The following is a 57,343-nucleotide window of genomic DNA, read 5'->3' on the forward strand; positions in this document are numbered from 1 at the left end:
ACGCTGCACCGACTCAGTCAGTGGGGGTCTACACAGGCCCACCCAACCCCAGCCCCGCGCGGGTTTCCCGCACTCGACCACCAACCTCGGCCCGCGCGGGGTTGCTCCAGATATCCAGCGACCCCAGCCCGTGCGGGTTTCCCGCACCCGACCACCCACCTCAACCCCGCGCCCCGCACCCAACCACCAACCCCTGCCCCGCGCGGGGTTGCTCCAGGCGCCCAGCAACCCCAGCCCATGCGGGTTTCCCGCACCCGACCACCCACCTCAACCCCGCGCCCCGCACCCAACCAACAACCCCTACCCCGCGCGGGGCTGCTCCAGGTGTCCAGCAACCCCAGCTCGTGCAGGTTTCCCGTACCCGAGCACCTACCTCAACCCCGCGCCCGCCATCCGACCACCAACCCCAGCCCGCGCGGGTTTGCTACAGATGCCCACCGGCCCTAGCACGTGCGGTTTTTCCGCACCCAACCCCGCGCCCCGCACTCCACACCCAACCACCAACCCCACCCCCGCACCGGACCCGCCTACCCCCTAAACCCACCCAAAACCGGCCACCAAGCGCCTCAACGCGCTGCTCACCCCGTAGTTCATGGCGGCCCGCACTCCACCAAAAGCAGGTGATGCGGGCCCGCCCTCATGAGGCCACGTGCAGGCCGGGCGCGGCTTCCCCGGGAGCCAGCCAGATCCATCCCCGTGTCCTGGTCTCCTTGCAGGCGACGTCCACCGCGCGGTAGCGCCCGGTGTCGGTCAGGCCGCTGTAGTCGGTCACGTCCCCGAACAGCTCGTCGGACGCGATCATGCCGAGGTCGCCGCCGGTGGCGTCCAGCATGGCGCGCAGCGCCGCCGAGTCCAGCAGCCGGAACAGGTGGTTCACCGACCGGCCCAGCACGCCGTAGGCGTCGCGGTGCACGTATCCGGTGTGCACCGCGACGCGCAGCCGCATCCGCAGCGGGTCGACGTACCACAGGTTGTCGCGCCGCAGCAGCGCGTGCAGGTGGTGCGCCAGCGGGTCCAGCAGCAGGTACGTCGGCACCTGCCGCGGCAGGATGATCAGGGCGCCGTCGCCCCGGTCCTCGCGGTGGGCGGCGTCCCAGGGCAGGCACGTCATCGCGAACGTGCTCTCCAGCAGCCGGTACAGCCGGTGCCGGAGCTCGCGCTGGACGCGCTCGTCCCGCTGCCGGGAGCCGAACGAGACGATGTCCACCGCCATCATCGAGGTGTGGGTCCGGACGGCCTCCCGCGCCGGTGCGGGGACGGCGGGGGAGGGCGGGACCGGCCACGCCGCCGGCGGGGGGTGGTCGGCGGGTTGCATTGTCATGGCACTTGAGGGCCTTCCTCTTCGGAACTGTGGGCATTGGCGCCCGCTGTTCCGATTATCCGATGGATTTCCCGGGCCCTCTGTTTTCGGCCATTGGGCGCGAAGCCATTTGCCGAGCGCAGTTCTGCCGTCCGGCAACCTGACAGGGTTCCGTTCATCCTGGAACAACGAGGTAACTGGCATTCGGGCAGTGGACGTGCTGCCTTCTGGCCACCGGGCACCTGGCCGAGTGCGAGCGGACGCCGTACGGAGTGGCCGATGGTGCCACCGGTGCCTCGCTGGGCGCATGTGCCGTCCACCGGACCGGTGGCCAGGTTCCGGAAAGGCGTCTGCGGGTTGCCTCCTGGCACTCTGCCAAGTCGCTGGGTCCGCCTCTGGCAATGTGCCACCTCGCTGATTTACCCTGTGCGCATGAAGGGCGGCCAACAGCGGAGTTGCGCCCCGCGGCGAGAGTCAGAAGTGATCTTTGCTCGTCGAGTAAAGGGGACGGCATGGTGGGGCCTTCCGAGTACGGTCCGGTGGTCCAGCGCGCGATCCTGACCAGCGAACTGCAACGGCTGCGCACCGAGAAGGGCCTGACGCAGGAACAGGTCGCCGCCGCCCTCGACTGGTCCACCTCCAAGCTGATCCGCATCGAGGGCGGCACCGTCGGCGTCTCCACCACCGACCTGCACGCGCTGCTGCGGCAGTACGGGATCCAGGACGGCGACCCGCGGATCGCCACGCTCACCCAGGTGGCCCGCGACGCGCGCCGGCGCGGCTGGTGGTCGTTGTACCGGCGGGAGACCAAGCCGGGCTACTTCCAGTACATCGGCTACGAGTCCGGGGCCTCGGTGATCCGCGTCTTCCAGGCGCTGCTGGTGCCCGGCCTGCTCCAGACCGAGGAGTACGCGAACGCCGTCACCGTCGAGGTCGTGCCCTTCCCGGCCGACCGCGAGGTGGTGGTGGAGATCCGGATGCGCCGCCAGGAGGAGCTGTTCACCCGGTCCGACCCGCCCCGGCTGATGGTGCTGCTCGACGAGGCCGTGCTGCGCCGCCAGGTCGGCGGCCAGACCGACCGCGGCGTCATGCCCCGGCAGTTGCGGCACCTGATCGAGATGGCCGACCGGCCCGAGGTGACGATCGAGGTCATCCCCTTCACCCAGGGCGCGCACTTCGGGCTGATGGGCGAGTTCATCCTGCTGGAGTTCGCCGATCCGCGGCTCTACGACGTGCTGCACCGGGAGCAGATCGGCTCGACCGACCTGACGGTGGCCGAGCGCGACACCCAGGTCACCGATTACCGGGCGGCCTTCGAGAACCTGCGCCAGCTCGCCCTGCCCGCCGACGAGTCGATCTCCTTTATCGAACAGGTCATCGACACGATGGACTGAGATTTTTCGACCTCTCGTCCTTTGTGCGAGGAAAAGATACCGGAGGGCGGATCGGCGAAGTCAAGACGGGCTCCGCATCCGGCTTGTAGTCTGTAATTTCCACTGAGCTTTTCGGAGTGCCTCCTGCGGCTGCTGTGACCGGTGTTATACGGTTCCGGAGTTGAAAAGTGCGCGTCGCGGAGGCCGGCTCGGTCACTCCGCACGCCGACTGTGGAGGTTCGATGGGCACGATCCGCGGCATTCGCTGGCGCAAGTCGTCATTCAGTGGTGACGGCGATTGTGTCGAGGTCGCGGCCACCACCTCCGCCGCTTTTCTCGTCCGCGACTCCAAGCTCGGCGACGCCGGAGAAGTCCTCAGCCTCTCCGGTCCCGAATGGGACGCCCTCCTGGGCGCGGTCCGCGCGGGGCTCGGCTTCCCCGGTCGCTGAATCAGGTCGGCCCGCGCCGCCCTCTGCTCGAAAGCGCCGTCCCCGGCGTGGGCGGCGCTAGTGCGGCGCGGCTGAGGCGCGGGCGGTGAGCAGGCCGGTCACCAGCGCCAGCGGCGGCCAGTCGAGGTGCCCCGGCCGGGCGACGGCGTACGACCGCAGCTCGACCGGCGGCGACTCCAGCGGCAGCAGGACGACCCCCGGCCGGACCGGCTGGCCGGCCGGCAGCAGGCCCACGCCCAGCCCCGCCACGATCATGTCCTGCACCAGGTCGAGGCTGTCGGCCTGGTGGGACAGCCGGGGCGTGAACCCGGCCAGCGAGGCGACGGTGCGGATGACCGTCTCGTCGGCGGTGTTGCGCGAGTTGACGATCCAGTCGCGGTCGGCGAAGCGTCCGAAGATCTCCGGGGTGCTCCCCTCGGCGGAAGCGGAGTCCGCGGGAACGCCGAGGCCCCAGCGCGTCGTCCACATCGGCACGACCTCCAGGGCCGGGTCGAAGGCGACCGGGGCCAGGGTGAAGTCGTAGACCAGCGCCAGGTCCACCTGGTCCTCGGCCAGCAGCGCCAGGGCCTCGTCGGGCTCGTGCTCGCGGATCAGGACCCGCACCCGCGCCCGCTCGGCCGCCAGCTCGGTGACGACCGGCAGCAGGTGGCCCCGGACGGCGGTGGCGAAGCCCGCGACCCGGACCGTGCCGTTGGGCTCGGCCTGCGGGCTCAGGTCCAGGCGCGCCGCCCGGACGGCGGCGAGGATCGTCACCGCGTGCTCGGCCAGCCGCCGCCCGGCCGGGGTGAGCCGCACGTTCCGGCCGACGGGCTCCACGAGCGCGACGCCCATCTCCCGGGACAGCGCGGCGATCTGCTGCGACACCGTCGAGGTCGTCGTGCCCGTGACGTCGGCCACAGCGCGCATCGACCCCAGCCGGGCCAGCTCGGCCAGCAACTCCAGCCTCCTGGTCTCCATGGCCCCATTGTTCATGATTCCTGAACGGATCATCAATGATCGGCACGTGGACAGCAACGATCGGCGAACCCTTTACTACGACGGTGAACTTCTCGAACCTCCCGGTCCCCGCCCGGTTCCGCGACGGAGCCGGCGGCGGGGCGACGATGGCCGTCGCGTCCATGTGGTGCGTCCAGCTCGGCCTGGGCCTGTCGGTGCACCTGCTCGACCGGCTCGGCCCGCTGGGCACCACCTGGCTGCGCCTGGTCTGGGCCGGGCTGCTGCTGTTGGTGCTGGTCAGGCCCCGGCTGTCGCGGTTCCGCCCGGCGGACCTGGCGATGTGCGCGCTGCTGGGCACGGCCACCGCCGGGATGATGGTGCTGTTCATGGCGGCGGCGGCCCGCATCCCGCTCGGCACCGCCAGCGCGCTGGAGTTCATGGGCCCGCTGGCCCTGTCGATGTTCGGGGCCAGGGGCGGACGCAGGATCTGGGCGGTCCTGGCGGCGGTGGGCGTCCTGCTGCTCACCGAGCCCTGGCACGCCGCCAACGACCCGCTGGGCATCGCGTTCGCCCTGGTGGCGGCGGTCTGCTGGGCCGCCTACATCCTGCTGACCCAGCGGGTCGGCGACCGCGTCACCGGCCTGCAGGGGCTGGCGGTGTCGATGGCGGTGGCGGCCCTGGTCACCACGCTGTTCGCCGCGCCCTCGTCGCTGGGCGGGGTGACCTGGCCGCTGCTGCTGGCCGGTCTGGGCCTGGCCTTCCTGCACCCGATCGTGCCGTTCAGCCTGGAGTTCCTGGCCCTGCGCCGCCTGACGGCCACGGCCTTCGGCACCCTGATGAGCCTGGAACCGGCCATCGCCCTGCTGGTGGGCATCGCCGTGCTGGGGCAGACGCCGGGCCTGGCGGCCACGGCGGGCGTCGCGTGCGTGGTGGCGGCCGGGGTCGGGGCCGTCCGCTCGGGAGCCCGGCCCGTCCCGCCCAGCGATCCCGCCGCAGCGCGGGACGGGGGTCTCGCCGTACGATCCGAAGAGATCGGGACGGTCCGCCCCGGCGCCCACATCGCCGCGGTCCCCGCGGACCCGGACCGGCCCGATCCGGCAGGGGCCCCGGCCCGTGCCCTCGGTGATCCCGAAACGACCGGCCCGACCAGGAAGGCAGACGACGATGGCGTACTACCAGCGCGTCGGTGACGTCCCGCCCAAGCGCCACACCCAGCACCGCACCCCCGACGGCGGCCTCTACTACGAGGAGCTGATGGGGGAGGAGGGCTTCTTCAGCGACTCCTCCCTGCTCTACCACCGCCACATCCCCTCGGCGATCGTGGACGCCACCGCCTGGGAGCTGCCCGACCAGGCCACCACGCCCAACCACCCGCTCAAGCCCCGCCACCTGAAGCTGCACGACCTGTTCGCCGAGCAGGACTGGAAGGGCCTGGACGCCGTCACCGGCCGCCGCCTGGTCCTCGGCAACGGCGACGTGCGCATCTCCTACGTCGCCGCCGGGGAGACCTCGCCGCTGTACCGCAACGGCATCGGCGACGAGTGCGTCTACATCGAGTCCGGCGAGGGCACCGTCGAGACCGTCTTCGGGACGCTGCCGGTCCGCCAGGGCGACTACGTCATCCTGCCGCGCGCCACCACCCACCGCTGGGTGCCGCAGGGCGACCAGCCGCTGCGCGCCTACTTCATCGAGGCCGAGTCGCACATCACGCCCGCCAAGCGGTACCTGTCGAAGTACGGCCAGCTCCTGGAGCACGCCCCCTACTGCGAGCGCGACCTGCACAGCCCGGCCGAGCCGTTCCTCGCCGAGGGCACCGACGTGGAGGTGCTGGTCAAGCACCGCGACCGCACCGGCGTCGTCGGCACCCGGTACGTGTACCCGCACCACCCGTTCGACGTGGTCGGCTGGGACGGCTGCCTGTACCCCTACACCTTCAACATCTCCGACTACGAGCCCATCACCGGCCGCGTGCACCAGCCGCCGCCCGCGCACCAGGTGTTCGAGGGCCGCAACTTCGTCGTCTGCAACTTCGTGCCGCGCAAGGTGGACTACCACCCGCTGTCGATCCCGGTGCCCTACTACCACTCCAACGTGGACTCCGACGAGGTCATGTTCTACTGCGGCGGCGACTACGAGGCCCGCAAGGGCTCGGGCATCGGCCAAGGCTCGATCTCGCTGCACCCCGGCGGCCACGCCCACGGCCCGCAGCCCGGCGCGTACGAGCGCAGCATCGGCGCCGAGTTCTTCGACGAGCTGGCCGTCATGGTCGACACCTTCCGCCCCCTGGAGATCGGCGAGGGCGGCCACGCCTCCGAGGACTCCGGCTACGCGTGGACCTGGGCGGGACGGGGCCCGGCGTGAGCGCCGCCCTGACGCCGGAGGACTTCCGGGGCTTCCTGCACGACGCCGCCATGTTCCCGCCCGGCGACCTGCCGCTGGAGAAGGCCGTCCCCGCCCACCTGGAGCACCAGCGCGCCTGGTACCGGAAGATGGTCTCGTTCCTGGTGGTCCCGGCCGCGCGCCTGGACGACCTGCCCGAGCTGCCCGACGGCGGGAGCGTCACCCTGTCGGTGACCTTCCCGCAGGGGCCGGACATGCTGGAGCAGGTGGTGACCCGCGTCGTGCCCGCGCCGGGCTACGACATCGAGGCGACGGAGATCGCCGTCCCCGAGGGCGTCACCCCCGAGGACCTGCTGTCGGTCGTGGACGAGGCCCTGCACCCCGGCGAGGTGACCGGCTACGTGGAGGTGCCGCGCGACGACCGCCGCGACGCCGTCCTTGACGTCCTGGCGGGCACCCGCTACGGCGCGAAGTTCCGCACCGGCGGCCTCACCCCCGAGGCGCACCCCTCCGAAGCGGAACTGGCCCACCTCATCCACGGGGCCGTCACGCGCGGCCTGTACTTCAAGTGCACCGCCGGGCTGCACCACGCCGTCCGCCACACCGACGGCGACCTGGAGCAGCACGGCTTCCTCAACGTGCTGCTGGCCACCGACGCCGCGCTCGACGGAGCGGGCCCCGCCGACCTCGCCGCGCTGCTGGCCGACCGCTCCCCGGCCTTCACCCTGGACGCCGCCCGGCTCACCGCCGTGCGCCGCGTCTTCCAGGGGATCGGCACGTGCAGCATCGCCGACCCGGTCAACGACCTGCTGGCCCTCGGCCTGATCGAAGGAAACCGAATCCCATGACCTGGCTCGACCTCCCCGCCGACACCCTGTTCGGCGTCGCGAACCTGCCCTACGGGGTGTACGCGCGCGGCGACGACGCCCCCCGCTGCGGCGTCCGCGTCGGCGACCACGTGCTGGACCTGGCCGCCGCGCTGGACGACGAGGTGTTCGCCGCGCCCACCCTCAACGGCTTCATGGCGCAGGGCCGCGCCCGCTGGAGCGCCGTGCGCGCCCGGCTCACCGACCTGCTGACCGACCCGGCCCACCGCGCCGCCGTCGAACCGCACCTGGTGCCGCTCGCCGACGTGGCGACCCGCCTGCCGTTCGAGGTCGGCGACTACGTCGACTTCTACGCCAGCGAGCACCACGCGGCCAACATCGGCCGCATGTTCCGGCCCGGCTCCGACCCGCTCACCCCCAACTGGAAGCACCTGCCGATCGGCTACCACGGCCGCTCGGGCACCGTCGTGCCGTCCGGCACCCCGATCGTGCGGCCGCAGGGCCAGCGCAAGGCCCCCGACCAGCCGTCGCCGACGTTCGGGCCGTCGCGCCGCCTGGACATCGAGGCCGAGGTCGGGTTCGTCGTCGGCACCGGCTCCCGCCTCGGCGACCCCGTCTCCCTGGACGACTTCGCCGACCACGTCTTCGGCGTCTGCCTGGTCAACGACTGGTCCTCGCGCGACCTCCAGGCGTGGGAGTACGTGCCGCTCGGCCCGTTCCTCGGCAAGTCCTTCGCCACCTCGGTCTCCCCGTGGATCGTGCCGCTGGAGGCGCTGGAGACCGCCCGCGTCGCCCCGCCGCCGCGCGACCACACCCTGCTGCCCTACCTGGCCGACACCGACAAGTGGGGCCTGGACCTGGCGCTGGAGGTGCGGCTGAACGGCCACGTCGTCGCGCGCCCGCCGTTCTCGGCCATGTACTGGACCCCGGCGCAGATGCTGGCGCACATGACCGTCAACGGCGCGTCGCTGCGCACCGGCGACCTGTACGCGTCCGGCACCGTCAGCGGCCCCGAGCCCGAGCAGCGCGGCTCGCTGATGGAGCTGGGCTGGGGCGGCAAGGAGCCGTTCACGCTGCCCGACGGCTCTTCCCGCAGCTTCCTTGAGGACGGCGACGAGGTGACGATCACCGCCACCGCGCCGGGCGCGGGCGGTTCCCGCATCGGCTTCGGCGAGGTCACCGGCCGGATCCTGCCCGCGCGCTGACCCGGCGAGGGCCCCGGGGCGGCGCACCCCGGGGCCCTTCTGTCGGTGGCCTTTGCCAGGATGACCCCATGGCCCCCTCCCGCCCCGTCGCCGACTGGCTCACCGACCACGAGACCACCTGCCGCCGGCAGGCCCAGCGCTGGATGCACGACCGCTGGCCCGTGCCGGTGTCGCTGCTGCACGTGTTGTGGCCCGACCCGGCGTGGCAGGCGGTGCTGCGCGGCACGATCGTCACCGCGCCGGGCCTGCCGGGCGCGCCGCTGAAGGAGATCGTCGCCGACGGCGCGCACGTGCACACCCCCGACGGCGTCGCGCACGTCGCGACCGCCCACCTGGTGTGGCCGCGCGCCCGGGACCTCCCCGAGGAGATCCAGAAGTTCGCCGCCGAGCTGGGCTACCAGGACTCCCTCGCCCAGTTCGCCAGCACCTATCCCGCCCGGACCAACCACCAGTACAAGCGGCGGTCGGAGTTCGACTGGGAGCGGTACCGGCGGCTCGACGTGGGCCTGGCCTCCGTCGGCCCCGAGACCGCCGACCGGATCGACGCCCCCGGCCACCCGGCCGAGCAGGCGGTGCGCGTCCGCGTCTACCGGCACCCGGAGCTGGGGGAGCGGCAGGTCATCGCGCTGCTGGCCGACACCGACGCGGCGGGCATGGACCTGGACGCCGCCGACGTCGGCTGCGCCCCGCCCGAGACAGGCCCTCCTGTCGCCGCCGCCACGCGTTACGCGCTGCTCGGCTACCCCGCCTGGGCGCTGGTGCACGACCCCGCCTCCAAGGTGGCGCTCGACGGCCACCGGGCGCTGAACGAGGCGCGCCGCACCGCCCTCACCGACCCCAAGGGCGCGCTGCGGCGGCTCCAGCGCTACGCCGAGACGAGCCTGCCCGCCGGGCACGCCCCCGCGTTCTGGTGGGAGGCGTCCAAGCGCGTCTTCTTCCCCACCCACTACTACTGGGACGACCACTGCGAGGGCGCCAAGCAGAGCCGCATCGCGTCGCGGGAAGCCTGCCGTCCCACCGGGCTGCTCGCCGACCTCGACCTCTGGTACGCGCTGGCCCGCGACGAGCACGCCGACCTCGTCGAGTGCTGCACGGCGCTGGCCCGGCGCGACGGCCCCGAGGCGGCGCACGACGCGTTCCGGGAGGTGGCGCTGCGCCGGATGTGGGGCGCGGTGCCGTTCAAGGAGCTGCGCGCGTTCGCCGAGGCGGCGGGCCGGGCCGGCGTCGGGCAGGACGCGCTGGACCTGGGCTTCCACGCCCGGCACCACGGCGAGGTGTTCCTGATCGCCGACGCCACGCTCAAGGCGCGGCGCAAGGCGTTCGTGCGGCTGGCGCAGACCGACGACGTGAGCCTGCGCATCCTGTTCGGCGACCCGTACCAGCTCATGGTGCTGGCCCGCACGGGCGTGCTCGCCTCGCTGCTGAAGGACGCGCAGGTCGTCGCGCGGCTGCGGGACGGGGTGTTGTGGCCCGGCTCCACACCCTCCGAATGGCTGGACCGCCATTACAGCGAGAACCTGCGGTCGGTCGAGGTGCACGCGGCCTGCCTCGACCTGCTGGCCTTCCTCGCGCCCACCCTCGTCGAGGACGGGCGCGGCATCGACCTGCGCGGCCCCAGCGCGCTGAACGCGCTGGACGTCGCCTGCGAACACGGCATCCCGCTGTCGCATCCGGTGCGGGAAGTGAACCTCGCGACCTGGCTCCGGAGCAAGCCCGACGTGCGCCGCCCCCTGACGCACGTGGCGTCCGACCCGCGCTGCCGCGAAGCGCTCCTGCACTCCATCAAGAACTTCGAGGACGCACACCGCCTCCTGGATTTCCCGGCCCTCGCCCCCTTGGTCGCCGAAGCACACCCAGAATTGGCCGACAGCGTGGGCAGCCCCTCCGACGCGGCACTACGCCAAGCACTGGAATGCTTCGGCGTCGTATCAAGGACCCTTCCCGACGACCGGATCTCCACCCTGCGATCCATGCGAGCGGCGGCGGCCCGGCTCCGCAACGAGGACGCCGAGCCCTCCGCCACCCCCGCCGTGCACTGGGCACTACTGGCCGACAACCTGGGCGCGCTGGCCGTCCGCGCCGCGTCCCCCGCCACCCCCGACGCCGAGCGGGCAACCCTGACGGAATTCCTGGAGCAGTGGGCGGAGATCCCGCTGCTCACCGACGGCTGGCGCTGCGGAACCGAGCCCGGCGACGATGCCGTCCCGCTCTACGAATGGGAGGGCGAGACCTGGTACGCGCACCGCACTGACACCGACCCGGGCTGGGGCACCCCCGAACGCCTCACGGCCTTCACCCGCGCCCTCGCCGCAAACGGCCCGCTGCGCTGGAACAAGAACGCCCAGGAGGAGGCCGCCCGCCTCGACCTGGGCGACGCGCCCGAACCCACCGCCACGCTGCTGCTCGGCGGCCTGCCGAGCCTCACCGCAGACGGCGGCCTGCCCGCCGACCAGCGCAAAGCCCTGAAACTCAAGACCGACGGCGTCAACACCGCGCGCCGCCGCCTGGCCGCACTCGACGCCCCGACCCGCCTGCGGCTGTGCGCGGCCGTCCCGCCGCCCGACCCGGCCTCCTGGTGGGGCCGCGACGGCTGGACGGGCGCGGCCGACCGCGTCGCCGCCCGGCTGGTCAGCTGAGCGCCGAGTCCACGACCCGCCCGGCGGCGACGCGCAGCCGCCGGGTGGTGTGGACCGCCTCCAGCATGCGCCGGTCGTGGGTGACCAGGAGCAGCGTGCCGGTGTAGGAGTCGAGCGCCGACTCCAGCTGCTCGATGGCGGGCAGGTCCAGATGGTTGGTGGGCTCGTCGAGCACCAGCAGGTTGACGCCCCGGGCCTGCAACAACGCCAGCGCGGCCCGCGTGCGCTCACCGGGCGACAACGTCGCGGCGGGCCGCAGCACGTGATCGGCGCGCAGCCCGAACTTGGCCAGCAGGGTCCGGGCATCCGCCGGAAGCAGGTCGGCCGCCGCACTGAAAGCGTCCAGCAGCGGCTCATCCCCGAGAAAGAGCCCCCGAGCCTGATCGACCTCACCCACGACCACACCAGCCCCAAGCGCCCCGTCCCCTCCGTCCAAGGGAACCCGCCCCAGCAACGCCCCCAACAGCGTGGTCTTACCAGCCCCGTTAGCGCCGGTGATGGCGACCCGCTCGGCCCACCCGATCTCCAGGTCCACCGGCCCCAGCGTGAACGACCCGCGCCGCACCACCGCGTCCCGCAGCGTCGCCACCACCGCGCCCGAGCGGGGCGCGGCGGCGATCTCCATCCGCAACTCCCACTCCTTGCGCGGCTCGGCCACCACCTCCAGCCGCTCGATGGCCTTCTCGGTCTGCCGCGCCTTGGCGGCCTGCTTCTCGCTGGCCTCCGACCGGAACTTGCGGCCGATCTTGTCGTTGTCCCCGGCCTTCCGGCGGGCGTTCTTGACGCCCTTGTCCATCCACGACCGCTGCATCCGGCCCCGGTCCTGCAAGGTGGACAGCTTGTCGGCGTACTCCTCGTAGTCGGCGCGCGCGTGCCGCCGGGCGACCTCGCGCTCAGCCAGATAAGCCGCGTAGCCGCCGCCGTAATGATTGATCTGCCCCTGAGCGAGATCAAGCTCCAGCACTCGCGTCACGGTCCGTGTCAGGAACTCCCGGTCGTGGCTGACCACAACAACCCCGGCCCGCAACCCGGCGACGAACCGCTCCAGCCGCTCCAGCCCGTCGAGGTCCAGGTCGTTGGTGGGCTCGTCCAGCAGGAAGACGTCGTACCGGCTCAGCAGCAGCGACGCGAGCCCGGCCCGCGCGGCCTGCCCGCCCGACAACGACGTCATGGGCTGCTGGAGATCGACCGCGAGCCCCAGTTCGTCGGCGACCTCCCCGGCCCGCTCCTCAAGATCGGCCCCACCCAGCGCGAGCCACCGCTCCAGAGCCTCGGCATAGGCGTCATCAGCACCCTCAACACCGTCCACAAGCCCCTGAGTAGCGGCGTCCAATCGCTCCTGCGCGAGCGCAACCCCAGTACGCCGCCCGAGAAAACCGGCGACGGTCTCCCCAGAACGCCGCTCAGGCTCCTGCGGCAGATACCCGACGACAGCAGAAGGCGGACTGAGCCGGACACTCCCGGCCTCAGTCGTCCCGACCCCGGCCAGAAGCTTCAACAACGTGGACTTCCCAGCCCCATTGGGCCCGACCAGTCCGACAACGTCCTCAGGCGCGACAACAAGATCGAGCCCGGAGAACAGGGCACGGTCCCCATGCCCGGCGGCGAGGTCCTTGACGACGAGAGTGGCGCTCATAGGGCCACAACGCTACCGCCCACCTGCGGATAGCCTGAGCGGACCATGGACGATCTGGTGACGCCGCAGGGCACCTTCCGCCTGACCCGCTACCCCCAGGACCCGCGCGACCGCCTCCGCGCCTGGGACGCCGCCGACGAGTACGCCCTACGGCACCTGGCCGAAACCGACATCTCCGGCACCACGGTGATCGTCGGCGACCGCTGGGGAGCCCTGACGACGGCCCTGGCGGCCCACACCCCCACTCAGATCACCGACTCCTACCTGGCCCAACAGGCAACAACCCGCAACCTGAAAACCGCAGGCACAACCGCAACCACCCTCCTGACCACCCAAGACGAGCCCCCCACCCGCATAGACACCCTCCTGGTCCGCGTCCCCAAAAGCCTGGCCCTCCTGGAAGACCAACTCCGCCGCCTGGCCCCGTCCCTCCACGAGAACAGCACAGTGCTGGGCACCGGCATGGCCAAGGAGATCCACACCTCCACCCTGCGCCTGTTCGAGGAGATCATCGGCCCGACCCGGACCTCCCTGGCGGCGAAGAAGGCCCGCCTGATCTTCAGCACCCCGGACCCGGCCCTCCCTCACCCCCCAAGCCCATGGCCGCTGACCTACACGCTGCCCCCCGACGCGGGCCCCATGGCAGCCCGCCCCGTGACCAACCACGCAGGCGTCTTCTCCGCCGACCACCTGGACATCGGCACCCGCTTCTTCCTGGAAAACCTGCCGACCGGCGACTACGGCCACATCATCGACCTGGGCTGCGGCAACGGCGTTGTGGGCACCGCAGCAGCCCTACTGCACCCCAACGCCGACATCCTCTTCACCGACGAGTCGTTCCAGGCGATCGCCTCGGCCAAAGCGACCTTCGCCGCGAACGCACCCAACAAGGCGACCTTCCAAGCAGGCGACGCCCTGACGGACGTCCCGCCCCGCTCGGTGGACCTGATCCTGAACAACCCGCCCTTCCACACCCATCAGGCGATGGGCGACGCGACGGCCTGGCGCATGTTCACCGGAGCCCGCGACGCCCTGACCAAGGGCGGCGAACTGTGGGTGGTGGGCAACCGCCACCTGGGCTACCACGTGAAACTGCGCCGCATCTTCGGCAACTGCCGCACCATGGCCTCCAACCCGAAATTCGTCATCCTCCGCGCCATCCGCCGCTGACCTCAAAACCCCAGGTCTGTGGAAGGGAACTCCAACTTGCGAGAGAACGCAGCCGACGCGATCCCCTATCTTGGCGTGCTGCTTGAGAAACCGGTCAAAGGGCGTCAGAAACGACGAAACCCCCAGGTCGATGACCTGGGGGTTTCCTATGATGGTGGGCGATACTGGGATTGAACCAGTGACCTCTACCGTGTCAAGGTAGCGCTCTCCCACTGAGCTAATCGCCCGTGACGTCGCCCCGTCAGGGGGTTCGCACGTTGAGGTGGAGACGGGATTTGAACCCGTGTACACGGCTTTGCAGGCCGTTGCCTCGCCTCTCGGCCACTCCACCGAGCGAGACCTTTGCTGCAAAGCCTGAAGGCCCCTCAGAGCGGAAGACGGGATTTGAACCCGCGACCCTCACCTTGGCAAGGTGATGCTCTACCACTGAGCCACTTCCGCGTGCCCTCCGCGCTGTCCCGGCCCTTCCGGGCGGTCCCTCGCGGCGACAGGGAAAACACTAGCGCGAGAACGCCGGGTGGCCAAACCGGGTTTCGGCGCGTGGGGCGAGTCGGCGTGTTTGCGCTGGTCTGCCGGGCGGAGGCTTCGACGGCGGTCGAAACGTCGGCCGTCTAGGGTCGGGGCATGTCCGACACCTACCGGGCGGATTTCGCGCCGGTCGCCGCGCTGCTGGCCGACCGGGCGCGCGCCGCGATGCTCACCGCGCTGATGGACGGCCGCCCGCTGGCCGCCGGGGAACTGGCCCGGGTCGCCGGGATCAGCGCGCAGACCGCCAGCTCCCACCTGGGCAAGCTCCTGGACGGCGGCCTGCTCGCCGTCGTCCGGCAGGGGCGGCACCGCTACTACCGGCTGGCCGGGCCCGAGATCGCCGAGGTCGTCGAGGCGCTGATGCGCGTCAGCCCGCCCGTCCCGGTGCGCAGCCTGCGCCAGTCGGGCGAGGCCCGGCGGCTGCGCGCCGCGCGCACCTGCTACGACCACCTCGCGGGCGCGGTCGGGGTCGCGCTGTGCGCGGCCCTGCTGGACCAGGGGCTGATCGAGGAGGACGGCGACCGGTACGCCGTGACCAGCAAGGGGGAAGAGGTCCTGGGTGAGCTGGGTGTTCCGATCGCTGACCTGCGCAAAGGGCGGCGCAAGTTCGCCGGGCCCTGCCTGGACTGGACCGAGCGCGCCCCTCACCTCAGCGGCGCGCTGGGCGCGGCGCTGACCGGCCGGATGATCGAGCTGGGCTGGTTCGAGCGCGGCGGCGGCAGGCGCGGCCTGGTCCTCACCGACGCGGGGCTGCGCGGCCTCGCCGACGCGTTCGGCTGTATCCCCGCCCCGGCCGCCTGACCGGCCCCGGGCAGGCGGCACACTGGACGGCATGAACGAGCCGTTCGCGCACGTCGGCGGGATGCTGGCCACCGGCCTCGCCGACGTCACCAGCGACCCCGCGGCGCTGGACTCGCGCGGCTGGTGGGCCGTCCTGGTCACCTACGAGGGCAAGGTGACCTGCGCGCGGTTCGAGCACGTGCGGCCCGCCCCGCACCCCGACGGCCCCTGGAGCGCCCCGGGGGAGTGGGACACCTCCCTGGACGAGGCCGCCTACGTGCGCGGCGTCGAGCGCATCCGCGCCGCCATCGCCGACGGCGTCGTCTACCAGGCCAACCTGTGCCGCATCCTGTCCGCCCCGCTCGGGCGGCACGCCGACATCGCGGGCCTGGGCGCCCGCCTCGCCCGAGGCAACCCCGCGCCCTACGCGATGACGCTGCGGCTGCCCGGCGTCGAGATCGCCTCGGCGTCCCCGGAGCTGTACCTGTCGCGCGACGGCGACGTGGTGGAGTCGCGCCCCATCAAGGGCACCGGCCGCACCGCCGCCGACCTGCTGCCCAAGGACCACGCCGAGAACGTCATGATCGTGGATCTGGTCCGCAACGACCTGGGGCGCGTCGCGGCCACCGGCTCGGTCGTCGTGCCGGACCTGTGCGCGGTCGAACCCCACCCCGGCCTGGTGCACCTCGTCTCGACGGTCCGCGCCCGGCTCGCGCCCGCGCAGGGCTGGCCGGAGCTGCTGGCGGCGACGTTTCCTCCCGGTTCGGTGACCGGTGCGCCCAAGTCCAGCGCCCTGACCTTGCTCGATGAACTCGAACCGGTCCCGCGCGGCCCGTACTGTGGGGCCATCGGCTGGGTGGACGCGGACTCCCGGCGCGGCGCCCTGGCGGTCGGCATCCGGACCTTCTGGGCCGAGCACCGCCGACTGCTGTTCGGCGCGGGCGCCGGCATCACCTGGGGGTCCGATCCGCTCCGCGAATGGCACGAGACCGGGCTGAAGGCGGCCCGGCTTTTGGAGGTGGCTTCCGGTGGCGGCGGCGCAGGACAAGGCGCAGGGCAAGGTGTGGGTCAACGGCGAACTGCTCGACCCTGAGCACGCGACGGTGTCGGTGTTCGACCACGGCGTGATCGTGGGCGACGGCGTCTTCGAGACGGTGAAGGCGACCGGCGGCGAACCGTTCGCGCTCACCCGGCACCTGCGGCGGCTCGCCCGCTCGGCGGCCGGGCTCGGGATCGCCGCCCCCGACGAGGACGCGATCGCGCACGGCGTGCTGGAGGTGCTGGCCGCCGCGCCCAGGTGGCCGCTGGCCCGCGTCCGCATCACCTACACCAGCGGCGTCGGCCCGCTCGGCTCCGACCGGGGCCGCCAGGGCGGCACCGCCGTGGTCGCCGTCGCCGAGCAGACCCCGTTCCCGCCCACCGGCGACGTCACCGTCGTGCCGTGGCCGCGCAACGAGCGCGGCGCGCTCAGCGGCCTGAAGACCACCTCCTACGCCGACAACGCGCTCGCGCTGGCCTACGCCAAGGAGCGCGGCGGCGGCGAGGCCATCTTCGGCAACCTCGCCGGGAACCTGTGCGAGGGCACCGGCAGCAACGTGTTCCTGGTGCTCGACGGCCGCCTGGTCACGCCCACGCTGGCGTCGGGCTGCCTGGCAGGCGTCACCCGCGCGCTGGTGCTGGAGTGGTTCGGCGCCGAGGAGCGCGACGTGCCGCTCGGCGAGCTGTACCGGGCCGAGGAGGCGTTCCTGACCTCCACCACCCGCGACGTGCAGCCCATCGCGACCGTCGACCAGACCGTGCTGCCGGCCGCGCCCGGCCCGGTCACCGCCAAGGCCATGGAGGTCTTCGCGGCCCGCTCGGCCGAGCTGATGGACCCCTGATCGCAGGCCCGCACCCCGGAAGGTCTTTACGGGCCCCGTCTCGTGGGTCACGTTAGCGGTGATGCTCCTAGGAGGTCACCGTGGACCACTCCCGACTGCGGACCCTCACCGGGCCCCGCGCCGTCTGGCCGGCCGCGCTCGCCCTCGCGGGCGCGGCCCTCGCCGGATGCGGCGGCGGCCCCTCCACCGACACCGGCCGGGGCGCGAACGCCAAGAACGTCTCCCTGGTCGTCACCCGCAACGCCATCGAGGGCGGCAAGAACTCCGCCGAGGCCGAATGGATCACCAGGACGGTGATCCCGAGGTTCGTCGCCGCGCAGAAGGCCAAGGGCGTCACCGCCAAGGTGACCTTCCGCGGCTCCGGCGTGGACGACGAGCCGTACAAGACCCGCCTCGCGCTCGACCTGAAGTCGCGGTCCGGCGCCGACATCATCGACATCGACGGCATCTGGGTCGGCGAGTTCGCCCAGGCCGGGTACATCCGGCCGCTGGGCGAGGTCGTCGGCGGCAAGGCCGACACCTGGGACGGGTGGGCGCAGATCCCCAAGGCCGTCCAGGGGCTCGGCTCGTTCGACGGCAAGCGCTACGGTATCCCGTCCGGGACCGACGGCCGCGTGTTGTTCTTCAACAAGAAGCTGTTCGCGCGGGCCGGGCTTCCGGCGGACTGGCAGCCCAAGAGCTGGGCCGACCTGCTGACGGCCGGGCGCGCGCTGAAGAAGGTCCCCGGCGTCACCCCGATCCAGCTCAACGCGGGCACCCCCAGCGGCGAGGCCACCACCATGCAGGGCGTGCTGCCGCTGCTGGCCGGGGCGGGCGCGGAGATCTACTCCGGCGGCAAGTGGACCGGCGGCGGGACGGCGCTCAAGCAGGTCCTCGGCCTGTACTCGACCGTCTACCGGGAGGGGCTGGGCGACCCCAGGCTCCAGCAGGAGGCCAAGGGGCGCGACAAGTCGTTCGCCGAGTTCGCCAAGGGCCGCATCGGCGTCCTGGCCGAGAGCGACTACTTCTGGCGCGACGTGGTCAACCCCAAGACCGGCGTCGCCAAGATGCCGACGCGCGACCAGGACGTCGGGTACGCGCTGATCCCGGCCGTCGAGCCGGGCAAGGGCGTGCGCGGGCAGTCGTTCGTCAGCATGTCCGGCGGCCCGACGACCGTGCTGAACCCCAGCACCAAGTACCCGCAGCAGGCGTTCGAGCTGCTGACGTTCATGAACTCGCCGGAGATGCACCGGGCCCGCACCGCCGGAACCCCCGAGATCACCTCCCGGACCGACGTCAACAAACAAATCCTGTCGGGTGACCCGCTGCTGGGCTTCATCGCCGACAAGGTGCTGCCGATCACCTCCTACCGGCCGGGCCTCGCCGCCTACCCGCAGGTCTCCACCGCGTTGCAGGAGGCGACGGCGGGCGTGGTGTCGGGCCGCACGCCCGACGAGGCCGCCGCGCAGTACACGAAGAAGCTGGAAGGGATCGTCGGTGGCGCCGGCAACGTCACCACGCAGTAGCAGCTACGCCGACGACGCCGCCGGGCTCGGCAGGGGCCGCGCGGCGGCGTTCGTCGCGCCCGCGCTGGTGCTGGTCGCGGTGTTCCTGGTGTTCCCGGCGTTGTGGACGCTGTACCTCGGCACCACCGACTACCGGCTGACGGGCGTGGCCGCGAGCAGGCCCCAGTTCGTCGGGACCGACAACTACACCACCGTGCTCGGCGACGGGGAGTTCCACCGCTCGTTGTGGCTGACCGCGCAGTTCGTGCTCGGGTCGGCGATCGTCGGGCAGACGGTGCTGGGGTTCGCGCTGGCGTGGACGCTGCGCGACCGCACCGGCCCGTTGCGGCGGCTGGTGGAGGGGCTGGTGCTGCTGGCGTGGATCCTGCCCGGCTCGGTGATCGCGTTCCTGTGGATCGCGCTGCTGGACCGCGACGCCGGGACGCTGAACGCGCTGCTCGGCACGCCCGGTACCGCGTGGTTGCTGGACCATCCGATGGCGTGCGTCGTGGTGTTCAACGTCTGGCGCGGCACCGCGTTCTCGATGATGCTCTACGGCGCGGCGCTCGGGAACGTTCCGCCGTCGCACCTGGAGACCGCGCGGCTGGCGGGCGCGTCCACCTGGCAGACGTTGCGCGACGCGGTGCTGCCGCGCATCCGGGGGCACGTGCTGACGAGCCTGCTGCTGGTCAGCCTGTGGACCTTCAACGACTTCACGCCGTTCCTCATCACCGCCGGAGGCCCCGACCACCGCTCGGAGATCCTGTCGGTCTACGTCTACCGCACCGCGCTCGGCGACGGGCGGCTCGGCTTCGGCGCGGCCGTCTCGCTCATCATGATCCTCGTCAACCTGGTGATCGCGCTGCTGTACCTGCGCGCGCTGCGCGGGCGGTCCGCGTGACGGCCCGCACGCTGCTGCGCCGCATCGGCCTCGCGACGTTCCTGTCAGCGGTGCTGGGCTTCTTCGCGCTGCCGCTGCTGTGGCTGGCGTCGGCCCCCTTCGACGCCAGCCCCGAGATCACCGCGTCGGTGCCGGAGTTCACCCTGCGCAACTTCCGCGTGCTGCTGGACAACCCCTACGCGCTCGCCTCGCTGCGCAACTCGGCGCTGCTGGCGGCCGGGACCGCCGCACTGGTGGTGACGAGCGCGGCGCTGGCGGCGTACGCGCTCAGCCGGGTGCGGGTGCCCGGCCGCGACGCGCTGCTGTACCTGCTGCTCCTGCTGTCGTCGATCATCACCGGGACGGCGGCGATGGTGCCGGTGTTCCTGCTGGCCTTCAACCTGCACCTGATCGACTCCCGGCTCGGCGTCGTCCTGGTGCTGACCGGCGGCCTGCTGCCCACCGCGATCTTCATCCTCAAGGACTTCACCGACGCGACCCCGCCCTCCTACGAGGAGGCCGCCCGGGTGTTCGGCGCGACCCCGCTCCAGGTGTTGCGGCACGTGGTCGCGCCGGTGATCCGGCCGGGCCTCGCGACGGTCGCGGTGTGGACGGTCGCGCAGGTGTGGGGCGACTTCCTGATGCCGTTCCTGCTGCTGCGCGACCCGGACAAGGCCCCGGCCGCGGTGGTCATGTACACCTTCTACACCGAGGGCGGCCAGCCGGACCTGCCGCTGATCTCGACGTTCTCGCTGCTGTACGCCCTGCCGGTGGTGGCGATGTACCTGCTGGTCAGCCGCCGCTACGGGATGCGCTTCCACGGAGGGATCAAACGCTGATGGCGGGCATAGCGCTGCGCGGGCTGACCAAGGACTACCCGGGCGGGGTGCGGGCGGTGGACGGCCTGGACCTCGACATCGCCGACGGGGCGTTCTTCGCGCTGCTGGGGCCGTCGGGCTGCGGCAAGACCACGCTGCTGCGCACCGTCGCGGGGCTGGAGACCGCGAGCGCCGGGACGGTGCGGATCGGCGACGCCGACGTGACGCGCGTCCCGCCGGGCCGTCGCGACGTGGGGATGGTGTTCCAGGACTACGCGCTGTTCCCGCACATGACGGTGGCCGACAACATCGCCTACCCGCTGCGGATCAAGAAGGTGGGCCGCGACGAGCGCCACGCGGCCGCCGGGGAGGTGGCGGCCGAACTGGGCCTGGGCACGCTGCTGGCGCGCCGTCCGGGGGAGTTGTCGGGCGGTCAGCAGCAGCGGGTGGCGCTGGCGCGGGCGATGGCGGCGCGACCGAAGGTGTTCCTGCTGGACGAGCCGCTGTCCAACCTGGACGCCCGGCTGCGGCTGGAGGCGCGTACGTTCCTGAAGCGCCTGCAACGCGAGCTGGGCGTGACGACCGTCTTCGTGACGCACGACCAGGCGGAGGCGCTGGCGATGGCCGACCGGATGGCGGTGATGCGCGACGGCCGGGTGGAACAGGTGGGAACACCCGCGGAGGTGTTCCGGCGCCCGGCGAACCTGTTCGTGGCGTCGTTCATCGGATCGACGCCGATGAACCTGCTGCCCGCGCGCGCCACGGCGGAAGGGATCGAGGCCGGGGGAGCGGTGCTGCCTCATCCCGCGCCGGGCGTGACGGACGGGGAGCTGGTGTACGGGGTGCGCCCGGAGTACCTGGACGGCTCGACGGAACCGGTGGAGGGCGCGTTCGAGGGCCGTGTCGCCGTGGTCGAGAACCTGGGTAGTACGTCACTGGTGACCATCGACACGGGGCGGTCCGACCGGGCGGGAGAGCTGGTGCACGTGGTGGTCGGCGAAGGCGAGGAACCCGAACCGGGGACAAGCCTGTGGGCCCGCCCTCGTCCGGGCCGCGCGCTGCTGTTCCGGGACGGGGAACTGGTGGGCGGACGGCTGGAAAAGACGTGACGGCGAGCGCAGCGGCAAAGGGGACGTCGAGCGCAGCGACAGGCAGGACGGCAAGCGGCCTGCTGTGCGGGATGTCGAGCAGACCGGCGTGCGGAGCGACATCCCCCAGGGAGGCTGCGTGATGGCCGAAGAGACCGTCCTCCGGGGCCGCTGGACGCTGGAGGACCGCGTGGCCGCGCCGCTGCGCGAGCTGCCGTTCGAAGTGCGGCCCGGCACCGCCGCGATCACCGTGCGACTCATCCACCAGGACGGCGTCATCGACCTGGGCTGCGCGGGACCGGACGGGTTCCGCGGCTGGTCAGGAGGCGCCCGCGACGAGTACACGATCACCACGGCATGGGCGACGCCCGGCTACCTGCCCGGCGAACCCGAACCCGGCGTCTGGCACGTCTGGCTCGGACTGCACCGCGTCCCGCCCGAAGGCGCGCCGTACGAGGTCACGATCACCACCTCCGACACCCCGCCGCCGACCCCGGCCGTCAAGCACCCGCCCGCCTCGTCCCGCCCGGCACGCCGCGACCTGCCCGCGCCCGCCGGAACGCGCTGGCTGGCCGGTGACCTGCACGCCCACACCGTGCACAGCGACGGGACGCTGACCGTGCCCGAGCTGGCCGCGCTCGCCGTCGCGCAGGGGCTGGACTTCCTGGCCGTCACCGACCACAACACCGTCAGCCACCACGCCGAGCTGCCCGCCGCGTCCCGCCGTCTGGGCGTGGCGCTGCTGCCGGGCCAGGAGGTCACCACCGACCTCGGGCACGCCAACGTGTTCGGCGACGTGGGCTGGGTGGACTTCCGCCGCCCGTCCGCCGACTGGGCCGCGCACGGCGGCCTGATGTCGATCAACCACCCGCTCGGCGGCGACTGCGCCTGGCGGCGGCCGATGCCGCCCGAGGCGCGCCCCCGGTTCGTCGAGGTGTGGCATTCCTCGTGGTGGGACCGCACGTGGGGCGCGCCGCTGTCGTGGGCGGAGTTGTGGCGTCCGGACGTCGTCCCGCTCGGCGGCAGCGACTTCCACGACCCCGCCCAGCACAAGACGCTGGGCGAACCCACCACCTGGGTGCTCGCCGAGGACGACTCACCCGACGCCGTGCTGGCCGCGATGGCGACGGGCCGGGTCGCGGTCTCGGCGGGCCGGAACGCGCCGGTGCTGCTGCGCGTGGACGACGAACTGCTCGCCCTGGACGCCGACGGCACGGTCCTGGTCCGCCCCGACGGCCGCCGCCACGCGATGCGCGGCGACCACGTCCGCCTGCCCGCCGCCCCGGGAGCCCACCACCTGGAGAGCGCCCGCAACGAGGTGATCGCCCTATGCGGCTGACCCACGCCATCCCCTGTCCGGAGAGCGCCCCCAGCGACGCGGAGGTGATCGCGCTATGCGGCTGACCCCTGACCCCAACGGCACCGCTCCCATCGTGGTCGTCCCGCACACCCACTGGGACCGCGAGTGGTACCTCCCCTTCCAGCGGTTCCGGCTGCGCCTGGTCGCGCTGCTGGACGGTGTCCTCGACCGCATGGAGGCCGACCCGCGCTGGCACTTCACCCTGGACGGCCAGATGGCCGCCGTGGACGACTACCTGGAGATCCGCCCCGAGCGCCGCGACCGGCTGGCCGCCCTCGTGCGGTCGGGGCGGCTGGCGGTCGGGCCGTGGCAGATCCTGCACGACGAGTTCCTGTGCTCGGGCGAGACCATGGTCCGCAACCTGGAACTGGGCCTGCGCCGCGCCGCCGAGCTGGGCGCGGCGATGCCCGTCGGCTACCTGCCCGACCAGTTCGGGCACTGCGCGCAGACCCCGCAGATCCTGCGGCAGGCCGGGATCGTGCACGCGTGCGTCTGGCGGGGCGTCCCGGTGGCCGTGACCGGCACGGTGTTCGCGTGGGAGTCGCCGGACGGCAGCGCCGTCCGCACCCGCTACCTGCCCGAAGGCGGCTACGGCAACGCGGCCGCGCTGTTCGAGGACCCGGCGCTGCTGCCACGCCGCGCCGCCGACCTCGCCGAGCGGATGCGGGCCTGGCAGCCGGGCGGCGGCCCCGTCCTGGCGATGTACGGCTCCGACCACGCCGCGCCCGCCCCGGACCTCGCCGACCGCCTCGACGCGTCCGGCCTGCCCATGCGGCTGGACACCCTGGCGGGCTTCTTCGCGACCGAAAGCACCGACGTCACGGGCCTTCCGCGCATAAGGGGCGAACTGCGCTCACACGCCCGCGCCAACATCCTGCCGGGCGTGCTGTCGGCGCGAATGCCGCTGAAACAGGCCATGGGCCGCGCCGAACGTCTCGTCGAACGCTACGCCGAGCCCCTGGACGCGCTGTGGTGGTCGGGCTCGGCGCGGCGCTTCCTGGACATGGCCTGGCGACGCCTGGTCGAGGTGAGCTGCCACGACTCGGTGACCGGCTGCGGCAGCGACGAGACCGCCGAGCAGGTGGCCGCGCGGATGGCCGAGGCCGGGCAGCTCGGCCGGGCGGTGTGCGACCTGGTGACGTCGGGCCTGGCGGCGGCGGTCCCGGTGGACGGGCACCTGGTGTTCAATCCGAGCCCGGCGCGGCGCGCGGGCCTGGTCGTGCTGGACGTGCCGGGCGGCACCGCGCCGGTGGCGCTGCGGGACGCCTCGGGCGCGGTCCTGGCGGCGCAGACGCTGGAGTCGGCCCCGACCGTGCTGGACGACGCGGTGCACCCGGCCGCCGACCTGCCGCTGGTCCTGAGCCGGGTGTACGGGCGGGTGCTGTTCGGCCAGGAAGTACGCGCCTGGTCCGTAACCGACCAAACACTCACCTTCTACGTGACGAGTCGAGCCGAAGGCCCGTTCGACATCGCCGACGTGACAACAGCACTGCGCGACGCCCAAGGCGACTGGCGGGTGCGCATCCTGGCCGACCCCCGGCACACCGTGGCCGCGCTGGTAGCGGCCCCACCTCTGGGGATCACCTCCGTCCACCCCGACCCGACGGCCCTCGCACCCGAGATCACCGCTCCCGTCCGCGTCGAGGAAGGCGCGCTGGACAACGGCCTGCTGCGCGTGGAAGCACGCGGGGACGGCACGCTCGCCCTGCACACCCCCGACGGCCAGGTGATCGAGGGCCTGGCCCGCCTGGTGGACGGCGGCGACCTGGGCGACTCCTACAACTACGCCCCGCCCGCCCAAGACCGACTGATCGAAGCCCCCTTGACCGCCCGGCTGGAACCGGTCTGGAACGGCCCGCTGGTAGCGGCGTTCGACCTGGTGCGCACCTACCGCTGGCCCGCCGCCGGAGACCCGTTCGCCGACGCCCGCACGGCGGCTGAGGAAGAGATCGCGGTCACGACGCGCGTGGAGTTGCGAGCAGGCGAGCCGTTCCTCCGCCTGGGGCTCGCGTTCGACAACCGTTGCGCCGACCACCGGGTGCGGCTGCACCTGCCGCTGCCGCGCGAGGCGCACTCGTCGTTCGCCGAGGGCCAGTTCGCGGTGGTGGAGCGGGGCCTGAGCGCCGAGGGTGGCTTCGGGGAACGCCCACTACCGACCTTCCCGGCGTCGGGCTTCGCGGCGGCGGGCGGCCTGGCGGTGCTCCTGGAGCATTCGACGGAGTACGAGGTCGCGGACAACGAACTGGCGGTGACGCTCCTGCGCTCGATCGGCTACCTGTCCCGCGACCGCAACGCCTACCGCGACCAGCCCGCCGGACCGCAACTCCCCACCCCGACCGCGCAGTGCCGGGGCGAGTACACCATGGGCCTGGCCGTCATGCCGTACCCGGGCGCCCGGCCGGGCGACGAGGTACTGGCCGCCGCCGAGACGTACCAGCACGACCTGCTCACCTCGCCCGGCTACGGCCCGCGCGACGCCGCACTACCGCCCGCCCACGCGGGCCTGGAGCTGTCAGGACCGGGCGTGGTGCTGACGAGCCTGCGCGAACAAGACGGCTGGATCGAAGTACGCCTCGTAGCCGAACGGCCCGAACCGACAACGGCGGTGCTGCACGGCACGTTCAGCGAAGCGACCCGCGCCGACATACTGAGCCGCCCGACCGCGCCCCTGCCCGTCACGCAAGGCAAAACGACGGTGCCCCTACGCCCCTGGGAAATAGCGACCATCCGCCTACGCCTGACAACAACCCCAAACTGACCAGACGCCCAACCACGTCAGAGCGTCACGGTGGCCCGCCGCCCCGCCTCGTCGGCCGCCATCGCCGCGCCCACGATCCCCGCGTGGTTCACCAGCGCCGCCGGGACGATGGACGCCCGCACGCCCTCGATCAGCGGCAGGAACTTGTCGGCCTTCTTGCTCACCCCGCCGCCCACGATGAACAGCGACGGGGAGATCAGCGCCTCCAGCCGCACCAGGTACTCGCTCAGCCGCTCGGCCCACTTCTCCCAGCTCAGGTCATGGTCCTCGCGGGCCTTGGCCGACGCGCGGTGCTCGGCGTCCTTGCCCCGGATCTCCAGGTGCCCGAACTCGGTGTTGGGCAGCAGCACCCCGTCGGTGAACAGCGCGCTGCCGATCCCGGTGCCCAGCGTCAGCACCGCCACCGTGCCCCTCTGGCCGCGTCCCGCGCCCAGCCGCATCTCCGCGATCCCGGCGGCGTCGGCGTCGTTCAGCACGGTCACCGTCCGGCCGGTGGCCTCGGCGAACAGCGTGGCGGCGTCGGTGCCGATCCACGCCTTGTCCACGTTGGCCGCCGACAACGTCACCCCGTCGATCACCACACCGGGGTAGGTGACCCCCACCGGGCCGTCCCCGCCGAAGTGCGAGGTGATCTCCGCCAGCACCGCCGCCACGGCCGCGGGCGTGGCGGGTTGCGGGGTCTCGACGCGCAACCGGTCCGCGGTGAACTCCCCGGACGCCAGATCCACCGGCGCGCCCTTGATCCCCGACCCGCCGATATCGATACCGAGCATGTTCATGGCCTACCCTTGCCCGATCTCCGCGCGTCTAAAGGAACGGGCAAGTTCCGCCACCGGCACCGCACGGGCGAAACAACCGCGTACCGGGGCAAAGGCGCCCTCGATGCGCCACCGTCGGGAATCCGTCCCCGCCAGGCCCTTATGTGATCGCGCTCACGCCGCCAGACTGGAGGTCGTGAACGACTTCGACGTACTGGTGCTCGGGTCCGGGCCCGGCGGGCAGCGCGCGGCCATCGCCGCCGCCAAGCTCGGCCGCCGGGCCGCCGTCGTGGACCGCCGCAGCATGATCGGCGGGGTGTGCATCAACACCGGCACGATCCCGTCCAAGACGCTGCGCGAGGCGGTGCTCTACCTCACCGGCCTCAGCCAGCGGGAGTTGTACGGCCAGAGCTACCGGGTCAAGGAGGACATCACGGTCGCCGACCTGGGCCTGCGCACCCAGCACGTCATCGGCCGCGAGGTCGACGTGATCCGCAGCCAGCTCGCCCGCAACCGGGTGACCATGCTGCCCGGCCACGGCCGCTTCCTGGAACCGCACGTCGTGGGGGTCTCCGACGGCGGGGAACGCGAGCTGAAGGTCACCGCCGACAAGATCGTCATCGCCACCGGCACCCGGCCCGCCCGGCCCGACACCGTGGAGTTCGACGACCAGACCGTGATCGACTCCGACGGCATCATCCACCTGGAGCGCATCCCCGAGACCATGGTGGTGGTCGGCGCCGGGGTGATCGGCATCGAGTACGCCTCGATGTTCGCCGCCCTCGGCACCAAGGTCACCGTGGTGGAGCGGCGCGACCGCATGCTGGAGTTCGCCGACCTGGAGATCGTCGAGGCGCTCAAGTACCACCTGCGCGACCTCGCGGTGACCTTCCGGTTCCGCGAGACCGTCGCGTCGGTGGAACGCTACGCGCGCGGCGCGATGACGGTCCTGCAGAGCGGCAAGCGCATCCCCGCCGACACCGTCATGTACTCGGCCGGCCGCCAGGGCATGACCGACGACCTCGGCCTGGAGGCCGCCGGCCTGGCCGCCGACCACCGGGGCCGGATCAAGGTCGACGCCGACTACCGGACCGAGGTGCCGCACATCTACGCCGTCGGCGACGTGATCGGCTTCCCGTCGCTGGCGGCGACCTCCATGGAGCAGGGCCGGCTCGCGGCCCACCACGCCTGTGGTGAGCCGGTCGCCGAGATCCACGAACTCCAGCCGATCGGGATCTACACCATCCCCGAGATCAGCTTCGTCGGCCGGACCGAGGACGAGCTGACCGAGGCCAAGGTGCCCTTCGAGGTGGGGGTGTCGCGCTACCGCGAGCTGGCGCGCGGCCAGATCATCGGTGACTCCTACGGGATGTTGAAGCTCCTGGTGTCCCCCGAGGACCGCCGCCTGCTCGGCGTGCACGTCTTCGGGACCGGCGCCACCGAGCTGGTGCACATCGGGCAGACCGTGATGGGCTGCGGCGGCACCGTGGACTACCTGGTCAACGCCGTGTTCAACTACCCGACGCTCGCCGAGTCCTACAAGGTGGCGGCGCTGGACGCGATGAACAAGATGCGCCACCTGGCGCGGCTGAGCGAGTGAGCCGTCACGACTGCCAGAGCAGGTTCTCCAGCTCGGCGTCGATGTCGATGCACTCGCCCTCCTGCCCGGCCGGCACCGCCTGGTAGGTGCGGTGCAGGAAGTCGGCCAGGGGGGAGAGCGGCACCTCGAACAGCGCGTCGCCGAACGGCGAGGACAGCGCGATGTTGAGCGAGTCGTCGTCCTCGCCCTCGGCGGGCCAGACCTCCACGTCCCCGTCCCCGACCCGGCGCACGATCCCGACGGTGAGCAGCTCCCTGGCGAAGATCCACTCGACCGGTTCGTCGTCGCCCACGTAGAAGGCCATGCGGATGGCGTACGGGTCGTCGGCCGCGTACTCCAGACCGGCGAGCAGGGGGACGGTCGTGCGGTCGGGGACGACGAGACGGAGGCCCAGCTCGGCGGACACGGTGGTACTGCTGTTCATGGCCATTCCTTCAGACGTCGGTCCCGCTGGCGCGCGGGCGCTCCGGTAGGTGCTTCACTCCCTCTCACGGATGTCCCCGCGATCTATGACGCGTAACGGAGGGAAGTTGTGGGAACATTCCGCCGTCGGGCCAGTGTGTGATCTATCTCACAGAACGAAAAGTGCCCCCTGACCTGGGCAGAAGCGGACAATTGCCCTCCGCCGCCGGGGCTGGAAACCGCGTTCGCCGCGTGCCGCGCCCCGGGCTGTGCAAGGATCGCGGTGCCCCTATTGCCTGCCGAACCAGGCAATCTCGCCCCTTCCCTGGCATAGGGTAATTCCGTGGCGATAAACCATGAAGAGGAAATCCCCCCGGCCGAGGACCCCGGCCCGCTGAACCGGTTCCGCGAGCGCGTGCGGCGCAACCCCATGCTCAACACCGCCTGGCGGCTGGGCGTCTTCACCGTCGGCGCGACCGTCCTGGCCGGCGGGCTGGTGATGATGGTGGCCCCAGGCCCCGGCATCCTGGGCATCATCGTGGGCCTGGCGATCCTGGCGACCGAGTTCGCCTGGGCCCAGCGCGCGCTGCACCACGCCCGTCAGGCGGCCGAGCGCGCCAAGGAGAAGGCCCTCGACCCGCGCAAGAAGCGCCGCAACACGATCCTGGCCGTCCTCGGCGGGCTGCTGGCCGGGGCCGCGATGATCGCCTACCTGGCCGTCTACGACTTCCACCTGCCCTGGAACATCCAGGACTGGACCCCCTGGGCCTGACCACAACTGGCGACAGGCCATCACCTAACGTAGTGATATGCCTGTCGACCTGCGGAAACCGGCGCACGCCCGCCGCCGCACCGGCCGGGAACACTGGTCAGCGTTCCGCCGGTCACCGTTCGTCCCGGCGGTCGTGCTGCTGTTCATCCTGGCGGCGGCCGCCGGCCTGTTCGCGGGCTCCTACACGTACGCGCTGGCGAACCCAACCCCACGCCACATCTCGATAGCGGTGACCGGTGACCCACCCCACAACCTCTACCAAGCAATAGACCGCGAACTGAACGCCACCCTGGTCGTAAAGACCTACCCGACCTACCTACAAGCTCGCCAAGCAGTAGAAGAACAACGCGAGTTCGGAATCCTGACGAGCAACACCCTGGACGTGGCAGGCGCAGCCGGATCCTCCGTCGCCCGCCTCCTGACCCAAGCAGCCCACCAGGCGAACCCGACCCTGCGGATCCGCGACATCAAACCCCTCCAGCAGACCGACCCCCAGGGCCTGGCGATCTTCTACATCTCCCTGGCCGCCGTGATCATCGGCTTCGTGGGCGCGATCCAGCTGAGCGTGCACGCCAAGGAACTGAACGCCGGCGAACGAATAGCGTTCACCGCCGCCTACGCGGCCCTGGGCGCCCTGGCGATCGTCGCGGTCGTCGACTGGCTGCTGGGCGTCCTGAACCTGCCCCTCCCCGAATCATGGTTCATCCTGGCCCTGACGATGTTCACAAGCGGCATGGTCTTCACAATGTTCAACACCCTGGTGGGCCGCTGGGCCATGATCCCGACCTGGGGCCTGATGGTCCTACTGGGCAACCCGTCCTCAGGCGGCGCGGTCTCCTGGCCCCTACTGCCCTCGGCCCTGGGCTACCTGGGCCGCTGGCTGCCCCCGGGAGCATCGGTGAACGCCCAACACACCGCGATCTACTTCGGAGGCCACCAACACGCCCTCCCCTTCATAACCCTCTTCGCATGGGCCCTGCTCTCAACAGCTGTCTTCCTGATCTGGCGCCACCGCCACCCAGGCGGCCGAGACACGACCCCAGCCCACGCGGCGGCGGCCTGAACGCACGATGCACGAACACCGCCGAACATGCGCTAGAGTTCTCGATGTCGGGAACGCCGCAGGGCAGGACCGACAGACCACCGGGGCGATTAGCTCAGTGGGAGAGCGCTTCGTTCACACCGAAGAGGTCACTGGTTCGAACCCAGTATCGCCCACCCTGGTCAAACAGGCCGGATCCACAAGGATCCGGCCTTTTGCGTTCCCCGAGCGGCTGACCACTGCCCAAGCGCTGTGATCGACCTCGAAGAAGCTGCCGTCCACGACGGTGGCGGCTCTCTCCACCACCGGCCGAATCTGCTGCCGGTAGACTTTCTCGGTGGCGCCGGTCCCGTCGCGGCCTACCAGCCGGGAAATCTGCTCTAGCGTCACCCCGTTGTCGGACAAGACCGACACGAAGCTGTGCCGCATCTCCTGCGGCGTCCACCCCCGCTCACCAACCCACCCGGCCAATCACGCGCCGAGCCCCCGGCGCACGTCTCCGACCGTGGCCCGCCGCGCAGCCCCACCTGGCCATCTCCACGGCCTTCAGTACCGCCACCGCCTGGGCGAAGGGGGGCACCTGTTCGGCTTTGAGCGCCAGCCAGCGGTCCATTTCCGTTGACCGACCCTGAATCAATGCAACTCCGCCCACACCACTTTGCCGCCGCCTTGTGACGGGTGCCAGCCCCATTTTTCGCAGAAGGCACTCACCACAAACAGGCCCCGTCCTCTTTCTGAAACGAAGTCGGGCAACTGCGCAGCGGGTGGCGTATCACTCTTGTCCCACACTTCAATCAGCAACCGGCCTTCCTCGTAGGAAAGACTCAGTCGGATGATTGCCCCTTCGCCTTTCTTGGGCAGCACTGATTTGGTAGGCATTGCGCGCCCGCCGGTGATGGCGACCTCGGGAAGTTCCATTGAGCCGCCAGAATGCCTTACGCCGTTCGTCACTAGCTCAGTGGCCACTAGTTGTGCATTCATGACGAGTGAAGCAGCGCCCCACTTTGGAAAAATATCCTCGATGTGCCGCCTTGCCCAATAGGGAGCATCGGCGATTGCCGCCAAGGGAAGATTGCTGTGATACGTCCAGTCGCTCATCAGGAACCTACTAATTTCGCGGGGTGGAAGCAGGACCAACGCTGGAGCAGTGCTCGTTTGCACCAACAACGGGGATCGCTGGCGATGAACAGCGTTGGCCCTGCGGTATTACATGGCTGACGAGTCCCCTCCTGTGATTCAGTTCGTCAGCCATGCGTCTCATACGTTCAAGCTTCGGCTCAGGGGTGGCGACTTTTGATGCACGTCATGCGTAGCGCGCATGAGTTGGATGCATAGGTTTGTGTTATCTGACCTAGTAGCGTCGGTAGACTGGCTGTAGGCGAACCGCTGACAGCGAGACGAGGTCAGATCATGGAGTCGCTTCACCCTGGGCGTCACTGTCCCCAGTGCGGTTCCAAGCTGGCGCGCGATAATAATGCGCCGCTTTGCGCCACTTGCCAGCAAAGAAGCCGGGATGTCTTGTTCGGCGCGCCCGAAATGCCTGAGTGGTTTTGGGGAACCGCTGAAATGCGAGCCGCCCTGGTGACTCGCCACATGGGCAAAGTAGTGCGTGCTTTCCGCACCCATCCCTACCACGGTCGGCCGATCTCTCAAGCGGTAGCTGCCGGCTGGCTGTTCCTCACTCAGTCGCAGCTCAGCCGGATCGAAGGTAGTCCCACTGTCCAAAATATGGACAGACTTATTCAGATCGCGCATATCCTGCGGATTCCACCTGAACTACTCTGGTTCTCCCTGCCTGAAGAGGAAGCGCCAGAAGGTGACTCGGATATTTTCGCCGCCCCTGTGCCTCATGAAGACGATGAGTGGGAACGCATGAGTGAAATCCTGCGTCGTACTTTTTTGAAGCGTGGACTTGCGGCGGTGACATTGCCCGCTATCGGACTCGATGAACTCCGGCATGTAGCGGCAGCACTCACAGATGCGAGGCGTTACGCCGATGAGGAACTAGTAAGACACTTCGAGAGCCAGCTTGCCGACTGTGCAGCTAATGACCGAACGCGCGGCCCAAGGCAAAGCATCCCGATAGCCCTTGGCCTAGTGGCTGCTATCGAGGAGATTGCCAAGGAAGCCAAGCCGGAGATTCGCCGCGCCCTGCTTCGCGTCGGCGCGAAGGTGGCAGAATTTATCGGCTGGCTGCACCGCGATATTGCGATGCCTGAGCTGGCTGGCTACTGGCGTGATCGGGCAGTCGAATGGGCGCAAGCGTCGGGCGATCTTCCAATGCAAGGCTATGTGCTGCTGAAAAAGAGCCAAGCGGCTTGGGACGAACGTGATGCTCTGCGAATGCTCATCCTTGCCGAAGCGACTCAAGAAGGCCCCTGGCAGTTGCCGCTTCGTGTGCGAGCCGAAGCAGCTCAGCAAGAAGCACGCGGTCACGCGATGCTGAGCAAAGATATTTCGCTCGTTGAGCCGAAGATTGATCGCGCTCGGGAGCTGCTGGCCGAAGACGCAGAAAATTTCGACCTTGCCACGCACTATGATGCCGCCCTATTCGGCTTGCAGGTGGCTATCTGTTACACCGAAGTCGGACAGCCGACACGCGCCCTTGATATATATGAACGCTGGCTATCACCACAAGCCTTTTCACGGCGAGACTATGGCTACTTCCTGTCGCTCAAGAGTGGTACATTTCTTGCCGACCACTCACCGAACGATGCCGCTACTACTGGCCTCCAAGCGTTGACTCTGGCACGCGAAACAAATTCTGCTCGCACGCATCAGGAAGTCTTGCGGCTTGTTGGACAGTTGCAGCCATGGAGCAAGTTGGAAAGTGTGCGAGAGCTACGCCATGCCATGTTGGCGTAGCCAGTCGGCAATAGTGTGGATGGCTTCAGCTTGCCAGGCTTGGGTTTGAGGGTCGGCATACTGCGGGTCGTCATGTACTGCAATCCCATGTTGGGCACCGTCAATTTCGACCAGTCGAGCCTCACCGCCGAAGAGAGTGACCGCATCCCGTGAGGACTGCACCGGAATAAACGTGTCGCCAGTGCCATGCAGCAACAGGGTTGGTGCAGTGATATTGCCAAGTTCTTCGTGCGGCTTGATGTAGAATACTTCGTTGAGGAGTGCCCGCCCCAGTTTGAAGCTTGGCGAGTGAGTCACGAATCCTTGCGCCAGAAGTTCCCGTCCGGCTTCCTCGTTGATGTGCTCAGCATCCCAATACGGCTTGTCCAGAACGAACCGCTTTTTATAGTTGAGTAGCGGATTGATGAGCACCAGCCGACGAAGCATTGCGGGATGACGGGCCGCGAAGAAGGCGGCAATGCCACCACCGAAGCTTGCCCCAAGCACGTTGGCCTGCTCACTACTTGTTTCAGTGCAGACAAATTCCACCGCTGCCCGGACGTCGTTGGCAACACCTGCAATGGTCAGGTCTTCTTGCCGTCCCTCACTCTCACCGTGCCCCCTGAAGTCGAAGCGCAGTGAGGGCAAGCCAACCTCGGCCAGGCCCAGCGCCAGGCGGCCAAAGAAGCTGCCTTCTTCCCTGGTGACGCCACCGCCATGCACGAAGACAGTTGGCGCTCCCAGGGGTGTCTCAGGAGTGACGAGCGTTCCCCGGAGCTGGAGGCCGTCAGGAGAGCGGAAGGAGAGGGGGCGCTGTGAAGAGGTCACGGACGACAGCATACGCGTCGCGAGCATGACGCTCTATAATCATCTTGGGAGAGGCGACATGACAAAGAACATGCAAAACAAGGGGCGCAAGGCTTGGCTCATCACCTGGGAGTGGGTTGGTGACCACGCCAAGGTTCCTTCGAATGAAATTATCGCAGCTATTCTGAAGCCCCAGACTGGTGCAGATGCAGTGCGGCGTTTTGTTGAAGTCCTCTATGCCGCTCGGGAGTATGACCCTATAGACATGCTTCAATCACTTACCCACAACCCATATCCGGCAAGCTTCATGAAGATTGGCGTTGAAGTAGAAGGTGTGGGGGTGCGATATCCGAACTATGAGGGTGAGATTCAGTGTGGGCACAATCCGTACTTGCGTGCGCGCCTGGTGAATAATCTAAAACTGCGTGATGAGGACAATCCACAAGCGGGATTGATCTGGGGCGAGCGGCCCTTGCCCAAGATTTCTTAGCTGCTAGCGTTCACGTTTCATCGCGCCACGATCGCGAAGGATCTTCTTCACGCTGGTAGTGCCGATGCGATAGTGCCCAGCTAGGGTCTTTGATTGTTCCGCCGTTCAAGAATTCCTGGGCGAGCTTCATCATCTGGGAGTCTGTGAGGCGGTTGCCGAGCAACCGCGCACGAGGGTTACGTCCCTTGGCGTCCATCTCGGGATCATCGCCAGCGGTAGCAACTCGTCCGGTCTTGCCTGCTTGAGCAGCCACGCGATTCAGCTCATCCCTGACCACGCTTTTTGAGTAGCGCGTCAGCACCTCCACCCTGGTCAAACAGGGCGGATGCGCGAGGATCTGGCCTTTGGTGTTCTATGGGCCCTCCTCCTTGCCGGGAGTGGGGGCGGGGCTGTACAGCGGACGATCTTGAGGGTTACGCTGCCACCTGCGGTCGGCGGGTCGTGTCGGCCGCGGGTTACTGGGTTCGGTGAGCGGATGCGCGGCGCATGAGCGGGGACGGCCGCTCGGTCGTGGGGCAGGTCGTCTCGCCCCTGCTGGTGGGGCGGAGTGCCGAGCTTGCGCGGCTGGTGGGCGCGGTCCGGCGGCCCCCGGCGGTCGCGGTGGTCTCCGGTGAGGCCGGGATCGGCAAATCTCGGCTCGTGGCGGAGATGGCTGCGGGGCTGGAGCCCGAGGGTGTTCGGGTGCTCGTGGGAACGTGCCAGCGCATTCGGGAGCCGTTTCCGCTTGGGCCTGTTGTCGAGGCGTTGCGTCAGTCTGGTGCCGCGTTGGCGGGGACCGAGCTGTCGCGTGTCGCCGGGGCGCTTCGGCCGTTGCTGCCCGAGCTGGAGGATTTGCTGCCGCCCCAGCCGCAGCCGCTAGAGGATCGGGCTGCTGAGCGGCATCGTATTTTTCGCGGGCTTGTTGAGGTGCTGGCTGCGCTTGGGGCCACGGTTCTGGTGGTCGAGGACGCTCATTGGGCTGATGAGCAGACCCTTGAGTTTCTCGGGTATCTGTTGGCTGTTCCGCCGGCTGGGCTGTCGTTGGTGGTCACCTATCGGGGTGAGGATGCTGGGCCCGGGTTGCGGCAGATGACTGCGCGGCCTGCTGCGGAGGTCACGCGGGAGCGGTTGGAGTTGGCGCCGCTCAATGTTGAGCAGACTCGCGCCATGGCGCAGGCCATTTTGGGTGCTGAGCGCATTACTGAGGAGTTGGCTGCTTACCTGTGTGAGCGGGGGTCGGGGGTTCCGCTGGCCGTTCAGGAATTGCTGGCGTTGTTGCGTGAGCGTGGGACGTTGGCTTGGCGGCATGGGCGGTGGGCTCGTAAGGCCGTTGCGGAGCTGGATGTTCCTGTGCAGGTGCGGGACTCGGTTTTGGAGCGGGTTGCTCGGTTGACGGCAGAGGCTCGGGCTGTTGCTGAGGCTGCTGCTGTGCTTATGACGGGGGTTCCTGAGTCTGTCTTGCTGGCCACTGCGCGCGGTGGGGGGCCTGATGGGCTTGATGAGGCGGTTCGGGCTGGGCTGATTGTTGAGCGTGGGGGAGCTTTCGGTTTCCGGCACGCGCTTGCCGCGCAGGCGGTGTACGAGGATGTCCCTGGTGCTCGCCGCCGCGATTTGCACGGGCGTGCCGCTGACGCTGTGCAGCGTTTGGATCGGGTTCCGCTCGGTCGTCTGGCGCACCACTTGCGGGAGGCTGGGCGGCTGGCTGAGTGGGCCGCTGTGGCTGAGCGTGCTGCTGCTCAGGCGATTGAGCTCCGGGACGATGCTGAGGCTGTGCGGCTTTTGGAGAGCGTCCTGCGCGAGGCTGATTTGGCTCCGGTCCGTCGCGCTGAGCTGACCGCCATGATGGCCGTTGCGGCGCTGCGCGTCCTGCATGTGCCTGATCTGCGCGAAGCCTTCGCCCGTGCTCTCGACGCCGACCTGCCCGCCCCGCTGCGCGCCGAGCTCCAGTTCCGGCTCGGCCTCCACCTGGACGACACCGGCGAGCACCAGGACGAGAAGTGGTCGGCCATCCGTGGGGCGGTCGAAGACCTAGACGAACGTTCGGGTCTGGCCGCCTGGGCGATGCTCGCGCTCGGCATGCCCACCGAGCCCACCGATCACGATGTGGCTGAACGCGCCGGCTGGCTCGATCGTGCCCTTGCCACCGTGCCCGACATCGAGGACGTCTCCCAACGGCAGCTCGTGCTCGGCAAGGTCGCGATGGGCCGCGTGCTCACCGGCGATCGGCGCTGGACCGGCCTCGCCGACCAGCTCATCGCCGCCTCCGGCCCCGCCGACTGGCGGCTCGCGAACGCCTACTTCTCGCTCGGCCTGGGTGCCGGACACGCGGGCCACCATGCCCTGGCGCGCGAGTCGTTGCGGCGCGCGCTGGACGTCAGCGCCGACGTGGACGCCCCTGACGCGATGGACTACCGCAGCCGCGCCGCCCTGCTGGTGGTCTCCTATCTGCGCGGGGAGTGGGAGGGCCAGGCGGATGCCATTCCGGAGGTGCTCGACGGGCTCAGCAGCCGCAGCGAGCGGGTCATGGCCGAGGTCGTGGCGGTCTGCCTGGACCTGGCCGGTGGGAACCTCGACGGCGCGTCGGAACGGTTGCAGGCTCTTGCGACGACCGACGGCACGCTTCTGCCGCTCATCGTGGACGCGCTGCTGCGGCTGGCGGTCGCGCGCGGTGAAGCGGAGGACGCCCTCACGGACACGGCTGAATATGTCGAACTGTGGGAATCGCGCGGCATGTGGCCGATCGGCGTGCGAGCCGTCCCAGCGCTCACCGAAGCCATGCTCGCAGTCGGACGTGCGGATGACGCCGCCGCCTTGGTGGATCGCTACGCCGACGCTATGGACGGCATGGACGCCCCGCTAGTCGACTGCGCCCTACCGCACGCGCGCGGGCTCCTAGCGTCCGCCGAAGGCAAATGGACGCGGGCGACGGGGGAGTTCACCGCAGCGGCTGCTGCCTACGACAAACTGCCCGCGCCCTACGAGGCCGCTCGCGCGCGCGAGCAGGCAGCCGGAACCCTCCACGCCGCCGACGATCCGGATGCGGCAACCATGCTGGCGGCCGCCATTCATGCCTATGAGCAACTGGGCGCTCGGTGGGATCTCGAACGGGCGGCGCGGACGGCCCGGCAATGGGGCGTCGAGGTCGCGCCGCGCCCGCAGTCCCGGCGCGGCCCGCGCGGTTACGGGCCCACGCTCTCGCCTAGGGAACGGGAGGTCGCCGAGCTGGCGGCCACCGGTCTGACCAATCGCGACATCGCAAACGAGCTGTTCGTCTCGCCGAAGACGGTGGAGAAGCATCTTGCTTCGGCGCTGCGCAAGCTCGGCCTGCGTTCGCGCACCGCGCTGGCCGCCCACCTGAGCGCCGCAGCCCGCGAGGCGTAGGGGACCCCCACCGGTTTGCGGGACCCGTAGTGATTTCCCGCCGGGATCCCCTGCTCCCAAATGGGTGATCCTCCCCATGGTTCGAGGGTCCGGTAGGCCGCGACGCTGGCGTCATGTCCGATTCTCACCTCCCGGAGCCGGATCAGCCGGAGCAGCCGGACGATCCCGAGGCCGACGAGCCGGGAGCCGACGACGCCGGATGGGTCGACGCATGACGCCCGCCGGACGCCACTCCCCCCTACAGGAGGACCTGTGCCCAGATTTCGCATGACGGCAGCGCTGGCGAGGACACGACGCAGGCGCGGGGTCGCGGTGGGCGCGGCCCTGGTGCTCGCCGCGACGGGGGCCACCGCCGGAACCGCCTCGGCCGGTCCGGTCCCCGCGCCGAAACCGGCGCTGAACGTGACGCCCCAGCCCGTCACGGCCCCCGCCAAGGCACCGGCCAAGGGCGCCCGGATCGTGGACAGCTCCACCGTCACGCTGGTGACCGGCGACCGCTTCCGCGTGGACGTGGCCAGCGACGGTTCCCAGCAGGCCAGCCCCCTGTCCGGCGACCGCTCCGGCGGCACCTTCGCCCAGTACACCTTCGCGGGCGACACCTACGTCATCCCGGCGGAGGCCGCCCCCTACGTCGGACGGACGCTCGACACCCGCCTGTTCAACGTCGGCTACCTCATGCGGGCCAAGCTCGACGACAAGCACACCAAGACGCTGCCCGTGCAGGTCAAGGCGAGCGCGGCGAAGGCCGAGGCGCTCCCCGCCACGAGCGTCACCACGACGGCGGGCGGCGGCACGGTCCGCGCCAAGGTCACCAAGAAGGACGCCGCCGGATTCGGCAAGCTGCTGGCCGAGAACTGGCGCGAGAAGGGCGCGGCCACCGACGCGCTGCCCGGTGTCACCAAGGTCGCGCTGGCCGCCCCGTCCGGCGCGCCCAAGCCGCCCCCGGACCCTGCGACGGCCCAGCCCCTGTCGGCGAAGGCGGCCACCGCCGCGACCGGCAAGAGCCCCCGCTACCGCAACCTGACGATCGACTCCATCGGCCTGGACGGCAAGCCCGGCGTCATGGTCGGCTTCGCCCACAACGTGGACGACGGCCGCCTCGCCAGCTTCGGCCTCGCCTACCCCGGCACCGGCAAGAAGACCTTCAGCGTGCCCGAGGGCACCTACAGCATCGAGGTCAGCGTCTTCACCGGGCCCGCCGACGACCTGTCCACCAAGGCGGCGCTGGTCATCCAGCCGGAGGTCACGGTCAGCCGCGACACCAGCGTCACGCTGGACGCCCGCCAGGCCGTCCCCTACAAGACGGCCCTGGCGAACCCGCCGAAGGCCGACATGCCGCGCATCGACTTCCTGTCGTTCGCCCGCGACAGCGTCGCCGGTGACCAGGTCGGCATCCTGCCGAACGGGCTGGGCGCGCTCCTGGGCTTCTACAACATGCGTCTCGGCTCGGCCTCCTACACCGGCTACAACGAGCTGCGCGTCACCCCCACCCGCCCGGTCACCAAGGGCAAGCTGCACTACCTGGCGATGACGTCGCTCAGCGTGGGGACCGAGGAGGACCCCGGGGCGGGCTCCCACTACGACCTGCTCTTCCCGGCCGAGGGCTCGGTGCCCGCGACGCAGTCCCGCACGGTCGCCCAGGCGGACCTGACGACGCTGCGCTCGAAGCTGCGCAACCCCGCCTCGGACTACGAGATGGAGAAGCCGAAGGGCCTCTACAACATCGCCTACCTGCCGTGGACGTTCGCGCCGACCGGCATTCCGGGGAGCGTGCCCACCGGGGACCGCACCGACTACCTGTACAGCAGCACGCCCGACCAGGTGCTCTGGGAGCACGCCTTCGTCGCGGGCAAGGGCGAGCGCCTGCTCGGCGAGCGCCGGACGTTGCGCCCCGGCCAGGTCGTCGAGCTGGACTGGAACGGCGGGCCGGACGTGCCGTCCTCCGCCGCGCAGTACGTGCAGACGGACGGCTTCCTGTTCATGGGCGAGTCGGGCGGGGCCAGCCAGATCGACGCCCGCTCGCAGGTGTGCGCGGCGTGCCGCCAGGGCGACATCGCCACGGTGTTCCTGCGGCACGGCGCAGACTCCGACCCGCTGAGCTACGCCTACGCCGAGACCAGCCGCCTGCGGTTCTTCCGCGACGGCGCCCTCGCCTACACCACCGAGTCCGAGGGGCTCACGCTCACGCCGGACCCGGCGGACCTGCCGCTGCTGCCGCGCCCCGCGGAGTACCGGATGGTCTGGGACGTGAACAGCCCGGACGCGCCCGGCACCTCCAGCACCACCGACTGGACGTTCCGGTCGGCGCCCGGCGGCACGGCGGCGACCCTGCCGAAGACCACGTCCTGCTCGCCGGACGCGTCCCAGAAGTGCGCGTTCCTGCCGATGTTGTTCGTCAACCACACGCTGAAGCTGGACGGGAACTCCGAGGCCCCGGCCGGAAAGCCCTTCGACATCGGGTTCCGGGTGTCGCACCAGCAGTACCAGGCCGCCCCCAAGGGCGTCACCGCGACGGTGCAGGTGTCCTACGACGACGGTGAGAGCTGGTCGGAGCCGGTGAGCGCCGCCGCGCGCGCCGACGGCACGTTCGGCGCCGAGATCAAGCACCCGGAGTACAAGGAGACCGCCCGCTGGGTGTCGTTGCGGGTCACCGCCCGCGACGGCGACGGCAGCGCGGTGACGCAGACCAACATCCGCGCCTACCGGCTCAACGGCTGAGCGGGAGAGCAGACATGCGAGATTCCAGAATGAAGGCGGCCGTGCTGGCGGCGGCCGTGGCGCTGGCGGCCCTGCTGCCGGTCTCGGCCTCGGCGGCGTCGCCGACCGGAGCACCGGTCGCGGCCACGGCCAACGCGCCCAAGCCGGCCAAGCGCCCGGTGTGCACCGACAAGGACGCCAGGGCGGACTGCGTCCTCAAGGCCGTCCCCACCAAGGTCGTCAAGAAGGCCGGCACCACGGAGATGCCGACCAACGCGCTGAACGCCGCGCAGCTCCAGGACGCCTACAAGCTGCCCAGCGACCTGCTCGGCGGCGGCCGCACGATCGCCGTGGTGTCGCCGTTCGGCAACTCCCTCGCCGAGGAGGACCTGAACGCCTACCGGACCGCCAACGGCCTGCACCCCTGCGACGCGGAGTTCCCCTGCCTCCGCAAGATCGACCAGCGCGGCGGGACGACCCCGCCGCCCGCCGTCCCGGGTTGGGGCCTGTACGGCGCGGTCGGGCTCGACATGGCCTCGGCCGCCTGCCCGAACTGCAAGCTCCTGCTGGTCGAGGCCGACGACGACACCCTCGCCAACCAGGGCGAGGCCGTCGACGAGGCCGTGCGGCAGGGCGCCGACGCGGTCGTCGTGATGCAGTCCTGGACCGGCGAGTACGAGGGCCAGCAGGCCCTGGCCAAGCACTTCGACCACCCGGGGGTGGCGATCGTCGCCTCGTCCGGCAGCTCGGGCTTCAACGGGACCGGCCAGCAGGCCCTGCCCGCCGCCTACCCCACGGTCGTGGCGGTGGCCGGGACCGAGCTGTTCCGCGACCCCGCGACCCCGCGCGGCTGGTCCGAGCGCGTGTGGCGGCACACCAGCTCGGGCTGCTCGGTCTACGCCGCCCGGCCGTCCTGGCAGGCCAAGGGCTCCTGCGGCAACCGCCGCACGGTGGCCGACGTGGCCGCCGTCGCCTCGGACCTGACGCCCGTCCTGGTCTACGACACCTCCTCCAGCGGCTGGGTGCGGGTGTCCGGCCCGCCGGTGGCGTCCGCGCTGATCTCCGGGGTGTACGGGCTGGCGGGCAACACCGCGCGCACCAAGGCGCCGTCCCGGCCCTACAGCAGCCCCCAGCGCCACCTGTTCGACATCACCACCGGCACCAACGGCTACTGCGGGGACGGCTACCTGTGCACCGCCGGGCGGCGTTACGACGCCCCCAGCGGCATGGGCGCCCCCAACGGCACCGGCGCCTTCTAGGAGTGCACACCATGCGATTCCCCCCACGCATCCCCCTACGCGCGGCGGCGACGGCCGCGGGCCTGACCGCCCTGCTCACCGGCCTGATCACCACCGGCGGCGCGGCCCCGGCCAGCGCCGGGTGCGCCCCGACCTGGAAGACCGTCCCCGTCCCGGCCAACAACGTCGACCTGGTGGACGTCGAGGCGCTGGCGCCCAACGACGTCCGGTTCACCGGCAACGTCGACACCGGCAGCACCGCGCTGCTGGGCTGGAACGGCAAGTCGATCACCCCGGCCCGCGGGCAGATCCCGCAGTCGCCGCTGCACGACCGGTTCCTGGTGGGCCACGGCTCCTACAGCTCGGCCACCAGCGGCTGGATCAAGACCGAGCCCAAGGCCACCTGGCCCAACATCGCCGACACCCTCGCCCGCTGGGACGGCACCCGCTGGACCACGACGCCCGGCGCGGTCTCGCCCGACCCCGAGAAGGCCCCGGCCCGCGCGAACGACGTGGTCACCCTGGCGCCGAACGTCGCCTACGCCGCGGGCGGCATGCGCGGGCAGGGCGGCTTCATCCAGCGCTGGGACGGCACCGAGTGGAAGGCGGTCGACCACCCGGCGGCCGCGCGCCAGGGAGCGGAACTGTTCCGGATCGCGGCGTCCTCGGCCAGCGACGTCTGGGCCGTCGGCATGCAGCGCGCGGAGGACGGCACGACGCGCGTGCCGCTGGTCCTGCACTACGACGGGACGCGGTGGCGCGACGTCGAGGTGCCGTCCTTCGCCACGCCCGGCATGCCCGACGCGCTCGCCACGACGGTCGTGACGAACGGGCCCAACGACGTCTGGGTGGGCGCCCGGCGCGGCGTCTACTCCGACCCCAACACCAACACGCCGCTGCTGGCGCACTGGGACGGCAAGGAGTGGACCACCGTGGCGGGCACCGCCGCGACCGGCAACGGCCAGATCGAGGCCCTGCACGTCGCCGGACCGCGCGACGTGTGGGCGGTCGTCAGCCCCAACCTGACGCACTGGGACGGCAAGGAGTGGAAGGTCGTCACCCCCCAGGGCGCGCAGCCCGACGACCTCACCTACGTCTACCGCGCCATCGACGGCACCGGCCCCAACGACGTCTGGGCCGTCGGTGTCTACATCTACGGCGAAGAGTCGAACATCCCCGGCCAGCCGTACGCGCGGGTGCGCGCCGTGGCCGCCCACCTGAGCTGCGAGGGGCGCTGACCCATGCGATTCACGAAGAGGACGGCGGCGCTCGCCACCACCGTGGCGTGCGCGCTGTCGATGGTGACCGGCGCGATGGCGCCCGCCGGCGCCGCCCAGGCCGCCCCCGCGGCCAAACCGAAGATCGACCAGGAGGTGCTCTCGGCGTACGCCAAGAGCGACAAGACCGACATCTGGGTGCGGCTGGCGGACCGGGCGGACCTGTCGAAGGCGCGCAAGGTCAGGGGCCGCGCCGAGCGCGGGCGTGAGGTCGTCGACGAGCTGAAGGCCACCGCCGAACGGTCCCAGGAGCCGGTCCGCAAGGCCCTGCGCAAGGCCGGGCTGTCCGGCCGCTCCTACTGGGCGGTCAACACGATCCACGTGCGCGGCGTCTCCGAGAAGGAGGCGCGCGAGCTGGCGGCGATGCCCGGCGTGGCCGAGATCCGCCAGTCCCGGACCTACAAGGTGCAGCAGCCGGTCGCGTCCAGGGAGGCGACCGCCGCGGCGGGCCTGGCCTGGGGCCTGTCCAACATCCGCGCCGACCAGGTGTGGGAGAAGACCGGGCGGCGCGGCGAGGACGTCGTCATCGCCAACGTGGACACCGGCGTGCAGTACGACCACCCGGCGCTGATCCGGCAGTACCGGGGCGCGGGCGCGGACGGCACCTTCAGCCACGACTACAACTGGTTCGACCCCTCCGGCCTGTGCCGCAACAAGCTGCCCTGCGACAACAACCAGCACGGCACCCACACCATGGGCACGATGGTCGGCGACGACGGCAAGGGCAACCAGATCGGCGTCGCCCCCGGCGCCAGGTGGATCGCCGCCAAGGGCTGCGAGAGCTCCAGCTGCTCGGACGCCAACCTGCTGGCCGCCTCCGAGTGGATGCTCGCGCCCACCGACCGCGACGGCCGCAACCCCGACCCGGCGCGGCGGCCCGACATCGTGAACAACTCCTGGGGCACCCCGCCCTCCAACGACCCGGTGTTCGAGGACGTCCAGCAGGCGTGGGCGGCCGCGGGGATCATGGGCGTCTGGGCCAACGGCAACGAGGGCCCGGCGTGCGCGACCTCCGGCGCCCCCGGCAGCCGCACCCTGAACTACTCGGTCGGCGCCTACGACGCCCAGAACAAGGTCGCCTCGTTCTCCAGCCGGGGATCGGGCCAGGACGGGGAGATCAAGCCCAACATCTCCGCGCCCGGCGTGGCGATCCGCTCGGCGGTGCCCGGCGGCGGCTACAACGAGCTGGACGGCACCTCGATGGCCACCCCGCACGTCGCCGGGGCCGTCGCGCTGCTGTGGTCGGCGCGGCCGGAGTACGCCCACGACCTGGCGGGGACCCGGGCGCTGCTCGACGTCTCGGCCATCGACACCGCCGACGACCAGTGCGGCGGCACGCCCGCCGACAACAACGTCTACGGCGAGGGCCGCCTCGACGCGCTCGCGCTGGTCGAGACCGGCACCGCCGGGCTGGGCTCGGTGTCGGGCACCGTCACCGCCGACGGCAAGCCCGTGCCCGGCGCGACCGTCACCGTCAAGGGCCCGGTGAACCGCAGCTTCACCACCGGCGCCGACGGCGCGTACGCGCTGCGGCTGACGGCGGGCGACTACACCGTCACCACGAGCGCGTTCGGCTACCAGACGGCCACCGCCACCCTCACCCTGCCGAAGAACGGGACGATCACCCGGGACATCACGCTGACCCCGACCGAGCGGGTCGCCGTCACCGGCAAGGTCACCGACGGCTCCGGCCGCGGCGTGGCGCTGCCCGCGAAGATCACCGCCAAGGACGGCCAGGGCCACACCTGGTCCACCTCCACCGACGACGGCGACTACACCCTGCCGCTGCTGCCGGACCTGGCCTACACCCTCACCTACACCTCGACCGAACCCGGCTACGACCCGGCGACCCGCCAGATCACCCTCACCGACAAGGGCCAGCGCGTCGACGTGGCCCTCACCGTGAACCTCGCCTGCACGGCCCGCGGCTACAAGGTGGTCCGCAATGGCGTCACCGAGGAGTTCGGCCGCAACGGGCGGCCCCGGGACTGGGAGGTCACCAACGTCGACCTGAACATCCCCAACTACACGCACAAGCCGGGCTGGGAGTTCGGCGACCCGGGCAAGCGCGGCAACCGGACCGGCGGCAGCGGCGGCTTCGCGATCGTCGACTCCCGCAAGTCGGGCGCCGGGCACGTCCAGAACACCTACCTGACCAGCCCGCGCTACGACCTGCGCGGCCGGAGCAAGGCCACGATCGAGTTCGCCCAGGACCTGGAACCGGCCGTCAACTCGACGACCGGCGTGGACCTGAGCGTGGACGGCGGCCGGACGTGGACGACGATCTGGTCCGCGAAGGGCTTCCCCGGCGCGAAGGGCCCGGCTGCCAAGGTGCTCCCGGTCCCGCAGGCGGCGGGCAAGTCCGACGTGCGCTACCGCCTGTACTACCGGGGCCAGAACTCCGGCTGGTGGGCGGTCGACAACGCGTTCGCCGGCGACCGCACCTGCACTCCCGCGACCTGATCCGACACCCGACCCGTTGAGGGGCGCCCGGCCGATCGCCGGGCGCCCCTCGCCGTATTCCCGTTGCCCCGCGCCCGGCCAAGCATGATCATTAGGGGGTCCGCGCACGCACCGTCCGGCAAGGGAGCCGACAGGATGACCGCGACCCCCCGCACCTGGTTGATCACCGGTGGCTCGTCCGGCCTGGGCAGGGCCGTCGCCACGGCCGCGCTGGAGGCCGGTGACACCGTCGTGTCCGCCGACCGCCACCCGGCCCGCTTCGCCGACCTGGCCGACGCCCATCCGGGACGCGGCTCCGCCACCTTCCTGGACGTCACCGACATCGGCGGCGTCCCCGCCGTGGTGGCCGAGACCGTCGAACGGCACGGCCGGATCGACGTGCTGGTCAACGCCGCCGGACGCGGCCTGATCGGCGCGGCCGAGGAGACCGGCGACGCCGAGCTGCGCGACCTGATGGACCTGCACTTCTTCGGCCCCGCCGAGCTGAGCCGCGCCGTGCTGCCGCACATGCGCGCCCAGGGCTCGGGGACCATCGTGCAGATCAGCAGCATGGGCGGCCGCATGTCGTTCGCGGGCGTCCCGGCCTACTCGGCGACCAAGTTCGCCCTGGAGGGCTGGTCCGAGGCGCTGGCCCGCGAGGTCGAGACGTTCGGGATCAGGGTGCTCATCGTCGAGCCCGGCGCGTTCCGCACCGGGTTCGCGGCGGGCGGCACGCTGCGACGCAGCACGCCGATCCCCGCCTACGCCCCGATCGTCGAGCCGGTCTGGCAGGCCAACCTCGACAGCCACGGCGGCCAGCCGGGCGACCCCGCCAAGGCCGCCGCCGCCCTGCTGGCCGTGCTGGAAGCCGACCGGCCGCCGCTGCGCCTGCCGCTGGGCAACGACGCCACCGACGCGATCCTCGCCAACCTGGACGACACCCGCCAGGACGTGCTGGCCTGGGAAAAACTGAGCCGCAGCACCGACTTCGCCTGACAGGCGTGTCCGTCTCCGCCAGGAGAGCGTTCTGGCGTGGGCCATCTGTTTGATCCCCGAGCGTAATCGGTGGCGGTGGCGGTGGCGGTGAAGGGCTCGCTCGTGGGCGGGTAAACGGCTCCACTGAAGATCGCTAAGTTCGGCGGGGGAGGCGGGCGGGCGGCGGGCGCGGGGACACGCTGCGGTCATGCCAAGAAGGTTGATCTGCCTGTTGATGACGTTCGCGCTGATGGCGGGACTGATGCAAGGAACCGGTTCGGCCGCGCCTCCTGCGCCACCCGCGCCCCCGGCGGCCGCGCCGGCGCGGGCCGGTGCGGCGGCGAAGGCGCTACGGGCGCCGGGCGATCTGAAGGTCACCTTCGCGGCGCGCGAGTGCCCCGAGTACACCGACATCATGGCCAACCTGGCGCGGAACGACATCCAGGAGTCGCTCCGCGACCTCGGCAAGGACACCGTCTACACCAGCGGCCAGCCCGTCGACCCCGCCATCGAGGAGCCCAACCACCCCAACTGCGACCCGCTGGTGGGCTGGAAGTTCCAGTGGGGGACCGGCGTCAACGGCAAGAAGGACCTGCTGAGCCTCGTCAGCGGCGCGGGCGCGCAGACGCCGGCGACGAAGGGCTCGACGCCGTTGCTGGACAAGAACGGCGCGCCGACCGGCCGGTCGCTGGCGGGGGCGGTCACCGTCACGCTGAACGACCAGCAGCGGCAGTGGTTGTCGCAGGGACGGCTCTGGGCGCAGGGCGGCACCGTGTCCGACCCGCTGCTGAACGGCGTGTTCGGGCGGGGCACCTACGGGTTCGGCGCGCTGCGCTGCGCGGTCGACAACCTCAACGGCGACAACGTCGAGACCGTGGCGTTCCCGTCGGGCTACACGCACGTGTTCTGCTACTACTACGCGGTGACGCCGCCGCCCGGCGCGGGCAAGATCGTCGTGCGGAAGCGGGTGGAGGGCGGCGGCGACCAGGACCACACCTTCGACTTCAACGGCAACGTCTCCTACAACCCCGGCGGCGCGTTCGACGTGACGGCCGCGCCGGGCAAGCCCGGTGAGGTCGTCTTCAACCGCGGGGAGACCCGCCCGCAGGACGAGCCGTGGGACTTCACCGAGGAGGTGCCGCCCGGCTGGAAGCTGGGCTCGGTCACCTGCGACTCGGCCAACAACAACAGCGGCACCACCGTCAGCGGCGCGCGCGTCGAGGTGACGCTCGCCGCCGGGGACACCGTCACCTGCACCTACGTGGACAAGCGCGTGTTCGCCAACGGCATCTCGGTCTACAAGCGGACCGAGGGCGGCGTCGGCGGCCCGTTCGCCTTCCAGACGACCCCGATCGGCCTCACCGGGCCCGGCTCGGTGACCACCGATGACGAGGACGACCCCAAGCTGGCCGGAGTGGTCGAGAACGCCCCCGCCGGCACCTACACCATCCGGGAGACCCTGCCCGCGCCCACGCGCATGGGCCGGTGGGTTCCGGCGGGGGTCGAGTGCGTGGACGTGAAACAGAAGACCTCGCCGGTGCGCACCGTCGTCATGCGGACGGCCGCGGTCGAGCACACCGTCACGCTGACCGACAAGCCGGTGAACTGCGTGTTCACCAACAGGTTCGAGCCGACCGGTGAGCTGCGGATCGAGAAGTACACCGTGGGCGGCTACGGCCGCGCCGACTTCCAGGTCCGTTCGACGGTCCCGGAACTGGCCGCCTCCCAACGCGAACGCGGTCCCATCCGGAAGAGCGTGACCACCTCGGCGGGCGACAACCCCGCGGCGACCGCCCTCACCGGCCTTCCGCTGGGCCGCTACTTCGTCACCGAGCTCCGCCGCTCCGACCCGAACGGCACCTGGCGGCTCACGGGCATCGTCTGCGACGGCCGCGCCATCCCGCTCGGATCGGCCACGGCCGGGCTGAACCTCACGGCGAGCTCGCCCAACCACACCTGCCGGTTCACCGACCGGTTCACCCCGCGGGCGCAGCTCCGCCTGGAGAAGCTCATCCGCGACCCGCAGGGAGTGCGCACCGGCGCGGTCGCCATCACCGCGTCCTGCCGGGACGGGCACCGCACCCGCCTGACGGTCAAGCCGGGCCGCTCCGGTCTGGTCCGCCTGGGCAAGCCGCTGATCCTGCCGACGGCGACCACCTGCCGCGTCCAGGAGACGGCCGACGGCGCCCGCGGCCCGGCCAAGGTGACCACGCGTCACCAGGTCGGCGGCGGCAAGGCCCGCTCGGGACGCACGGTCGAGGTCAAGGTCGGCGGCTCCCGCAGCGCGACGGTCCGCTTCACCAACACCTACTGGGCCGCCCTCGGCGTCAGCAAGTGACGCCGACCGCCTGACCCGTGGGCCGCCGGTGCCGGAAGGCACCGGCGGCCCACGGGTCCACCAGAGGACATATGCTGATCCAATCAGTGATTGACAATCGATTGACGAGGTGAGTGCGATGGGGACGTTCGCGGTGACCGGATCCGCCTCGGGCATGGGCGCGGCGACGGCCCGGACGCTCGCGGAGGCCGGGCACGACGTCATCGGCGTGGATCTGCGGGACGCCGACGTCCAGGCCGACCTGGGGTCGGCCGAAGGGCGTGCCCGCGCCGTCGAGGAGGTCCTCGCGCGGTGCGGCGGGCGGCTCGACGGGGTCGCCGCGATCGCCGGGGTCGGGCCGAACATGCCGGACCCCGCCGCCGTCATCTCGATCAACTACTTCGGCCCGGTGGAACTGCTGGCCGGGCTGCGTCCCGCGCTCGCCGCCTCCGGGGCGGGGCGCGCGGTGGTCATCTCCTCCAACTCCGCCAGCACCGTCCCGCTGATCGACGACCGGCTCGCCGCGCTGGCGCTCGGCGGGGACGAGGAGGCGGCCCGGGAGCGCGCCGGGCAGGCCGTGCCGCCGCCGGAGCTCGCCGCGAGCGCGCCGAGCATCACCGCCTACGCGACCTCCAAGCTGGCCCTGGCGCACTGGGTGCGGCGCACCGCCGTCACCCCCGACTGGGCGCGCCGGGGCATCCTGCTCAACGCGATCGCGCCCGGCGCGGTGCTCACCCCGCTGATGACCGGCTCCACCGGCGGCGCGGCCGAACTGGACGCCGACGAGTTCCCGACGCCGATGCCGCTCGGCGTCTTCGGCCAGCCGGAGGACATCGCCTTCTGGGTGCACCAGTTCCTCAAGCCCGAGGCGCGCTTCACCACCGGCGCCGTGCTGTACGTGGACGGCGGCACCGACGCGGCCATGCGCCCCGACGGCTACCCCACCGCCATGACGTTCTGATCTGCCGGAGCGGCCCTGGCTCAGGCCGGGTGCGGGGCCTCTTCCAGCAGGTTCGCGCAGGGCAGGCACGCCGGGACCCGGACCGGGTAGGTCCGGCCCGCGCGGGCGGCCTGCACCGTGACGATGAGCTGGCCGGTGTGCGTGCAGGCGTCGCGGTGCTCGGGGTGGGTGCTCAGGCACAGGCACTGGCAGCCGGTGTCGCGCTGTTCGGGGGTGGTCACGGCGCGATTTTGCCAGCCCCGGCCTCGGAATCGTCGGCGGCGCGCTCGGCGGGCAGCGCCAGATCGTCGACGACGACCGTGGCGTAGGAACCGCGCATGACCACCGCGATCCACAACAGCGGCGCGGCGACCAGCGGGCCTATCCAGCCCGTCCAGGCGAACAGCAGGTTCAGCACGAGGGCGACCGCGACGATCCCCGCCACCGTCACCGCGCCGACGAACGCCGCGCCGGGCAGGCCGGGACCGTGCACCCCGGCGTCGGTCAGGCCGAACTGGTGCAGCAGCCCCATGACGAGCGCCAGCGCTCCCACCGTGACGGCTCCGGTGACGTACAGCGCCACGGCGAGCCCGGAGGTCAGGAAGTCGGCCGCCTGCGTCAGGAGCGGGCCGGGGGCGCGCAGGCGCACGTGGTCCGGGAACGTGGCGTGATCGGCGCGGTCGGTGGACAGGAACCTGCGCCAGTCGTGCACCAGGATCAGCGCCATGGCCAGGCAGGGCAGCAGCACCTGGAGCACCGCCCACCGGATGCGGCCCGCCACCAGGAGCGCCCTGGTCAGCAGGAAGCCCAGCGCCGTCAGGGCGAGTTCGGCACCGGCCAGCTTGAGAAGGTCGTTGCCGGAGATCGTCGCTGAGTGTTGCGCCGTCGCCCACTCTGGATACCGGTGCGCGACGAACAGGCTGGCCGGGACGAACACGAGGGCGCTGTAGAGCATCGCCAGGACGAAGTGCCGACCCGCCGTCGCCCCCTCGGCTTTCGGAGCGCGGCCCAGCGGCGTGTCCGCACCGGGACGCGGCGGACGTTCCGGGCGCTCGGACCATTCGGTGAGCGCGGCCCTACCCGCCCCGCGCAGCTGGTGGGCGGCGGCGAGCGCGATCCCCGCCCCGGCCGCGTACGACCACGGCAGATCCACCAGGACGCCGAGCATGGTGCCTCCAGAGGGCGGTCAGCGGCGGCGTCGCCTGCTGTGCCGCATCGTCGCGTTGACCCGGTGGGTCGCCAGCCGCACCAGCAGGCGTTGCGGCGGCCGTCGCAGCCAGGCGGGCGTGAAGTGGTACAGGTCCGTCCCGGTCCGCAGAACGAGGTCGGCCAGCCGCGCGCGGGTGCGGCCCCACGGAAGCCCGTACTGCTCGCGCAGCGGCGGCGGCAGCAGCGCGGTGGTCACCAGGCGGAACACCCACAGCACCGGGGCCAGCCAGCGCAGCCGCCTCGGCCACAACACCGCGCGGGCCACCTCGCGGGCGGTGTCGGAGACCTCCAGGGAGGCGACCATGCCGTCCACGTAGGCGCGGAAGGACGCCAGGTCGTCCGGTTGCAGGCCGGGCGGGACGTCCAGCACCTCGGCGACGATCCGCGCCTGCCGGCAGTAGTCGTCCGACAGGTCCGGCTCGTCGGCGCCGGGCCGCATGACGTGCCGGTAGACGTGCAGCGCCGAGTCGATGAGGGTCGCGTTCACCCACACCTGGAGTTCGGGGTCGGTGCCCGAGTAGCCCTCGCCCTTGACGCGCCGGTGCAGGCCCCGGACGCGCGCGGAGAACAGCTCCACCTCGTCGGGCGTGCCGAAGGTGACGATGAGCAGGAAGTCGAGGGTGCCGAACAGCCGGGCCAGCGGGCGGCCCGCGAAGTCGCTGTGCTCGGCCACGCCGCGCGCGACCTCGGGATGGGCGAGCTGCATCAGCAGGGCGCGGCCCGCGCCGAGGCCGACCAGCGGTTCGGCGGCGACGCGGCGCAGCACCTCGCGCTCGCCGAGCCGCTCGCGCGGCGGGACGGACGGCGGGACGGGCGGCGGAACGGGGGGAGGGGCGGGAACGGGCGGCACGGCGGCCTCCGGGGCGGCGGTCCTTGTGCGCACGATCCTGCCGCCCTTGTTGGCGAGGCGTCAACAAGGGCGGCGCGGAAAGGCGGCCGCGTTCGGAGAATCTCAATTTCCCGTTCCCCGGGCACGGCGAAGGGGCCGGACGGAAACTCCGTCCGGCCCCCGCGCCGCTGGATGCGGAACCGCCCGAACTAGTGGGCGGCCTCGTACTGCTCGATGACCGTCGCCGGAATGCGGCCGCGCTCGTTGACCTTGATGCCCTGGCGCTTGGCCCATTCCCGGATCTCGGCCGAGCGCTCGCGGTTGCCGGCCGTCCGGGTTCCGGCCTTGGCGGGCCGGGCGCCGGACTTGCGGGCCTTGCGCGCGCTGGAGACGAACGGCTCGAACTCCTTGCGGAGCTTGGCGGCGTTCTGCTTGCTCAGGTCGATCTCATAAGTGATTCCATCGAGGGAGAAGGTGACCGTCTCGTCCGCTTCTCCGCCGTCGATGTCGTCCACGAGAAGGACTTCGACCTTCTGTGCCATGCGGGGACCTTCTTTGCTATGCGTCCGGCTTGGCGTCCGGATGAGCTTCGATGAACGCAGCATAGACCTCATCGGAGATCTTGCCACGTTCGGTGACTTCCACGTTCTCGGCCGCCGCCCATTCCCGGACGTCGGCGTTGGTGTAGCCCTTGAGCTTCACCGCGCTTGAGGTCTTGCGGCCCTTCCGGGCCGCCTTGACCTCGGTGGCGTGCTCGACGAACGTGGCCAGCGACTCCAGCGTCTCCAGCAGGCGCTTGTGGTTGTCGTCGCCCAGATCGATCGTGAACGTGCGCCCCAGGACGTCGAAGTCCCGTTTGGTGACGTCGCTCCCTTCGGAGCCGTCGATGTCGTCTACGCGAATGACCTTCTCGGCCATGTGTGCTGTGACTTCCTTCCCCTTGCCGACGCGGCGACCTTGACCGTAGCGGATTCGGGCCGGTCGTTGGTCCGGTGCGGCCGCACCGGGGGGTTCGGGAGACCGCCGGATGCGCTGTTGTGACCTTCTTCACCTTTTTCGGCCGGTTTTATCGGCGGCCGCCGGGACGGCCGTCGGAGGTCGCAGCAAGGGCCACGTCAAGGGGCGCGGCAAGGGATGCGCCGAAAGGCCCGCCGTCCCTCTCGGGATCGGCGGGCCATTTCGCCGCGGGGTTCACCGGGCGGTGCGGCGGCGGCCGCCTCCGCCGAGCAGTCGGCCGAGGACCCGGAACGGCAGGGTGATGACGTTGACGAGGGTGGAGATGATCGCGTTCAGCGCGGAGCTGATGCGGCGCATGTCGGTCGTCCTTTCTCTGGGCGAACGACGACCGTTATTCCCTCACCAATGGCGCTAAACGGATTCTCCCGGTGCCGCGTAAGTGCGCGGGCGGAACGGGAGTTCCGGCTTTACGCGTCCGGGCGCACTTGCGAGGGGCGGGGCCGCCGTCCGGAGGGGCCCGGGTGGGGGAGGCACTTCTCCGGCCGGTCATAGATCCGATCTCTTCTCGCCTCGGAGTGCGGTCCGTGCGGGGTGTGCCGGTGCTGTACGCCTGAAAATCCCTGGTCCGCGGTTGATCGTCCCGGGTGCGTCCTGCTAGACATGGGACCCAAGTCATCCGATGTATCAAGGGAGTGCCGTGTGAAGCTGCTGCGAGTGGGCGCGGCGGGCGCCGAACGTCCCGCCGTGCTGGACCAGGCCGGGCGGGTCCGCGACCTGGGCGGCGTCGTGCGGGACGTCGACGGCGCGTTCCTGGCCGGGGACGGCGTCGAGCGGGCCCGCGCGGCGCTGGCCGCCGGGGACCTGCCGGTCGTCGGGGACGGGACGCGGACCGGCCCGCCCCTCGCCCGCCCCGGGAAGATCGTGTGCGTCGGGCTGAACTACCGCGACCACGCCGCCGAGACCGGCGCGGAGATCCCGGCCGAGCCGGTGGTGTTCATGAAGGCGCCCAACACCGTCGTCGGCCCGTACGACGAGGTGCTGGTGCCGCGCGGCGGCGTCAAGACCGACTGGGAGGTGGAGCTGGCCGTGGTCATCGGCCGCACCGCCCGCTACCTGGACGACGACGCGGCCGCGCTGGCCTGCGTCGCCGGGTACACGATCTCCAACGACGTCTCCGAGCGCGCGTTCCAGCTGGAGCGCGGCGGCCAGTGGGACAAGGGCAAGTCCTGCGAGACCTTCAACCCGCTCGGCCCGTGGCTGGTCACCGCCGACGAGGTGCCCGACCCGCAGGCGCTCGGCCTGCGCCTGTCGGTGGACGGCGTGCGCCGCCAGGACGGCCACACCCGGGACATGGTGTTCGGCGTCGCCGAGATCGTCCGCTACCTCAGCCACTTCATGGTGCTGGAGCCCGGCGACGTCATCAACACCGGCACCCCGGCGGGCGTCGCGCTCGGCCTGCCCGATACGCCCTACCTGCGCGGCGGCGAGGTCATGGAACTGGAGATCGACGGCCTGGGCGCCCAGCGGCAGACCGTGGGCCGGGCATGACGGGCGCGCCGGTCATGACGGGCGTCCCGGTCATCACCCGGCTGGACACCCGCGACGTGCGCTTCCCCACCTCGCGCGAGCTGGACGGCTCGGACGCCATGAACCCCGACCCCGACTACTCGGCGGCGTACGTGGTGATCCGCACCGACGATCCCGGCGGGCACCAGGGCCACGGCTTCGCCTTCACCATCGGCCGCGGCAACGACGTCCAGACCGCCGCGATCCGCGCGCTGGCCCCCTACCTGGAGGGCCGCCCCCTGGACGCGGTGCTGGACGACCTCGGCGGCTTCTGGCGCACGCTGGTGCACGACTCGCAGCTGCGCTGGCTCGGCCCCGAGAAGGGCGTGGTGCACATGGCGGTCGCCGCCGTGGTCAACGCGCTGTGGGACCTGAAGGCCAAGCGCGCCGGGCTGCCGCTGTGGCGGCTGCTGGCGGGCCTCACCCCCGAGCAGCTGGTCGACCTGGTCGACTTCCGCTACCTCAGCGACGCCCTCACCCGCGAGGAGGCGCTGGAGATCCTGCGCCGCGCCGAGCCCGGCCGCGCCGCGCGGATCGCCGAGCTGGAGGCCGACGGCTACCCCGCCTACACCACCACGCCCGGCTGGCTCGGCTACGACGACGCCAAGCTGGCCCGGCTGTGCCGCGAGGCGGTCGCCGACGGCTTCGCGCAGATCAAGCTGAAGGTCGGCGCGGACCTCGCCGACGACGTGCGGCGGATGCGCGTCGCCCGCGAGGCGTGCGGCCCGGACGTCCGGATCGCGGTGGACGCCAACCAGCGGTGGGACGTGGCCGACGCGATCGCCTGGGTGCGCGAGCTGGCCCCGTTCGACCCCTGGTGGGTGGAGGAGCCGACCAGCCCCGACGACGTGCTCGGGCACGCCGCCATCGCGCGCGGCATCGCGCCGGTCAAGGTCGCCACCGGCGAGCACGTGCAGAACCGCGTCGTGTTCAAGCAGCTCCTCCAGGCCGGCGCGCTCGGCTACCTCCAGATCGACGCCGCGCGCGTGGCGGGCGTCAACGAGAACGTCGCGATCCTGCTGCTGGCCGCCAAGTTCGGCGTGCCGGTCTGCCCGCACGCGGGCGGCGTCGGGCTGTGCGAGCTGGTGCAGCACCTGTCGATGTTCGACTACGCCGCGGTCAGCGCCCGCCTGGACGACCGCGTCATCGAGTACGTGGACCACCTGCACGAGCACTTCGCCGACCCGGTCGTGATCCGCGACGGCCGCTACCGCGCGCCGACCGCGCCCGGCTTCGGCGCGACGATGTTGCCCGCCTCGCTGGAGGCGTACGCCTACCCGGAGGGAAGTGCCTGGAATGAGTGACCTCACCGGGCTGTCGGCGCTGGTGACCGGCGGCGCGTCCGGCATCGGGCTGGCCACCGCCGAACTGCTGGCCGCGCGCGGCGCCCGCGTCGCCTGCCTAGACCTCGCGCCGGACGGCCTGCCCGCCCCGCTGCTGGGCGTCGCCGCCGACGTCACCGACGACGCGTCGGTGCGGGCGGCGGTGGCGCGGGCCGCCGGGGAGTTCGGCGGGCTGGACGTGCTGGTCAACAACGCCGGGATCGGCGCGCAGGGCACCGTCGAGGACAACGGCGACGCCGAGTGGCACCGCGTCCTCGACGTCAACGTGCTGGGCATCGTGCGCGCCAGCCGCGCCGCGCTGCCGCACCTGCGCGGCTCGGCGCACGCCGCGATCGTCAACACCTGCTCGATCGCGGCGTGGGCGGGACTGCCGCGGCGCGCGCTGTACAGCGCGTCCAAGGGCGCGGTGCAGGCGCTGACGCTGGCGATGGCCGCCGACCACGTCCGCGAGGGCGTGCGCGTCAACTGCGTCAACCCCGGCACCGCCGACACGCCCTGGGTCGGCCGCCTGCTGGACGCCGCCGCCGATCCCGAGGCCGAACGCGCCGCGCTGCGCGCCCGCCAGCCGTTGGGCCGCCTGGTGAGCGCCGCCGAGGTCGCGGCCGCGATCGCCTACCTGGCCTCGCCCGCCGCGGCCTCGACGACCGGTACCGTCCTCGCGGTGGACGGCGGCATGCACGGGCTGCGGCTGCGGCAGGAGGGCTGAGACATGGACCGGATCGCACTGCGCACCCGCCTCAGGCCGGGCAGGGAGGCCGACTACGACCGCGTCCACGCGACGATCCCCGACGACCTGGACGCCGCGCTGCGCGAGGCGGGCGTCCACTCCTGGCGCATCTGGCGCGACGGCCGCGACCTGTTCCACGTGGTGGAGGTCGAGGACTACCAACGGATGCGCGACCACCTGCGCGACCACCCGGCGAACGTGCCGTGGCAGGCGGCGATGGCCGAGCTGCTGGAGGTCGAGGACGACTACTCCGGCGGCGACACCGGCGTCCCGCTCGTGTGGGAGCTGCCGTGAGCGGCCCCGCCCGGCTCGACTACGGCGCGCTGGGGTTCGGCGCGGCGGCCATCGGCAACCTGTACACGGCGGTGTCGGACCAGGACGCCGCCGAGGCGGTGCACGCCGCCCGCGAGGCGGGCGTCCGCTACTTCGACACCGCCCCGCACTACGGGCTGGGCCTGTCGGAACGGCGGCTGGGCGCGGCGCTGCGCGACTGCCCGCGCGACTCCTACGTGCTGTCCACCAAGGTCGGCCGGGTGCTGGTGCCGTCCGATGCGGGCGGCCGCGACGAGGGCTTCGACGTGCCCGCCACGCACCGCCGCGTGATCGACTACTCGGCGGACGGGGTGCGGCGCTCGCTGGCCGACAGCCTGGAGCGGCTCGGCCTGGACCGGGTGGACCTGGTGCTGATCCACGACCCCGAGGAGGGGCCGGAGGCCGCCGCCGACCAGGCGTACCCGGCGCTGCGCGAGCTGCGCGACCAGGGCGTCATCGGGGCGATCGGAGCCGGGTCCAAGTCCTGGGAGGTGCTCGCCGACCTGGTGCGCCGCACCGAGCTGGACATGGTCATGCCGGCCGGGCGCTACACGCTGCTGGAGCAGCCCGCGCTCGCCGGACTCTTCCCGCTGTGCGCCGAGCGCGGCACCGAGGTGATCGCCGCCGGGGTCTTCAACAGCGGGCTGCTCGCGACCGACGAGCCCGCCGCCGACGCGTTCTACGACTACGAGGCCGCGCCGCCGGAGCTGGTGGAGCGGGCGCGGCGGACCGCGGCCGTCGCGCGGCGGCACGGGGTGACGCTGCCGCAGGCGGCGCTGGCGTTCCCCGCGACGCACCCGGTGGTGGCGGGGATCGTCGTGGGGGCGCGGACGGCCGCCGAGGTCCGGCGCAACGCCGAGCTGATGGCGCGCCCGGTGCCCGGCGCGTTGTGGGCGGAACTGGCCGCCGAGGGCCTGCTGGGCCCCGAGGTGCCGCTGCCCGGCGAGTGACACGCGAAAGCGCGGCGGTGCCCTCCCGGCGCCGCCGCGCT

General features: G+C 71.3%; 49 protein-coding genes and 4 tRNA genes. 36 read left to right on the forward strand and 17 right to left on the reverse strand.

Going from position 1 to position 57,343, the window contains the following annotated elements; all coding sequences use genetic code 11:
- Nucleotides 1-637 precede the first annotated feature (637 nt).
- Complete coding sequence (locus tag AH6_RS26990; protein ID WP_157431743.1) at nt 638-1,321, reverse strand: hypothetical protein; 684 nt, start codon at nt 1,319-1,321, stop codon at nt 638-640.
- A gap of 491 nt (nt 1,322-1,812) precedes the next feature.
- Between AH6_RS26990 and AH6_RS26995 the strand changes: the two genes are divergently transcribed.
- Complete coding sequence (locus tag AH6_RS26995) at nt 1,813-2,694, forward strand: helix-turn-helix domain-containing protein (RefSeq protein WP_067485338.1); 882 nt, start codon at nt 1,813-1,815, stop codon at nt 2,692-2,694.
- 221 nt (nt 2,695-2,915) lie between these two features.
- Nucleotides 2,916-3,122, forward strand: coding sequence for a DUF397 domain-containing protein (locus tag AH6_RS27000; protein WP_067485341.1), 207 nt, complete (start codon nt 2,916-2,918; stop codon nt 3,120-3,122).
- Between the two features lie 57 nt (nt 3,123-3,179).
- On the opposite strand, the gene AH6_RS27005 is transcribed toward AH6_RS27000, so the two are convergent.
- Nucleotides 3,180-4,079, reverse strand: a complete 900-nt coding sequence (locus AH6_RS27005; RefSeq protein ID WP_067485344.1) for a LysR substrate-binding domain-containing protein — start codon at nt 4,077-4,079, stop codon at nt 3,180-3,182.
- Between the two features lie 83 nt (nt 4,080-4,162).
- On the opposite strand from AH6_RS27005, the gene AH6_RS27010 reads away from it, so the two are divergent.
- From AH6_RS27010 to AH6_RS27030, 5 genes are all read left to right on the forward strand, one after another.
- A complete protein-coding gene (locus tag AH6_RS27010; RefSeq protein WP_067485347.1) occupies nt 4,163-5,248 on the forward strand; it encodes an EamA family transporter in 1,086 nt (361 codons plus the stop codon).
- On the forward strand, nt 5,223-6,419 hold the full coding sequence (locus tag AH6_RS27015; RefSeq protein WP_067485350.1) for a homogentisate 1,2-dioxygenase: 1,197 nt from the start codon (nt 5,223-5,225) through the stop codon (nt 6,417-6,419). Before AH6_RS27010 ends, AH6_RS27015 begins: the two co-directional genes overlap by 26 nt.
- Nucleotides 6,416-7,246 (forward strand): hypothetical protein, encoded by an 831-nt coding sequence (locus tag AH6_RS27020; protein ID WP_245679487.1) that lies wholly within the window; start codon nt 6,416-6,418, stop codon nt 7,244-7,246. Before AH6_RS27015 ends, AH6_RS27020 begins: the two co-directional genes overlap by 4 nt.
- A complete protein-coding gene (gene fahA, locus AH6_RS27025) occupies nt 7,243-8,430 on the forward strand; it encodes a fumarylacetoacetase (RefSeq protein WP_067485353.1) in 1,188 nt (395 codons plus the stop codon). The genes AH6_RS27020 and fahA overlap by 4 nt, the downstream gene beginning before the upstream one ends.
- A 68-nt stretch (nt 8,431-8,498) precedes the next feature.
- On the forward strand, nt 8,499-11,066 hold the full coding sequence (locus AH6_RS27030; protein ID WP_067485357.1) for a serine/threonine-protein kinase: 2,568 nt from the start codon (nt 8,499-8,501) through the stop codon (nt 11,064-11,066).
- Here the strand turns inward: AH6_RS27030 and AH6_RS27035 are convergent.
- Nucleotides 11,059-12,702 (reverse strand): ABC-F family ATP-binding cassette domain-containing protein, encoded by a 1,644-nt coding sequence (locus AH6_RS27035; protein ID WP_067485360.1) that lies wholly within the window; start codon nt 12,700-12,702, stop codon nt 11,059-11,061. The two genes, AH6_RS27030 and AH6_RS27035, sit on opposite strands and share 8 nt — an antisense overlap.
- Nucleotides 12,703-12,747: 45 nt before the next feature.
- Here AH6_RS27035 and AH6_RS27040 point away from each other — a divergent pair, with 45 nt between their 5' ends.
- The gene (locus AH6_RS27040; RefSeq protein ID WP_157431744.1) at nt 12,748-13,872 is read left to right on the forward strand and encodes a methyltransferase; all 1,125 of its coding nucleotides are present in this window, start codon (nt 12,748-12,750) and stop codon (nt 13,870-13,872) included.
- Nucleotides 13,873-14,024: 152 nt separating this feature from the next.
- Here the strand turns inward: AH6_RS27040 and AH6_RS27045 are convergent.
- The 3 genes from AH6_RS27045 to AH6_RS27055 all read right to left on the reverse strand — a co-directional run bounded on the left by AH6_RS27045 (nt 14,025) and on the right by AH6_RS27055 (nt 14,313).
- Nucleotides 14,025-14,099 (reverse strand) — tRNA-Val (locus AH6_RS27045).
- A gap of 33 nt (nt 14,100-14,132) precedes the next feature.
- Nucleotides 14,133-14,203, reverse strand: a tRNA-Cys gene (locus AH6_RS27050).
- A 38-nt stretch (nt 14,204-14,241) separates the two neighbouring features.
- Nucleotides 14,242-14,313: transfer RNA gene (locus AH6_RS27055), tRNA-Gly, on the reverse strand.
- Nucleotides 14,314-14,496: 183 nt separating this feature from the next.
- On the opposite strand from AH6_RS27055, the gene AH6_RS27060 reads away from it, so the two are divergent.
- The 9 genes from AH6_RS27060 (at nt 14,497) to AH6_RS27100 (ending at nt 25,448) form a co-directional block, all read left to right on the forward strand.
- Entirely contained in the window at nt 14,497-15,201 is a 705-nt protein-coding gene (locus tag AH6_RS27060; protein ID WP_067485363.1) for an ArsR/SmtB family transcription factor, read from the forward strand.
- A 31-nt stretch (nt 15,202-15,232) separates the two neighbouring features.
- A complete protein-coding gene (locus AH6_RS27065) occupies nt 15,233-16,273 on the forward strand; it encodes a chorismate-binding protein (protein ID WP_067485366.1) in 1,041 nt (346 codons plus the stop codon).
- Entirely contained in the window at nt 16,209-17,060 is an 852-nt protein-coding gene (locus AH6_RS27070) for an aminotransferase class IV (protein WP_245679488.1), read from the forward strand. The genes AH6_RS27065 and AH6_RS27070 overlap by 65 nt, the downstream gene beginning before the upstream one ends.
- An 80-nt stretch (nt 17,061-17,140) precedes the next feature.
- Nucleotides 17,141-18,565, forward strand: coding sequence for an extracellular solute-binding protein (locus AH6_RS27075; protein WP_245679489.1), 1,425 nt, complete (start codon nt 17,141-17,143; stop codon nt 18,563-18,565).
- Nucleotides 18,537-19,445 carry a carbohydrate ABC transporter permease gene (locus tag AH6_RS27080; RefSeq protein WP_067485369.1) on the forward strand — a complete coding sequence of 303 codons (909 nt, stop codon included), beginning with the start codon at nt 18,537-18,539 and terminating at the stop codon, nt 19,443-19,445. Before AH6_RS27075 ends, AH6_RS27080 begins: the two co-directional genes overlap by 29 nt.
- Nucleotides 19,442-20,263 carry a carbohydrate ABC transporter permease gene (locus tag AH6_RS27085; protein WP_067485372.1) on the forward strand — a complete coding sequence of 274 codons (822 nt, stop codon included), beginning with the start codon at nt 19,442-19,444 and terminating at the stop codon, nt 20,261-20,263. The genes AH6_RS27080 and AH6_RS27085 overlap by 4 nt, the downstream gene beginning before the upstream one ends.
- Nucleotides 20,263-21,351 (forward strand): ABC transporter ATP-binding protein, encoded by a 1,089-nt coding sequence (locus tag AH6_RS27090; RefSeq protein WP_067485375.1) that lies wholly within the window; start codon nt 20,263-20,265, stop codon nt 21,349-21,351. Before AH6_RS27085 ends, AH6_RS27090 begins: the two co-directional genes overlap by 1 nt.
- Before the next feature lie 121 nt (nt 21,352-21,472).
- Entirely contained in the window at nt 21,473-22,669 is a 1,197-nt protein-coding gene (locus AH6_RS27095) for a CehA/McbA family metallohydrolase (protein WP_067485378.1), read from the forward strand.
- A gap of 55 nt (nt 22,670-22,724) precedes the next feature.
- Nucleotides 22,725-25,448 (forward strand): glycoside hydrolase family 38 N-terminal domain-containing protein, encoded by a 2,724-nt coding sequence (locus AH6_RS27100; protein WP_067485381.1) that lies wholly within the window; start codon nt 22,725-22,727, stop codon nt 25,446-25,448.
- Nucleotides 25,449-25,465: 17 nt separating this feature from the next.
- Here the strand turns inward: AH6_RS27100 and ppgK are convergent, their stop codons facing one another.
- On the reverse strand, nt 25,466-26,227 hold the full coding sequence (ppgK, locus tag AH6_RS27105; protein WP_067485383.1) for a polyphosphate--glucose phosphotransferase: 762 nt from the start codon (nt 26,225-26,227) through the stop codon (nt 25,466-25,468).
- A 175-nt stretch (nt 26,228-26,402) separates the two neighbouring features.
- Here ppgK and sthA point away from each other — a divergent pair, with 175 nt between their 5' ends.
- Entirely contained in the window at nt 26,403-27,806 is a 1,404-nt protein-coding gene (gene sthA, locus AH6_RS27110) for a Si-specific NAD(P)(+) transhydrogenase (RefSeq protein WP_067485386.1), read from the forward strand.
- 4 nt (nt 27,807-27,810) lie between these two features.
- On the opposite strand, the gene AH6_RS27115 is transcribed toward sthA, so the two are convergent.
- The gene (locus tag AH6_RS27115) at nt 27,811-28,230 is read right to left on the reverse strand and encodes an SsgA family sporulation/cell division regulator (RefSeq protein WP_067485389.1); all 420 of its coding nucleotides are present in this window, start codon (nt 28,228-28,230) and stop codon (nt 27,811-27,813) included.
- Between the two features lie 321 nt (nt 28,231-28,551).
- Between AH6_RS27115 and AH6_RS27120 the strand changes: the two genes are divergently transcribed.
- From AH6_RS27120 to AH6_RS27130, 3 genes are all read left to right on the forward strand, one after another.
- The gene (locus AH6_RS27120) at nt 28,552-28,980 is read left to right on the forward strand and encodes a PGPGW domain-containing protein (protein WP_067485392.1); all 429 of its coding nucleotides are present in this window, start codon (nt 28,552-28,554) and stop codon (nt 28,978-28,980) included.
- A gap of 37 nt (nt 28,981-29,017) precedes the next feature.
- A complete protein-coding gene (locus AH6_RS27125) occupies nt 29,018-30,043 on the forward strand; it encodes an ABC-2 transporter permease (RefSeq protein ID WP_067485395.1) in 1,026 nt (341 codons plus the stop codon).
- An 83-nt stretch (nt 30,044-30,126) separates the two neighbouring features.
- Nucleotides 30,127-30,198, forward strand: a tRNA-Val gene (locus AH6_RS27130).
- Between the two features lie 457 nt (nt 30,199-30,655).
- Here the strand turns inward: AH6_RS27130 and AH6_RS44135 are convergent.
- Nucleotides 30,656-31,120, reverse strand: a complete 465-nt coding sequence (locus AH6_RS44135; protein ID WP_157431745.1) for an ATP-binding protein — start codon at nt 31,118-31,120, stop codon at nt 30,656-30,658.
- Between the two features lie 420 nt (nt 31,121-31,540).
- On the opposite strand from AH6_RS44135, the gene AH6_RS44140 reads away from it, so the two are divergent.
- Entirely contained in the window at nt 31,541-32,887 is a 1,347-nt protein-coding gene (locus AH6_RS44140) for an NsdA family TPR-like regulatory protein (RefSeq protein WP_157431746.1), read from the forward strand.
- On the opposite strand, the gene AH6_RS42810 is transcribed toward AH6_RS44140, so the two are convergent.
- Nucleotides 32,864-33,694 carry an alpha/beta hydrolase gene (locus AH6_RS42810; RefSeq protein ID WP_218005941.1) on the reverse strand — a complete coding sequence of 277 codons (831 nt, stop codon included), beginning with the start codon at nt 33,692-33,694 and terminating at the stop codon, nt 32,864-32,866. The genes AH6_RS44140 and AH6_RS42810 overlap by 24 nt on opposite strands.
- Before the next feature lie 58 nt (nt 33,695-33,752).
- Here AH6_RS42810 and AH6_RS44145 point away from each other — a divergent pair, with 58 nt between their 5' ends.
- Nucleotides 33,753-34,163, forward strand: coding sequence for a hypothetical protein (locus AH6_RS44145; RefSeq protein ID WP_157431747.1), 411 nt, complete (start codon nt 33,753-33,755; stop codon nt 34,161-34,163).
- 10 nt (nt 34,164-34,173) lie between these two features.
- Here the strand turns inward: AH6_RS44145 and AH6_RS44150 are convergent, their stop codons facing one another.
- Entirely contained in the window at nt 34,174-34,464 is a 291-nt protein-coding gene (locus AH6_RS44150) for a hypothetical protein (RefSeq protein WP_157431748.1), read from the reverse strand.
- 185 nt (nt 34,465-34,649) lie between these two features.
- Between AH6_RS44150 and AH6_RS27140 the strand changes: the two genes are divergently transcribed.
- The 8 genes from AH6_RS27140 (at nt 34,650) to AH6_RS27175 (ending at nt 49,430) form a co-directional block, all read left to right on the forward strand.
- On the forward strand, nt 34,650-37,523 hold the full coding sequence (locus tag AH6_RS27140; RefSeq protein ID WP_067485402.1) for an ATP-binding protein: 2,874 nt from the start codon (nt 34,650-34,652) through the stop codon (nt 37,521-37,523).
- Between the two features lie 252 nt (nt 37,524-37,775).
- Nucleotides 37,776-40,241: a hypothetical protein gene (locus AH6_RS27145; RefSeq protein WP_157431749.1), complete on the forward strand. Its 2,466-nt coding sequence runs from the start codon at nt 37,776-37,778 to the stop codon at nt 40,239-40,241.
- A gap of 14 nt (nt 40,242-40,255) precedes the next feature.
- On the forward strand, nt 40,256-41,479 hold the full coding sequence (locus AH6_RS27150; RefSeq protein WP_157431750.1) for a S8/S53 family peptidase: 1,224 nt from the start codon (nt 40,256-40,258) through the stop codon (nt 41,477-41,479).
- Nucleotides 41,480-41,490: 11 nt separating this feature from the next.
- Nucleotides 41,491-42,696: a hypothetical protein gene (locus AH6_RS27155; RefSeq protein ID WP_067485411.1), complete on the forward strand. Its 1,206-nt coding sequence runs from the start codon at nt 41,491-41,493 to the stop codon at nt 42,694-42,696.
- Nucleotides 42,697-42,699: 3 nt separating this feature from the next.
- On the forward strand, nt 42,700-45,198 hold the full coding sequence (locus tag AH6_RS27160) for a S8 family serine peptidase (RefSeq protein WP_067485414.1): 2,499 nt from the start codon (nt 42,700-42,702) through the stop codon (nt 45,196-45,198).
- Nucleotides 45,199-45,333: 135 nt separating this feature from the next.
- Nucleotides 45,334-46,173 (forward strand): oxidoreductase, encoded by an 840-nt coding sequence (locus tag AH6_RS27165; RefSeq protein WP_067485417.1) that lies wholly within the window; start codon nt 45,334-45,336, stop codon nt 46,171-46,173.
- A gap of 187 nt (nt 46,174-46,360) precedes the next feature.
- Nucleotides 46,361-48,490: a prealbumin-like fold domain-containing protein gene (locus AH6_RS27170; protein WP_157431751.1), complete on the forward strand. Its 2,130-nt coding sequence runs from the start codon at nt 46,361-46,363 to the stop codon at nt 48,488-48,490.
- A gap of 118 nt (nt 48,491-48,608) precedes the next feature.
- Nucleotides 48,609-49,430 carry an SDR family oxidoreductase gene (locus AH6_RS27175; protein WP_067485425.1) on the forward strand — a complete coding sequence of 274 codons (822 nt, stop codon included), beginning with the start codon at nt 48,609-48,611 and terminating at the stop codon, nt 49,428-49,430.
- Between the two features lie 20 nt (nt 49,431-49,450).
- Here the strand turns inward: AH6_RS27175 and AH6_RS27180 are convergent, their stop codons facing one another.
- The 6 genes from AH6_RS27180 to AH6_RS46755 form a co-directional block, all read right to left on the reverse strand.
- Nucleotides 49,451-49,651, reverse strand: coding sequence for a hypothetical protein (locus tag AH6_RS27180; RefSeq protein WP_067485427.1), 201 nt, complete (start codon nt 49,649-49,651; stop codon nt 49,451-49,453).
- Entirely contained in the window at nt 49,648-50,577 is a 930-nt protein-coding gene (locus AH6_RS27185; protein WP_067485429.1) for a hypothetical protein, read from the reverse strand. Before AH6_RS27185 ends, AH6_RS27180 begins: the two co-directional genes overlap by 4 nt.
- A gap of 18 nt (nt 50,578-50,595) precedes the next feature.
- The gene (locus tag AH6_RS27190; protein ID WP_245679490.1) at nt 50,596-51,501 is read right to left on the reverse strand and encodes an oxygenase MpaB family protein; all 906 of its coding nucleotides are present in this window, start codon (nt 51,499-51,501) and stop codon (nt 50,596-50,598) included.
- Between the two features lie 155 nt (nt 51,502-51,656).
- Nucleotides 51,657-51,989, reverse strand: coding sequence for a histone-like nucleoid-structuring protein Lsr2 (locus tag AH6_RS27195; RefSeq protein ID WP_067485431.1), 333 nt, complete (start codon nt 51,987-51,989; stop codon nt 51,657-51,659).
- A 16-nt stretch (nt 51,990-52,005) separates the two neighbouring features.
- Nucleotides 52,006-52,365 carry a histone-like nucleoid-structuring protein Lsr2 gene (locus AH6_RS27200; protein ID WP_067485433.1) on the reverse strand — a complete coding sequence of 120 codons (360 nt, stop codon included), beginning with the start codon at nt 52,363-52,365 and terminating at the stop codon, nt 52,006-52,008.
- A gap of 273 nt (nt 52,366-52,638) precedes the next feature.
- Nucleotides 52,639-52,761, reverse strand: a complete 123-nt coding sequence (locus tag AH6_RS46755; RefSeq protein WP_281180286.1) for an LPFR motif small protein — start codon at nt 52,759-52,761, stop codon at nt 52,639-52,641.
- A 342-nt stretch (nt 52,762-53,103) separates the two neighbouring features.
- Here AH6_RS46755 and AH6_RS27205 point away from each other — a divergent pair, with 342 nt between their 5' ends.
- From AH6_RS27205 to AH6_RS27225, 5 genes are read left to right on the forward strand one after another with little or no spacing between them, the layout of a single operon-like run.
- A complete protein-coding gene (locus AH6_RS27205) occupies nt 53,104-53,952 on the forward strand; it encodes a fumarylacetoacetate hydrolase family protein (RefSeq protein ID WP_067485435.1) in 849 nt (282 codons plus the stop codon).
- On the forward strand, nt 53,949-55,274 hold the full coding sequence (locus AH6_RS27210) for an enolase C-terminal domain-like protein (protein WP_245679491.1): 1,326 nt from the start codon (nt 53,949-53,951) through the stop codon (nt 55,272-55,274). The genes AH6_RS27205 and AH6_RS27210 overlap by 4 nt, the downstream gene beginning before the upstream one ends.
- Nucleotides 55,267-56,019 (forward strand): SDR family NAD(P)-dependent oxidoreductase, encoded by a 753-nt coding sequence (locus AH6_RS27215; RefSeq protein WP_067485439.1) that lies wholly within the window; start codon nt 55,267-55,269, stop codon nt 56,017-56,019. The genes AH6_RS27210 and AH6_RS27215 overlap by 8 nt, the downstream gene beginning before the upstream one ends.
- A gap of 3 nt (nt 56,020-56,022) precedes the next feature.
- Nucleotides 56,023-56,334 carry an L-rhamnose mutarotase gene (locus AH6_RS27220; RefSeq protein WP_067485441.1) on the forward strand — a complete coding sequence of 104 codons (312 nt, stop codon included), beginning with the start codon at nt 56,023-56,025 and terminating at the stop codon, nt 56,332-56,334.
- Nucleotides 56,331-57,302, forward strand: a complete 972-nt coding sequence (locus tag AH6_RS27225; protein ID WP_174555126.1) for an aldo/keto reductase — start codon at nt 56,331-56,333, stop codon at nt 57,300-57,302. The genes AH6_RS27220 and AH6_RS27225 overlap by 4 nt, the downstream gene beginning before the upstream one ends.
- The last annotated feature ends 41 nt before the right edge of the window (nt 57,303-57,343 follow it).

The sequence above is a fragment of the Actinomadura hibisca NBRC 15177 genome (assembly GCF_001552635.1).
In the GTDB taxonomy this organism is placed as follows: Bacteria; Actinomycetota; Actinomycetes; order Streptosporangiales; family Streptosporangiaceae; genus Spirillospora; species Spirillospora hibisca.

Bases quoted from the DNA above. Each gene is read 5' to 3' on its own strand.
- AH6_RS27030 (WP_067485357.1), top strand. From the start codon at position 8,499: ATGGCCCCCTCCCGCCCCGTCGCCGACTGGCTCACCGACCACGAGACC.
- AH6_RS27095 (WP_067485378.1), top strand. From the start codon at position 21,473: ATGGCCGAAGAGACCGTCCTCCGGGGCCGCTGGACGCTGGAGGACCGC.
- AH6_RS26995 (WP_067485338.1), top strand. From the start codon at position 1,813: ATGGTGGGGCCTTCCGAGTACGGTCCGGTGGTCCAGCGCGCGATCCTG.
- AH6_RS27215 (WP_067485439.1), top strand. From the start codon at position 55,267: ATGAGTGACCTCACCGGGCTGTCGGCGCTGGTGACCGGCGGCGCGTCC.
- AH6_RS27100 (WP_067485381.1), top strand. From the start codon at position 22,725: ATGCGGCTGACCCCTGACCCCAACGGCACCGCTCCCATCGTGGTCGTC.
- AH6_RS27115 (WP_067485389.1), bottom strand. From the start codon at position 28,230: ATGAACAGCAGTACCACCGTGTCCGCCGAGCTGGGCCTCCGTCTCGTC.
- AH6_RS27160 (WP_067485414.1), top strand. From the start codon at position 42,700: ATGCGATTCACGAAGAGGACGGCGGCGCTCGCCACCACCGTGGCGTGC.
- AH6_RS27165 (WP_067485417.1), top strand. From the start codon at position 45,334: ATGACCGCGACCCCCCGCACCTGGTTGATCACCGGTGGCTCGTCCGGC.
- AH6_RS27065 (WP_067485366.1), top strand. From the start codon at position 15,233: ATGAACGAGCCGTTCGCGCACGTCGGCGGGATGCTGGCCACCGGCCTC.
- AH6_RS27200 (WP_067485433.1), bottom strand. From the start codon at position 52,365: ATGGCCGAGAAGGTCATTCGCGTAGACGACATCGACGGCTCCGAAGGG.
- AH6_RS27140 (WP_067485402.1), top strand. From the start codon at position 34,650: ATGAGCGGGGACGGCCGCTCGGTCGTGGGGCAGGTCGTCTCGCCCCTG.
- AH6_RS27155 (WP_067485411.1), top strand. From the start codon at position 41,491: ATGCGATTCCCCCCACGCATCCCCCTACGCGCGGCGGCGACGGCCGCG.
- AH6_RS27175 (WP_067485425.1), top strand. From the start codon at position 48,609: ATGGGGACGTTCGCGGTGACCGGATCCGCCTCGGGCATGGGCGCGGCG.
- AH6_RS27000 (WP_067485341.1), top strand. From the start codon at position 2,916: ATGGGCACGATCCGCGGCATTCGCTGGCGCAAGTCGTCATTCAGTGGT.
- AH6_RS27060 (WP_067485363.1), top strand. From the start codon at position 14,497: ATGTCCGACACCTACCGGGCGGATTTCGCGCCGGTCGCCGCGCTGCTG.
- ppgK (WP_067485383.1), bottom strand. From the start codon at position 26,227: ATGAACATGCTCGGTATCGATATCGGCGGGTCGGGGATCAAGGGCGCG.
- AH6_RS27035 (WP_067485360.1), bottom strand. From the start codon at position 12,702: ATGAGCGCCACTCTCGTCGTCAAGGACCTCGCCGCCGGGCATGGGGAC.
- AH6_RS44145 (WP_157431747.1), top strand. From the start codon at position 33,753: ATGACAAAGAACATGCAAAACAAGGGGCGCAAGGCTTGGCTCATCACC.
- AH6_RS27220 (WP_067485441.1), top strand. From the start codon at position 56,023: ATGGACCGGATCGCACTGCGCACCCGCCTCAGGCCGGGCAGGGAGGCC.
- AH6_RS27040 (WP_157431744.1), top strand. From the start codon at position 12,748: ATGGACGATCTGGTGACGCCGCAGGGCACCTTCCGCCTGACCCGCTAC.
- AH6_RS27210 (WP_245679491.1), top strand. From the start codon at position 53,949: ATGACGGGCGCGCCGGTCATGACGGGCGTCCCGGTCATCACCCGGCTG.
- AH6_RS27125 (WP_067485395.1), top strand. From the start codon at position 29,018: ATGCCTGTCGACCTGCGGAAACCGGCGCACGCCCGCCGCCGCACCGGC.
- AH6_RS44135 (WP_157431745.1), bottom strand. From the start codon at position 31,120: ATGAGCGACTGGACGTATCACAGCAATCTTCCCTTGGCGGCAATCGCC.
- AH6_RS27090 (WP_067485375.1), top strand. From the start codon at position 20,263: ATGGCGGGCATAGCGCTGCGCGGGCTGACCAAGGACTACCCGGGCGGG.
- fahA (WP_067485353.1), top strand. From the start codon at position 7,243: ATGACCTGGCTCGACCTCCCCGCCGACACCCTGTTCGGCGTCGCGAAC.
- AH6_RS27185 (WP_067485429.1), bottom strand. From the start codon at position 50,577: ATGCTCGGCGTCCTGGTGGATCTGCCGTGGTCGTACGCGGCCGGGGCG.
- AH6_RS27170 (WP_157431751.1), top strand. From the start codon at position 46,361: ATGCCAAGAAGGTTGATCTGCCTGTTGATGACGTTCGCGCTGATGGCG.
- AH6_RS27150 (WP_157431750.1), top strand. From the start codon at position 40,256: ATGCGAGATTCCAGAATGAAGGCGGCCGTGCTGGCGGCGGCCGTGGCG.
- AH6_RS26990 (WP_157431743.1), bottom strand. From the start codon at position 1,321: ATGACAATGCAACCCGCCGACCACCCCCCGCCGGCGGCGTGGCCGGTC.
- AH6_RS27015 (WP_067485350.1), top strand. From the start codon at position 5,223: ATGGCGTACTACCAGCGCGTCGGTGACGTCCCGCCCAAGCGCCACACC.
- AH6_RS27195 (WP_067485431.1), bottom strand. From the start codon at position 51,989: ATGGCACAGAAGGTCGAAGTCCTTCTCGTGGACGACATCGACGGCGGA.
- AH6_RS27005 (WP_067485344.1), bottom strand. From the start codon at position 4,079: ATGGAGACCAGGAGGCTGGAGTTGCTGGCCGAGCTGGCCCGGCTGGGG.
- AH6_RS46755 (WP_281180286.1), bottom strand. From the start codon at position 52,761: ATGCGCCGCATCAGCTCCGCGCTGAACGCGATCATCTCCACCCTCGTC.